Source organism: Pseudomonas sp. yb_2, from assembly GCF_043103905.1.
GTDB lineage: Bacteria > Pseudomonadota > Gammaproteobacteria > Pseudomonadales > Pseudomonadaceae > Aquipseudomonas > Aquipseudomonas alloputida.
This window is the reverse complement of record NZ_JBICKH010000084.1, coordinates 114959-172629: the sequence shown is the minus strand read 5'-3', so window position 1 is coordinate 172629 and position 57671 is coordinate 114959. Positions and strand designations below refer to the sequence as shown.

The window sequence follows — 57671 nt, the reverse complement described above, 5'->3', positions numbered from 1 at the left end:
AGCCAGACCATCGACCACCCGCTGTGGCACGACATCCCTGATCGCGCACGTTTCTACTTCGTGCACAGCTACTACATCAATGCCGGCAAGCCGGGCCAGGTGGTGGGTCGCGGTCACTATGGCGTCGATTTCGCCGCAGCGCTGGCCGACGGTTCGCGTTTTGCCGTGCAGTTCCACCCGGAGAAGAGCCATACCCATGGCCTGCAGCTGCTGCAGAACTTCATCGCCTGGGACGGGCGCTGGTAAATGAGCAGGTCGAAGACCAAGGCCCCGACCATCACCCTGGCCCCCGAGCAGGAGCGCGATGCGCTCGACACCTTGAAGCGTTTTCTCGAAGACCGCTTCGAGCTGCAGTTGGGGTCGTTCGAGGTGGCCGAGGTCCTCGAGCTGTTCAGCAAAGAGATTGCACCCCATTACTACAACAGGGCGATTGCCGATGTTCAGCTGCACCTCAAGGAGCGGTTCGAGAGCATCGAAAGCGACCTGTGGGCACTCGAGAAGCCCTGAAACCCAACAAATAGACAGGTTCCCAAGATGCTGATTATCCCCGCTATCGATCTGAAGGACGGTGCTTGCGTGCGCCTGCGCCAGGGCCGCATGGAAGACTCTACGGTATTTTCCGACGACCCGGTGAGCATGGCCGCCAAGTGGGTCGAGGGTGGCTGCCGCCGCCTGCACCTGGTCGACCTCAACGGCGCCTTCGAAGGCCAGCCGGTCAATGGTGAAGTGGTTACCGCCATCGCCAAGCGCTACCCGAACCTGCCGATCCAGATCGGCGGCGGTATCCGTTCGCTGGAAACCATCGAACACTACGTCAAGGCTGGCGTCAGCTACGTGATCATCGGCACCAAGGCCGTCAAGCAGCCCGAGTTCGTCGCTGAAGCGTGCAAAGCCTTCCCGGGCAAGGTCATCGTCGGCCTGGACGCCAAGGACGGTTTCGTCGCCACCGACGGTTGGGCCGAAGTGAGCTCGGTGCAGGTCATCGACCTGGCCAAGCGTTTCGAGGCCGATGGCGTCTCGGCGATCGTCTACACCGACATTGCCAAGGACGGCATGATGCAGGGCTGCAACGTGCCCTTCACCAAGGCACTGGCTGAAGCCACCCGTATCCCGGTGATCGCCTCGGGCGGCATTCACAACCTGGGTGACATCAAGGCCCTGCTGGACGCCAAGGCCCCGGGCATCATCGGCGCCATCACCGGCCGTGCCATCTACGAAGGCACCCTGGATGTCGCTGAGGCCCAGGCCTTCTGTGACAACTACCAAGGCTGAGGACTGAACCATGGCACTGGCCAAGCGCATTATCCCTTGCCTGGACGTGGACAACGGCCGGGTGGTCAAGGGCGTCAAGTTCGAGAACATCCGTGATGCCGGCGACCCGGTGGAAATCGCCCGTCGCTACGACGAGCAAGGTGCCGACGAAATCACCTTTCTCGACATCACCGCCAGCGTCGATGGGCGCGACACCACGCTGCATACCGTCGAGCGCATGGCCAGCCAGGTGTTCATCCCGCTGACGGTTGGTGGTGGCGTGCGGACCGTGCAGGACATCCGCAACCTGCTCAACGCCGGTGCCGACAAGGTCTCGATCAACACCGCCGCGGTGTTCAACCCAGAGTTTGTCGGTGAGGCGGCGGACCGTTTCGGTTCGCAGTGCATCGTTGTCGCCATCGATGCCAAGAAAGTGTCCGGGCCAGGTGAAGCGCCGCGCTGGGAGATTTTCACTCACGGCGGGCGCAAGCCGACCGGGCTGGATGCAGTCGAGTGGGCGAAGAAGATGGAAGGCCTGGGCGCTGGCGAGATCCTGCTGACCAGCATGGACCAGGACGGCATGAAGAACGGCTTCGACCTGGGCGTTACCCGGGCTATCAGTGATGCGCTGGGGATTCCGGTGATTGCCTCGGGGGGGGTGGGTAACCTGCAGCACCTGGCAGACGGCATTCTGGAAGGGCATGCCAGCGCGGTGCTGGCGGCCAGCATCTTCCACTTTGGCGAGTACACAGTGCCGGAGGCCAAGGCCTACATGGCTTCGCGCGGGATCGTCGTTCGCTGATCCATTGACCGGGGCTGCTTTGCAGCCCTTCGCGGGCACGCCCGCTCCCACAGGTTTGCTGAGATCTCTGTGGGAGCGGGCGTGCCCGCGAAGGGCCGCGAAGCGGCCCCAATTGCTTCAACCGTGGTTCTTGCCGAGCAGCGCGTGGTAAAGCTCGGTATCCCCGAGTATCCCCACCACCCTGTCGTTATCCTGCAGCACCAGCTTGTTGCCGGTTTGATAACGAATCTGCAGTGCCTCACGCATGCCGATGTCGGCGTGCACCACGGTCGGCCTGCGCTCCAGCAGCTCCACATCTTGCCCCGGTGCCCATTTCTGCATGTCCAGCCCGTTCTGGCCTTGGCGTGCACGCTTGAGCGCGCCGCCTTCGCCAAGGTCCAGCCACGAATCGATACCTGGGTCCAGGCACACCGAGCCATTGACCCGCTTGCAGTTGTCCAGGCTGCGCATCAGGCTGCGCCCGCACAGCACGTTCAGCGGGTTGGTATGGGCGACGAAGGTGCGCACGTATTCGTCGGCCGGGTTCAGCACGATCTCCTCCGGCTTGCTGTACTGGATGATCCGACCGTCCTTCATGATCGCGATTCGGGTACCCAGTTTCAGCGCCTCGTCCAGGTCGTGGCTGACGAACACGATGGTTTTGCTCAACTTAGCCTGCAGGCCAAGCAGCTCATCTTGCAGGCCCTGGCGGATCAGTGGATCCAGGGCCGAGAACGGTTCGTCCATCAGCAGGATGTCGGCATCCATCGCCAGCGCCCGGGCCAGGCCCACGCGCTGCTGCATGCCGCCAGACAGCTCATCCGGCTTCTTGTTGCGCCACTGGGTCAGGCCCACCAGCTCAAGCTTCTCGTCGACCAGCTTGCGCCGTTCCTTTTCCGGGCGACCCTGCATTTCCAGGCCGAAGCTGATGTTCTCGCGCACCGTCAGCCAAGGCATCAGGGCAAACTTCTGGAACACCATGGCAATGCGCTTGGTGCGCATCATCTTCAGCTCGGCCGCGGAGCAGTTGGCAATGTCGATGTGCTTGCCTTCGTGTTCGACGAACAACTTGCCACGGCTGACGGTGTTGAGGCCGTTGATACAGCGCAGCAGGCTCGACTTGCCCGAGCCGGACAAGCCCATCAGCACGCAGATCTCGCCTTTGTTGATATCGAGGTTGGCCTTTTCGACACCCACCACCAGGCCGGTCTGCTTGAGGATCTGCTCGCGGGTCTGGCCTTGGTCCAGCAGCGCCAGTGCCTCGCGCGGCTTGTTGGAGAAGATAACGTCGACGTCTTCGAAACGAATGATGCTCATGCCTCACCCCTTACCGGCAGTTCCGGTTGCTTGCAGATACGGTCGAGCATGATTGCCAGCAGCACGATCGCCAGGCCCGCTTCGAAGCCCAGGGAGATATCGGCGGTGTTCAGTGCGTTGACCACAGGTTTGCCCAGGCCATCAGCGCCAACCAGGGCGGCAATGACCACCATCGACAGCGACAGCATGATGCATTGAGTGACACCGGCGGCGATGCTTGGCATCGCGTGCGGCAGTTCGATACGGGTAAGCAGCTGACGACGCGAGCAGCCAAAGGCCTTGCCGGCGTCCATCAACTCTTGCGGCACGTCGCAGATGCCCAGGTAGGTCAGGCGAATGGGCGCGGCAATGGCGAACACCACGGTGGAGATCAGCCCCGGCACCACGCCCAGGCCGAACAGGGTCAGGGTAGGGATCAGGTAGACGAAGGTGGGCACCGTCTGCATCAGGTCGAGCACCGGGCGCATGGCGGTATAGAACATCGGCTTGTGCGCGGCGAGGATGCCCAGTGGCACGCCGATCACCACACATACCACCGTGGCGAAGGTGACCTGCGCCAGGGTCTCCATGGTTTCCTGCCAGTAACCCAGGTTGAGGATCAGCAGGAACGACAGGGCGACAAATGCGGTCAGTGCCCACTTGCGCTGGATGAAATGCGCCAGGGCGGCGAATAGGGCGATAAGGACGAACGGGTTGAAGAAAGTCAGGGCGCTGGTGACGCCATGGATCATGAACTCCAGGCCTTGCGCGATGGCGTCGAAGTAATTCGCGCCGTTCTGGGTCAGCCATTCGACGAACGACGCGATGTACTGGCCCAGGGGTATTTTCTGATCGATAAGCATGATAGCGAGCTTCCACCTGCATAGATTGAAATCAACCCGGGGCAGGCACGGTCCTGCCCCGAGGTAGCGCTACTGCGTAGTTCGTTATTGCGTAAGCTTGGCCTTGACCGCCTCCAGGCCAGGCTTGCCATCAACGGTGGTAACGCCGGCCAGCCAGGCATCCAGCTTGCCTGGGTTGTCCTTGATCCATTTCTTGGCGGCGGCTTCGGGTTTCATCTTGTCGTCCAGGACATAGCCCATCATGGTGCTTTCATCCTTGAGCTCGAACGACAGGTTCTTAAGCAGTTGGCCAACGTTGCTGCATTCCTGCGTGTATCCTTTGCGGGTGTTTGTCAGCACGGTCGCCTTGCCGAAGTCGGGGCCGAAGAAGTCGTCCCCGCCGGTCAGGTACTGCATCTTGAAGCGGGTGTTCATCGGGTGTGGCTCCCAGCCCAGGAACACCAATGCCTCGCCGCGTTTCTGCGCGCGGTCAACTTGCGACAGCATGCCCGCCTCGCTGGACTGCACGATCTTGAAACCGGCGTCCTTCAAGCCAAAGGCGTTCTTGTCGATCATGCTCTGGATGGTGCGGTTACCGTCGTTACCCGGTTCGATGCCGTAGATCTTGCCGTCCAGTTCCTTCTTGAACTTGGGTATGTCGCTGAAATCCTTCAGGCCCTTGTCGTACAGCGCCTGGGGGACTGCCAGGGTGTACTTGGCGTTCTCCAGGTTGGCGCGCACGGTTTCTACCGTGCCGGCGTCGCGGTACTGCTTGATGTCGTTCTCCATGGTCGGCATCCAGTTGCCGAGAAACACGTCCAGGTCCTTGCCGGTGGCCAGCGACTTGTAGGTCACCGGTACCGAGATCATGGTGGTGTGGGTCTTGTAACCCAGTGCTTCGAGCACAACGCTGGTGGTCGCGGTCGTGACTGTGATGTCGGTCCAGCCGACATCGGAGAAGCGTACAGTCTGACATTGCTCGGGTTCGGCTGCTTGGGCCAGCAATGGCGCGGACAGCAACGCAACCAGTAACAGCGAGGGTGAACCTTTCATGGATGGACTCCTGAGATATTGTCTTCGGGTTCGCGTGGGTCGCCGGGCTTTCTGAGGGTCCGGTCGACCAGGCCTGCAGAGGGCAGGATGCGTGGCCGTGCTTTACGAGTCGCTTTCGATAATCCTCCAGCTCCGGGCAATCGCCTACTGGTTGGGTCGTATCCAGTACGGAACGGGTCGTATCCAGTATGGGCGATGTCGCTTATGGATTTTTCCACCCCCTCGCGCGCATTTTTGCGTCACCAGGCCGCTGGAAAACGGCGCGGTGGGCGCAGTTTCTGGTTGAGAACAGCGCGGCGCTGCTGGACAAAAGTACGTCGGTTGCAGACGGCGAGGTGGGCGGTAAAAGCCCGATGATGCTGGCATTCAAGGCGGCCCGCTGTTTGAGCCTAGCAGCTACCCCGCCCTGCGCATGGCGCGCAGAGACAAGCCCAGCAAGAGGTGATTCGACAATGGCCATCAGCGTGTTCGACCTGTTCAAGATCGGTGTCGGGCCCTCCAGCTCCCACACCGTCGGCCCCATGCGTGCTGGCGCCCTGTTCGTTCAGGGCCTGCGCGAACGCGGTGAGCTGGAGCGTGTAAAACGGATCGAAGTGCGCCTGTATGGCTCGCTGTCAGCCACCGGTATCGGCCATGGCACCGACAACGCCACCATCATGGGCCTGATGGGCGAGTGGCCTGACGCCATTGACCCGACCCAGATCGTGCCGCGTATCGCCGACCTGCGCGAAACCAACACCCTGCAGCTGGATAGCCGCTTGCCCATCGAGTTTGTCTGGGCCCGCGACATGCTGCTGCTGGACGAGAACCTGCCCTATCACCCCAACGCCATGACCCTGATTGCCGAAGGCGAGCAGGGCGAGTTGCACCGCGACACCTATTACTCGGTGGGCGGCGGCTTTGTGGTCGATGCAGCCCAAGCCGCCAGCGGTGTGCTGGATGCTGACCAGACAGTGCTGCCGTACGACTTCAACAGCGCCGCCGAACTGCTGCGCCTGTGCAAGCAAAACGACCTCAGCGTGTCGCAATTGATGATGGCCAACGAGAAGGTCTGGCGCAGCGAGGAAGACATCCGCGCTGGCCTGCACAAGCTCTGGGAAGCCATGCAGGAATGCGTCAACAACGGCCTCAAGTACGAGGGCACGCTACCCGGCGGGCTGAACGTGCGCCGCCGTGCCGCCAAGCTGCACCGCAGCCTGCAGGAAATCGGCAAGCCCAACGTGATCGGCTCGACCATGAGTGCCATGGAATGGGTCAACCTGTTCGCCTTGGCGGTCAATGAAGAAAACGCCGCCGGTGGGCGCATGGTGACCGCGCCTACCAACGGCGCGGCGGGCATCATCCCGGCAGTGCTGCATTACTACATGCGCTTCAGCGATGCGGTGGATGAATCCAGCGTTGTCGATTACTTCCTGGCTGCCGCCGCTGTGGGCATCCTGTGCAAGAAGAACGCTTCGATCTCTGGTGCCGAAGTGGGCTGCCAGGGGGAAGTCGGCTCGGCCTGCGCGATGGCCGCAGCGGGGCTTGCCGAAGTGCTCGGCGCCACCCCGCCACAGGTTGAGAACGCCGCTGAAATTGCCCTGGAACACAACCTTGGCCTGACCTGCGACCCGGTGGGTGGGTTGGTGCAAGTGCCCTGCATCGAGCGCAACGCGATTGCTGCGGTGAAGGCCATCAACGCGGTGCAGATGGCCTTGCGCGGCGATGGTGAGCACTTCATTTCCCTCGACCAGGTAATCCGCACCATGCGCGATACCGGCGCCGATATGCACGACAAGTACAAAGAGACCTCGCGCGGCGGCCTGGCGGTCAGCGCTATCGAGTGCTGATTTTCTGAGCTGACCTTCTGGGCCTCTTCGCGGGCAAGCCCGCTCCTACAGGAACTGTGCAATCCCTGTAGGAGCGGGCTTGCCCGCGAAGAGGCCCTTGAGGCTGATGCAGGTGCAACACAACCGCCTATGCCTCTTTATGGTGCGGTGATGGGCGCCCCGCCTACCGATCGTCGGATGTCGCGATCAGTGTGGGCGTTGTCGGTGACACTTAAAGGTGTCGCTTCTGGGAAACCCATGCGGCGCGTGTCACTAAACTGCTCAACCGTTACAGGCAACGCGCTAGTTCGCCTGTTCTGGACGACTGGCCAACACGATGCAAGCACTTGAAATGCCCAATAAAGGCGTCGTTTTCAGGTTTTTTTGGATGGCCGTTCAAGTTTAGGCACGACGTTTGCGTTGAGATTGGCAAGCCTACCCCCGGAAAATGACCGAGGGGTCATAACAAGAAGTAAGTGCCCGCCTGAGGCACACCCTGCATTTGTGTGAGGAGAAATCGCGATGACGTCGTACACCTCCGGGAATCCAACCCAGAACCGCACAACACCCCAGTCCATCGGGTTTCTTCTATTGGACAATTTCACCCTGATTTCCCTGGCATCGGCGGTCGAGCCGCTGCGCATGGCAAACCAGCTGTCTGGCCGTGAGCTGTATCGCTGGCACACGCTGACGATCGATGGCGGCCAGGTGTGGGCCAGCGATGGCCTGCAAATCACACCGGATGCCGCAATCAGCAATGCTCCGCCCATCGACACCGTGATTGTCTGTGGTGGTGTTGGCATCCAGCGTTCCGTCACCCGTGAACACGTCACCTGGTTGCAAGCCCAGGCCCGTCAGTCGCGCAGGTTGGGTGCCGTGTGCACCGGCAGTTGGGCACTGGCCTGCGCTGGCCTGCTCGACGGCTTCGATTGCAGCGTGCACTGGGAATGCCTGGCCGCAATGCAGGAAGCCTTCCCGCGGGTGAACATGAGCACCCGCCTGTTCACCCTTGACCGCAACCGCTTCACCAGCTCCGGTGGCACCGCGCCGCTGGACATGATGCTGCACCTGATCAGCCGTGATCATGGCCGCGAGCTGTCGGCGGCGATCTCCGAGATGTTCGTCTACGAGCGTATTCGCAACGAGCAGGACCACCAGCGTGTACCGCTCAAGCACATGCTTGGCACCAACCAGCCGAAGTTGCAGGAAATCGTTGCGCTGATGGAGGCCAATCTTGAGGAACCGATCGACCTGGACGAACTGGCGGTGTACGTGTCGGTTTCGCGACGCCAGCTGGAGCGCCTGTTCCAGAAGTACCTGCACTGCTCGCCGTCGCGCTATTACCTGAAGTTGCGCCTGATCCGTGCGCGGCAGCTGCTGAAGCAGACGCCGATGTCGATCATCGAAGTGGCATCGGTGTGCGGCTTCGTGTCGACCCCGCACTTCTCCAAGTGCTATCGCGAGTACTTCGGTATTCCGCCGCGTGACGAGCGGGTAGGCTCCAACACCGCGCAGCAGGTAGCCATGATGCCGATTCCGCAGGCCATGACCCTGTCGCCGCACAGCGGGCCGATGGCGGCCCTGAGCCAGGCGCGCAATGAGTCGACATTTGCCAGTGTAAGGCTCTGACACCGCGCCGGCCTCTTCGCGGGCACGCCCGCTCCCACAGGTCACCCGCTGAGCTTGAGCCAGCGGTGATCTGTGGGGGCGGGCTTGTTCCGCGAAGGGGCCGGTCCTGGGTAAATGGATTACGCGCGTTTGTTGAACTGCGCCAACGCTGGCAACAGTTGCTTGTCGATGGCCTGGCGTACTGCCGGCAGGATCGTCGCACTGCCGGTGTACATCTGCTCCACCATCCCCTTCAGCGCCCGCGCATTGGGCTCGGTCAGGCCACGAACCACCGCTTCACACGCCTGTTCGGCACTGGCCCCGGCAGGAATATCGAAACCGCGCGCGCGCAGGTGGCCGGCGAGGTCGTCCTGATCAATCAAATCCGCATGCATCATGGCTGTTGTCCCTTTTATCGCTAAGAGAGTGCTGCTGTGATTTACGACCGATTCTGTGACGTGCGCGACAGCCTCGCAAGGACAGAATGTCGCCATGGCTGCTTTGGCTAAGAACAGGTCGTTTACGACTAAATCCCCTGCCAGGCAAGCACGCACACTGAAGCCATTCACGGTACAGAGGGTTTGGTCACCCTCGCTCACACGCAGTGGATGTTGCTCGCTCTTGGCCCCGGTAGCTCACGGCTTCCCGGGGTTATTTTTTTGCAACTGTTATTTATGTCAGTTGTTGGGAATCGATGCGCATGGTCCAGTAAGGCTCCGATATCTGGAGCATGAACATGAACCGGGAACAATTGAAATTCTGCTTGCTAGGTGCTGTGTTTCTTTTTGGAGGATGCTCGGCTTCGGACCCTAGAACCCATCTCGACAGTTCGGCGGATACGCTGTTTCAGATCACGCCAGACCAGAACCACGCCGCCCTTGAGAGGCAATCGGGTACTGACCAGTATTTGAAGCTTTTGTTGAATGTGGCAGAAGACGCTGAAGTTAAAGAAGTACAGGTCAAGCCTGGGCTTGTATCGAAAGATACGGCGACGCTATCAATGCCTCTGACTGACGGCCGAACGGTGAGTTTCAGGTTGTCAAGAAGCGATAGTGTTGCTTCGGGAATGGTAGGGTGGGTTGGCGATATGCCTTCCAACCGTAGACAACTCTACCCCTCACCTGCGGAAATCGATATGGATCCGCTCAACTGGGTTTCGTTGGTGAGTGACGGTAACCTGGTCGTTGGGGATATCCGGGTGGATGGGCAGCTCTACCGGTTAACGGCGGTTGGCAAAGGCCAGCAAGTCTTGGTCAAGGTTGATGAATCAAAATTACCACCAGAAGCAGCGCCGATCCCTGTTCCTGTACAAGCGCAGGAAAAAACCAGATCACTCAGCACGTCTCAGTCGCGAAAAAGTACTATTAGGGTGCTATTCGTTACAACCCACCAGTCGAGGGCCATGTTTCCGAATTACAAGATCGAATTGGCGCAGGCGTTACAGAACGCCAACCAATATTTGATCAATAGCAAAGTCGATGCTGTGTACGAGCTGTCTGATATTTACGATTCTGACTACGACGAGACAGGCAAGTCTCCACAGACTCAGCTCAGCGATATGAAAGCTGATAAACCATTCGGGGCGAAAATTCATATCGAACGTGAAAAGGGGCGCGCCGATCTGGTATCAATGCTTTCGACGTTTAGCATTTACTGTGGTATAGCGAACCTCACAGCTTCCGTGGAGAGGGCTTTTTCGGCAATTAGTTGCTTTGGTTCGTTAGGCCACGAATTAGGGCATAACATGGGGGCCGATCATAAGGACGAGGCTCCAGTTGCGTCCCTACCCCCTTACGCTTATGGCTACCAGCATACAGCGCCAAATTTCCATACGCAGATGCGAACGTCGCATGGTGCCATTCCCTATCATTCAAACCCGCGGTTGCAGTATCAAGGGGTTCCTATGGGTACGGTAGATAAAAATGATGTGGCGCGGACTTTCAATGAAAATCGGGACACTGTTGCCAATTTTTATCCGGACCCTGCTCATCGCGTTCGTTTGTGGTTGTACGGGGCGAACCGGGGTTGCTTCATTGATTTGAAGCCGGGTGAACAAGCCCTGCTCTCATGGTTTACGGAATGCAAGGATAATGATGTCAATCCCGTAAGGGTAGAGGTAAAGGACTTCTACAGTGGTTCGACCCCGAGAAAATTATGCTTCGCCAATATTTTTTACACGGTAAATAGCTGCTATACGGGAAGTAACTTTTCTGGGGATTTCGTCATAACGAGTGTACATACTGGCGGTGGTAAACCAGAAGGGTTCAAATTTACAAGAAGACTGATAGGGCCAGTCTATAGGGTGTCATACGAGTGATCGTTATGATTGTCCGCTTCTACGCTGTCTGATTGTTGCGAGTGAGGGCGCCAAGGTGCTTCGTATCTATGGAGACCTTGGCGCCGGTTCTCTGGTTATTCAAGCAGGAAGTTTTATCGTACGCCCCATATATTGCGGCGCCTGCGCACCCTCCTGTTGCTCTACCAAGTGATTCAACCGGCAAACAGTCGTGTGCCCAAAAGGTGCTGACTGCGGCCCCGCCAGGTCCACGTGCAGTAACATCTGCTCGCTTGCCGCCAGCACCTCGTCGAACCCTGCCCGGTGCAGGCTGTGATACACGTGAAGACGCTTGCGATCAAAGCCGAGGATCTGTGTCTGCACCCACACCTCGGTGCCCAGCTTCACCTCGTGCAAATAATTGATATGCGCCTCCAGCGTGAACAGCGAGTTACCGCTTTGCCCGCGGCTATCGGCGTCCAGGCCGATGCGGTCCATCAGAGCATCGGTGGCGTAGCTGAAGATCAGCAGGTAGAAGGCATCCCGCAGGTGCCCGTTGTAATCGACCCAGTCCTCCTGGACCGTGGTGCGGTAAGTGATCAGAGCGGGCATCTTGGTCTCCTTAATCGCTGAACGACAGGCCGTGACTGGCCTTGCTGGACTTCACCGCTTCCAGTACCGCCAGCAGGGTGTCGTCACGGTAGCGCTCCAGTGCAGCGATGCTGCGCTCGCCCTGTTGCTCGGAAGTGCCGCTCACCACATCGTCGATCAGCTTGTCGGTCAGTTCCGGTGCTGGCAGGTACGTCCAGGGCAGCTTCAGGGCTGGGCCGAACTGTGACATGAAGTGGCGCATGCCGGCATCGCCACCGGCCAGGGTATAGGTAAGGAATGTGCCCATGAACGACCAGCGCAAGCCTGCGCCAAAGCGAATCGCGTCGTCGATTTCGCCCGTGGTGGCAACGCCGTCGTTGACCAGGTGCAAGGCCTCGCGCCAGAGCGCTTCGAGCAGGCGGTCGGCGATGAAGCCTGGCACTTCCTTGCGCACATGCAGCGGGCGCATGCCGAGTGCGGTGTAGATGGTTTTGGCAGCTTCAATAGCCTCGGGTGAGGTGCGGCTACCGCCGACGATCTCCACCAGCGGCAGCAGGTAAACTGGGTTGAACGGGTGGCCGACGACGCAGCGTTCAGGGTGAGTCGACGACTCGTAGAACTCGCTGGGCAACAGGCCCGAAGTGCTTGAGCCGATGATTGCGTCAGGCTTGGCTGCGGCGCTGATTTTGGCGTGCAGGTCGAGCTTGAGGTCCAGGCGCTCTGGTGCGCTTTCCTGGATGAAATCGGCGTTGCGCACGCATTCCTCGATGGTTGCCACGAACTTCAGGCGGTCTTGCGATGCGCCAGGGGCCAGGCCTTGTTTTTCCAGTGCCGGCCAGGCGTTGGCGACACGTTTGCGCAGTGCCTGTTCGGCGCCGGGCGCCGGGTCCCAGGCCACCACATCCAGGCCATGGGCCAGGGCGCGGGCGACCCAGCCGCTGCCGATCACGCCGCTACCCAGGGCGGCGAAGGTTTTGATTTCAGTGATAAAGGGCATAGCTGGTCCTCAGGGTAAAACACAGTAATCAGGGTTCATGGCTAACCCTGTGGGAGCGGGCATGCCCGCGAACACCGGCACGGCCGGTGCCATCCATCGCGTTGCCTGCTTCACGGGCACGCCCGCTCCCACAGGGTCTTCGGCGCATTTGCGATCGTTGAAAGGATCAGCGGCGCTTGAGGTTCATTTTTTCCCGGCCTTCTGCCGGGCTGAGCACGCGGCCACCCATGCGGGTGATGATCTCGCTGGCGCGTTCCACCAGTTGGCCATTGCTGGCCAGCACGCCACGGTCCAGATACAAGTTGTCTTCCAGGCCCACCCGCACATTGCCGCCGAGCAACACGGCCTGCGCGGCCATGGGCATCTGCATGCGGCCGATGCCGAAGCCGGCCCAGGTGACGTTGGCAGGCAGGTTGTCGACCATGGCCTTCATGGTGGTGGTGTCAGCCGGTGCGCCCCACGGGATGCCCAGGCACAGCTGGAACAACGGGTCTTCGAGCAGGCCTTCCTTCATCATTTGCTTGGCGAACCACAGGTGGCCGGTATCGAAGATTTCCAGCTCGGCCTTCACCCCCAGTTCGGTAATGCGCTTGGCGCCGGCGCGCAGTTGGGCCGGGGTGGACACGTAGATCGAGTTGCCGTCACCGAAGTTGAGGGTGCCGCAATCGAGGGTGCAGATTTCCGGCAACAGTGCTTCGACATGGGCCAGGCGCTCCAGCGGGCCGATCAGGTCGGTGCCAGGGCCGAACGCCAGCGGCGTTTCACCCGGGCCGATTTCCAGGTCGCCGCCCATGCCGGCGGTGAGGTTGACGATGATGTCCACGTCGGCTTCGCGGATACGCTCCATGACTTCGCGGTACAGCGCCACATCGCGGCTGAAGCGGCCGGTCTGCGGGTCGCGGACGTGGCAGTGGACCACGGTGGCGCCGGCCTTGGCGGCCTCTACGGCGGATTCGGCGATCTGTTTGGGGGTGACCGGGACCAGGTGGCTTTTCGAGGCGGTGTCGCCGGCGCCGGTGAGGGCGCAGGTGATGATGACGTCGTGGTTCATGGTGCAGTTCCTTGTGATGTCGGTGTTGGCTTTTTCGCGGGCATGCCCGCTCCCACAGGATCAATGTGATCCCGAGTGTGGCGCTGTACCCGTGGGAGCGGGCTTGCCCGCGAAAGGGCCCTGTCAGTTGGCGGTAAGCTTGAGGTTGTCCGCAGCCGGCTTGCCATCGAAGGTGGTCACACCCTCAAGCCAGCGGGCCTTGTCCTCGGGGTGGTCCTTGAGCCACTGGCGGGCTGATTCCAGCGCGTCCTTGTGGTCGAGCAGTGGCTGCATCATGCGGCTCTCGTCCTCGGCGCTGAACTTCAGGTTGGCCAGCAGGCGGTGGGCATTGGGGCAGCGTTCGGCATAGTCCGGAGCCGTCACCGTCCACACCGTCGCGCGGCCTTCGTCAGGGCCGAGTGCATCCTGGCTGTCACCCAGGTAGGCCATGTCGATGTTCACGTTCATGGGGTGTGGCGCCCAGCCGAAGAACACCACGGCCTCCTTGCGCCGCACGGCGCGGTCGACGGCGGCGAGCATGCCGGCCTCGCTGGACTCGACCAGCTGGAACTTGCCCAGGTCGAACTGGTTCTTGGTGATCATTGCCTTGATCTGGGTGTTGGCGCCGGAACCCGGTTCGATGCCATAGATCTTGCCGCCCAGCTCTTTCTCGAACTTGTGGATGTCGGCGAAAGTCTTCAGGCCCTTGTCGTAGAGGTATTTCGGCACGGCCAAGGTGGCGCGCGCGTCCTCCAGGCTTGGCTTGTCCAGCACCTTGACCTGGTTGGCATCGACGAACGGGGTAATGGTCTGGGTCATGATCGGGTTCCAGTAACCCAGGAACATGTCCAGGCGTTTGTCGCGGATGCCGGCGAAGATGATCTGTTGCGAGGCACTGGTCTGTTTGGTCTGGTACCCCAGGCCGTCGAGCAGTACCTGGGCCATGGCGCTGGTGGCAATGACGTCGGTCCAGTTGACCACGCCCAGGCGCACGTTTTTGCAGGCGGCGGGCTCGGCGGCGAAAAGCGGGGTGGCGACGATGCTGCTCAGGGCAAGGGGCAACAGGCTGCGGCGGATCAAGCTGTGCATGGTGGCTCTCCATCGGCAGTGCATATTGTTATTGAGGGCGGCCTCTGCGGACCGTGTGAATACGCTACGCTGGCGTTACCTTGCCCAAGCGCACGCTAGCGACAGGAATTAGCACCGGGGCGACCAGTTTCTGTGGAGGAGGGGATGATGGAGACGATTGCCTTTCTGTTGGTGCCCGGCTTTTCTGCCATGGGGTTCATTTCGGCAGTGGAGCCACTGCGGGTGGCCAATCGTTTTGGTGGGCAGTTGTACCGGTGGCAGGTGCTTAGCCTGGACGGTGAGGCGGTGCTGGCGAGCAATGGCATGTCGATCAATGCCGATGCCGCCCTGGGGGAGGGCGAGCCGGCCAACATCCTGCTGGTGGTCGCGGGCTTCGAACCACTGGCCAATGTCGCACCCAAACTGCTGCATGCGTTGCGCCGGCTCAACCACGAAGCTGTCATGCTCGGTGGCATCGATACGGGCGCGATGGTGCTGGCCGAGGCAGGGCTGCTCGAGGGCTACCGGGCGACATTGCATTGGGAGGCGCTGGAGGCATTCAAGGAACGCTATCCAGGCCTTCAAGCCACCCAGGAGCTGTTCGAGATCGACCGCAGCCGCATCACCTGTGCCGGCGGAACGGCCTCGATCGACTTGATGCTGCACCTGATTGCCCAGTCTCACGGCAGCGAACTGGCGGTCAAGGTGTCCGAGCAGTTCGTGCTGGGTCGCATCCGTCAGCGCCAGGACCACCAGCGCATGCAGATCGGTGCGCGTTATGGCATCAGCAACAAGAAGCTGGTCCATGCCATTGGCGAAATGGAAAAACACATCGAGCCACCGCTGAGTACGCTGGAACTGGCTGCCGCGATCAAGGTGACAAGGCGTCAACTGGAACGTTTGTTTCGCATGCACCTGGATGCAACACCGAGTGGTTTCTATCTCGGGTTACGGCTGGACAAGGCGCGCCAGCTGTTGGCCCAGACCGACATGTCGGTGACTGAAGTCAGCCTTGCGTGCGGGTTTGAACTGCCATCCTATTTCACGCGGCGCTACAAGCTGAGGTTTGGACGGTGCCCGCGGGAAGAGCGACGGCCCAGCGGTACAAAGTGAGCTTCAATCCAGTTCACGCTCGAGAATGGCCCTTAGCTTTTCGCGATTCCTTGCTTGCAGATCCTCGCGAAGCGGGGCGAACCCCGCTGCATTGAAGCGTGCACCGAGGTGATCGAATATCAGGTTCAACTTTCTGGTGGGCTCGACCGGGTCGGTAATGCAGTAGGCGTAAAACAGGATCGCAACCGGGACCTGGTCCCCCTCATGGTCCATTTCGATACTGAGATGTGAAGAGGCGTTCATGACGGTGAAGGTACGCGTACCTGCCGACTGCAGAGCGGCTTGAACATTTTCGTCGAGGCTCTTGAACCAAGGCCCTTTTTCGCGAGGCGGGGGTAGAAAGCCACTGTACACATCGCTTAATGCAAGCAAGTGCGGCTCATACACAATGGTTTTATGTGTATGTTCGAGCAGGGTGAATTTCAATGATTGCAAGGTGGCGATAGCGACAGTGAACCATTGCTGAGGCTGGGTTTCCATCGAGTATTTTTCATTGGCTACTGCTTGCGAATAACGCAGGCATAGCTGCAAATCTTCCCATGTATCGAGTGTCAGCCAGGGCGCAGGCTTGATGCTTAGCCGCTCCTCGAATATTCGGGTGTCCAGGCTCGTATCGTCCATGTGGCATTGCTCCTTGATGGATGCAGATGACCAGAACCGGGTACCAGCGCGCGCTGGTACCCGGCCTCGCTAATCAGATAGCGAGAAACGCGCCGAGGTCGCCTTTGATCTTCTCATTCACAAGGTCACGCGCAGCGTCGAAGTGACGAACGCTGAATGTGCCCTGTTGCGAAGCGCGATAGACGCGGGTAGAGGTTTTGTCGACCTTGCGGGTCAGGGCGCCTTCACGCTCGACTTTCGAGTCGTAGCTGGCCTGGAAGCTGGTCATGTGCATCGCAGGCAGGCCTTGTGGCGTCATTTCGCACTGGGCGACCACGAAGTTGCTCGATTTGCCGGTTTCGCTATGGCTGTGCTTTTCCAGGTGCGCCTTAACTTCCGGTTTCTGCACGACAATTTGCAGAACACGGCGGGCGCAGGCGGCGCGACGAGGGTCCGCGGAGACGCTGATGGTGACGGACTTGGTGATCAGCTCTGCCAGGGTCAGGTTGTCCTCATCAATGGCATCTTCGGCATGTGCTGCGCCCGTCATGGTCCAGCCAAACTTGATCAGGCCATCGTTGTAGAAGTTGTACCACTCGCGCTGCTGGGTCTCCTTGTCGAACTTCTTGTTGGCCAGTTCGGTCATCAAGCGCATGCCGGCCAGGATGTCTTCTGCAATGTTGGCAGGCACATTGTCAGCGAAGATGCAGATGGTCTGGCCGGTAGCGGCTACGCGCTCTTGACCCTCTTTGCGGATTTTTTCCATTTCAACTTTGATGTCAGCCACTTTGTAATTCCTTGATAGTTGTGAGTTCCAAGACACACATGGTGAGCACGTGGTCTGGGGGCACTATCGAGCAATTACGCAGGGGGCATCAGCGGCATGTTGTTCCTCTGGAGTTGATCCTTCACTCGCGCGTGCTGATCAATCTTCGGGTGCCGGCTCGTCACTGTTTTGCGAGCCCAGGCTGCGCAAATACTCCGCCCGCTCATCGCTGCGCTGTGCAATGCAGCTGTTCCAGGCGATCTGGTAGGCGTTGCTGTCGGGTTGTTCAGCATGGGTTTCGACCTTGCAGTCTGCATCGCGCAGTTGGCTCCAGACTTTCTCGGCTGCCTCTATTCGCGACATCAGGCCAGCCTCGTCGCCAAACTGATCACGCATGCGCTCGATCAGTTCGTCGTAGGCCGACTGCAGCTCACGCTCGGCGACCTGCTTGTTGAATGCTGCACAGGCGAACGTTTGCTGGTCGGTCTCCACATTGTCGCAAGGTGTGCTTTCTTCCTCACCGGCCTGGGCCCCGCTCACGATGGCCAGCAGCACCAGCCATGCCATTGATTTCATCCGTTTTCTCCTCAACAGGCTGTCGAATCGCAGGGATTCTCGCTCAGCCAGAGGTCAGGTGGTAGCTCCCTGACCAAATGTTCATGTACCGGTCGCAAATGTCGTTATCGAGACTGTCTCTCATCCCCGGAACACGCGCCAGACGCGCTCTTGTCGCGCATTGACGCTTTCGGCAAACCCCCTGTCGTTTTTGCACCGGGGCGCCTCGGGGCACAGGCATATGCTGGCCTCAAAGCGCCGGCAGAAGGTTTGGCGCGACCCAACTCTATAAAAGGGGACAGCCTGATGAGCCCAGCCGAACTACACGCCGACAGCATCGTCATCGATGGCCTGATCATCGCCAAATGGAACCGCGAGCTGTTCGAAGACATGCGCAAAGGCGGCCTCACTGCGGCCAACTGCACGGTGTCGGTCTGGGAAGGGTTCAAGGCTACCGTCGACAACATCGCGTCCAGCCAGAAGCTGATCCGCGACAACAGCGACCTGGTGATGCCGGTGCGCACCACCGCCGACATCCGCAAGGCCAAGGAGCTGGGCAAGACCGGCATCCTCTTCGGCTTCCAGAACGCCCATGCGTTCGAGGACCAGATCGCTTATGTGGACGTGTTCAAGCAGCTGGGCGTGGGCATCGTGCAGATGTGCTACAACACCCAGAACCTGGTGGGCACCGGCTGCTACGAGCGTGACGGCGGGCTGTCCGGCTTCGGTCGCGAGATCGTTGCCGAGATGAACCGTGTCGGCATCATGTGCGACCTGTCCCACGTCGGCTCCAAGACTTCCGAAGAAGTCATCCTCGAATCGAAAAAGCCGGTGTGCTACTCGCACTGCCTGCCCTCGGGCCTGAAAGAGCACCCGCGCAACAAGTCGGACGAAGAGCTGAAGTTCATCGCCGATCACGGCGGTTTCGTCGGCGTCACCATGTTCGCGCCGTTCCTGGCCAAAGGCATTGACTCGACCATCGATGACTACGCCGAGGCCATCGAGTACACCATGAACATCGTCGGTGAAGACGCCATCGGTATCGGTACCGACTTCACCCAGGGTCACGGCCAGGACTTCTTCGAATACCTGACCCATGACAAGGGCTACGCCCGCCGTCTGACCAACTTCGGCAAGATCATCAACCCGCTGGGCATTCGCACCGTCGGCGAATTCCCCAACCTCACCGAGACCTTGCTCAAACGCGGCCATTCCGAGCGCGTGGTGCGCAAGATCATGGGCGAGAACTGGGTAAACGTCCTCAAGGATGTCTGGGGCGAGTAAGCCGCTCTCCAAGCCTGATAGCCCCTGCCAGCAACGCCGGGGCACCCACAAAAAATTTTATGGAGTTGAGTTTCCATGGCCAAAATCGCCCCGCAATTGCCAATCGAAGTCGACAGCGAGACCGGTGTCTGGACCAGCGACGCCTTGCCGATGCTGTATGTGCCTCGGCATTTCTTCGTCAATAACCATATGGGTATCGAGGAAGTGCTGGGCGCCGACGCCTATGCCGAGATCCTCTACAAGGCTGGCTACAAGTCCGCCTGGCACTGGTGTGAAAAAGAGGCCGAGTGCCATGGCCTGGAAGGCGTGGCGGTGTTCGAGCACTACATGAAGCGCCTGAGCCAGCGTGGCTGGGGCCTGTTCGAGATCCAGGATATCGACCTGGATAAAGGTACCTGCAGCGTCAAGCTCAAGCACTCTGCGTTCGTGTACGTCTATGGCAAGTGCGGCCGCAAGGTCGACTACATGTTCACCGGCTGGTTCGCTGGCGCGATGGACCAGATTCTCGCTGCCCGCGGCAGCAAGATCCGCACCGTGGCCGAACAGGTCTATGGCGGGTCGGAAGAAGGCCACGAAGATGGCCTGTTCGTTACAAAGCCGTTGTAAGCCGGAGATAGCGTCATGGCATTCGAAGCAATGTTCCAGCCGATTCAGATCGGCAAACTGACCATCCGCAACCGTGTGCTCAGCACCGCGCACGCCGAGGTCTACGCCACTGACGGCGGCATGACGACCGACCGCTATGTGAAGTACTACGAAGAGAAGGCCAAGGGCGGCATCGGCCTGGCCATCTGTGGCGGCTCGTCGGTGGTGGCCATCGACAGCCCGCAGGAATGGTGGGCATCGGTCAACCTGTCGACCGACCGCATCATCCCGCACTTCCAGAACCTTGCCGACGCCATGCACAAGCATGGCGCCAAGATCATGATCCAGATTACCCACATGGGCCGTCGCTCGCGTTGGGACGGCTTCAACTGGCCGACGCTGATGTCGCCATCGGGCATTCGCGAACCTGTGCACCGCGCCACCTGCAAAACCATCGAGGTGGAAGAGATCTGGCGGGTAATCGGCAACTACGCGCAGGCTGCGCGTCGCGCCAAAGAGGGCGGCCTGGACGGCGTGGAATTGTCGGCGGTGCACCAGCACATGATCGACCAGTTCTGGAGCCCGCGGGTCAACAAGCGTACCGACGAATGGGGCGGCACCTTTGAAGGCCGCATGAAATTCGGCCTGGAAGTACTGAAAGCCGTGCGCGCCGAAGTGGGTGACGACTTCTGTGTGGGCATGCGTATCTGTGGTGACGAGTTCCACCCCGATGGCCTCAGCCACGAGGACATGAAGCAGATCGCCGCCTACTACGACGCCACCGGCATGCTCGACTTCATCGGTGTGGTCGGCTCGGGTTGCGATACTCACAACACCCTGGCCAACGTCATCCCCAACATGAGCTACCCGCCGGAGCCGTTCCTGCACCTGGCGGCCGGTATCAAGGAAGTGGTCAAGGTCCCGGTGCTGCACGCGCAGAACATCAAAGACCCGAACCAGGCCACGCGCATCCTTGAAGGCGGCTACGTGGACATGGTCGGCATGACCCGTGCGCACATGGCAGACCCGCACCTGATCGCCAAGATCAAGATGGGCCAGATCGACCAGATCAAGCAGTGCGTCGGTGCCAACTACTGCATCGACCGCCAGTACCAGGGCCTCGATGTGCTGTGCATCCAGAACGCCGCGACCTCCCGTGAATACATGGGTGTGCCGCACATCATCGAGAAGACCACCGGCGTCAAGCGCAAGGTGGTGGTGGTTGGCGCAGGCCCTGCGGGCATGGAAGCGGCCCGTGTGGCTGCTGAACGCGGCCACGATGTGACCCTGTTCGAGAAGAGGGACCAGATCGGCGGGCAGATCACCATTGCCGCCAAGGCCCCGCAGCGTGACCAGATTGCCGGTATCACCCGCTGGTACCAGCTTGAGCTGGCTCGCCTGAAAGTCGACTTGCGCCTGGGCACTGCCGCTGATGTGGCTGCCATCCAGGACCTGCGCCCGGACGTCATCGTGCTGGCGGTAGGTGGGCACTCGTTCCTGGAGCAGAACGAGCACTGGGGTGCCGCTGAAGGGCTGGTAGTCAGCAGCTGGGATGTGCTCGATGGCAAGGTAGCGCCGGGCAAGAACGTGCTGGTGTACGACACCATCTGCGAATTCACCGGTATGTCGGTCGCCGACTTCATCGCTGACAAGGGCAGCCAGGTCGAGATCGTCACCGACGACATCAAGCCAGGTGTGGCCATGGGCGGTACCACCTTCCCCACCTACTACCGCAGCATGTACCCCAAAGAAGTGATCATGACCGGCGACATGATGCTGGAAAAGGTCTACCGCGAAGGCGACAAGCTGGTTGCGGTACTGGAGAACGAATATACCGGCGCCAAGGAAGAGCGCGTGGTCGATCAAGTCGTTGTTGAAAACGGCGTGCGCCCTGACGAAGAGCTGTACTACGCGCTCAAGGAAGGTTCGCGCAACAAGGGCCAGATCGACGTGGAGGCGCTGTTCGCCATCAAGCCACAGCCGATCCTCAGCCAGCCGGGCGAAGGCTACCTGCTGTACCGCATCGGCGACTGCGTGGCCCAGCGCAACGTGCATGCGGCGATCTACGACGCCTTGCGCCTGTGCAAGGACTTCTGATCGTTAACAGTCGCCGCCATCGGGCGCGATCCCTGTAGGAGCGGGTTTACCCGCGAATGCGTCAGCACTGACAACACTGTTGCCTGACCGGACGCATTCGCGGGTGAACCCGCTCTTACATGGGGCCAGTCTCGCCCTCTGGTCGGCGCAAGAATCCAGCTGTTTGTGGGAGCCTCCCATGTTGAACACCCTTCTACCCATCCTGCTGTTCGCTGCCCTTGGCCTGGCAGTGCTCGGTGCCTTGCGCCGGGTGCGCATGTGGCGCCGTGGCCGGCCGTCCAAGGTCAACCTGATCGGCGGCCTGCTGGCCATGCCGCGCCGCTACCTGGTGGACCTGCACCACGTGGTTGAGCGCGACAAATACATGTCCAAGACCCACGTGGCCACTGCGGGCGGCTTTGTGCTGTCTGCTGTCCTGGCCATTCTGGTGCATGGTTTTGGCCTGCAGAGCAAGATCCTCGGCTACGCACTGCTGATCGCCACGGTGATCATGTTCACCGGTGCCATCTTTGTCTTCAAACGCCGCCTCAACCCGCCCTCTCGCCTGTCCAAGGGCCCGTGGATGCGCCTGCCGAAGAGTTTGCTGGCGTTCGCCGTGAGCTTCTTCATTGCCACCCTGCCGGTCGCCGGAATCCTGCCGGCCAACACCGGTGGTTGGGTGATGGTCGCCATTCTGGGCCTGGGCGTGCTGTGGGGTGTGTCGGAGCTGTTCTTTGGCATGACCTGGGGCGGCCCGATGAAGCACGCCTTCGCCGGTGCCTTGCACCTGGCCTGGCACTGCCGTGCCGAACGCTTCGGCGGCGGCCGCTCCACCGGCCTCAAGCCGCTGGACCTGGAAGACCCGAACGCGCCCCTTGGCGTGGAAAAGCCGGTGGACTTCACCTGGAACCAGCTGCTGGGCTTCGATGCCTGCGTGCAGTGCGGTAAATGTGAAGCCATGTGCCCGGCCTTTGCCGCTGGCCAGCCGTTGAACCCGAAAAAACTCATCCAGGACATGGTCATCGGCCTTGCCGGTGGCACTGACGCGCAATTCGCCGGTAGCCCATACCCTGGCAAACCAATCGGCGAACACGGTGGCAATCCACACCAGCCGATCGTCAATGGCCTGGTCGAAGCCGAGACGCTGTGGTCCTGCACTACCTGCCGTGCCTGCGTCGAGGAGTGCCCGATGATGATCGAGCACGTCGATGCCATCGTCGACATGCGCCGCCACCTCACCCTGGAAAAGGGCGCCACCCCGAACAAGGGCGCCGAGGTGCTGGACAACCTGATCGCCACCGACAACCCTGGCGGCTTCGCCCCCGGCGGGCGCATGAACTGGGCTGCCGACCTTAACCTGCGGCTGCTGTCTGAAGTGAAAGTGACCGAAGTGTTGTTCTGGGTCGGTGATGGTGCCTTCGACATGCGTAACCAGCGTACTTTGCGTTCGTTTGTCAAAGTATTGAAAGCCTCGGGTGTGGACTTCGCCGTACTCGGCCTGGAAGAGCGCGACAGCGGCGACGTGGCGCGCCGCCTGGGCGATGAGGCAACCTTCCAGCAACTGGCCAAGCGCAACATCCAGACCCTGGCCAAGTACAAGTTCCAGCGCATCGTCACCTGCGATCCGCACAGCTTCCATGTGCTGAAGAACGAATACGGCGCCCTGGGCGGTGACTACCAGGTGCAGCACCACAGCACCTACATCGCCGAACTGATCGCGGCCAAGAAGCTCAACCTTGGCCAGCACAAGGGCGGCAGTGTCACCTACCACGATCCGTGCTACCTGGGCCGCTACAACGGCGAGTACGAAGCCCCGCGCGAAGTGCTCAAGGCGCTGGGTATCGAGGTGCGCGAGATGCAACGCTCGGGCTTCCGTTCCCGTTGCTGCGGTGGTGGTGGCGGTGCGCCGATCACTGACATCCCTGGCAAGCAGCGTATTCCCGATATGCGCATGGACGACATTCGTGAGACCGAGGCCGAGCTGGTAGCCGTGGGTTGCCCGCAGTGCACCGCCATGCTTGAAGGCGTGGTCGAACCGCGCCCACAGATCAAGGACTTGGCCGAACTGGTGGCCGACGTGCTGATCGAGGAGGACGCATCCACTGTCCCAAAGCCGCAAACGGCTAAACGTGAACCTGCGGAGGTGCACTGATGAGCGACATTATCCGCCGCGATCCACGCGCCGAGTGGATCGCCCGTAACCGTCTGCACCCGCTGCATGCCGCGATGCAGACGCAACAGACCAGCTGGATGGGGCCCAACGGCATCATCCGCAAGAACCCACATGCGATTGCCGCAGGCTTTGTCGGCCCGGCCGGCATCAAGCGCATCGACCGCAGCGGCGCCCAGCAGGGCACCGGCGCGGGCGGGCGGCGCACGGCAGCAGCCGAGGTCAAGTTGCCACTGCACCAGGTGGCGACGCCGGCGTTCTACATTGCCGTCGTGCCTGACATGGTTGGCGGCCGCCTGAGCAGCCACGACCGCGACCTGCTTGGCCTGGCCCACAGCCTGGCCGGCAGCGACGGCGCGGTGCTGGCCGTGGTGTTCAACGAGCACAAGGAAAGCAACTTTTCCACAGCCGGTGTCGATCGGCTGCTGGTTATCGAAGGCGAGGCCTTTGAAGGTTATGCACCGGAGCAACTGGTGCAAGGCCTGCGGGCTGTGGATAACCAGTTCGCGCCGCGCCACTGGCTGCTGCCCGACAGCCGCACCGGTGGCGGCGAACTGGGTCGGCGCCTGGGCGCCGCGCTGGGCGAGCGCCCGGCAACCCGGGTATGGCAGGTCAAGGACGGCCAGTGTATCGGCCGCGCCGGCGCCGGCCAGCAAGACCTGCAACGCACTGTGCCGCGCCTGATCCTGGCGGCTGCCGAGTGCGCCGAGCCGGTCAGCGAAACCCTTCACGAAGCGCTGCCGGTGGAGTTGTCAACAAGCGTGGTGCGCAGCCTGCCGCGCATCGAAGACCTTGGCTCGGTGGCCGTCGACCCGGCCACCATTGCCATGGCCGAAGCGGAGTTCATCGTCTCGGGCGGCAACGGTGTCAAGGACTGGGACCTGTACCACAAGGCCACCGCAGCCCTCGGCGCTACCGAAGGTGCCTCGCGGGTGGCAGTGGACGATGGCTTCATGCCGCGCAACCGCCAGGTGGGGGCTACCGGTACCTGGGTTACCGCGCGTGTCTATGTGGCTGTGGGTATCTCGGGTGCGATCCAGCACCTGCAGGGTATCGGTGCCTGCGACAAGGTGGTGGCGATCAACATGGATCCGGGCTGCGACATGATCAAACGGGCTGACCTGTCGGTGATTGGCGACAGCTCGGCGATTCTCAAGGCGCTGATCGAGGCTGTGGACAACTACCGCAGCGGCGGCCAGCGCGACGCGGCATAAGGGCACGAGCATGAGTACGAAAGTGATCAGCCTGGTTTCCATTGGTGCCCACCCAAGCTCCGGCCGCGCCCGCCGCGCCGAGCAGGATGCCCGTGCCGTGGAGCTGGGTTTGCAGCTGGCTGGGGATAACTTGCAGGTGGTGCATGCGGGCAATCCACAGGAAGAGGCCTTGCGCGCTTACCTGGGCATGGGCCTGGACCACCTCGACGTGCTGGAGCAACCGGCCGGGGCCGATGTGCTGGGCGTGCTGGGCGATTATCTGCGCGACGCCGGGGCCCAACTGGTGCTGACCGGCAGCCAGGCCGAGACTGGCGAGGGGTCGGGCATGTTGCCGTTCCTGCTGGCCGAAAAGCTCGGCTGGCCGCTGATTGTCGGGTTGGCCGAAGTGGAGTCGATCGACAACGGTACCGCCCAGGTGTTGCAGGCTCTGCCGCGTGGCCAGCGGCGTCGCTTGAAGGTGCGTCTGCCATTGCTGGCGACTGTGGATAACGCGGCGCCCAAACCGCGCCAGAGCGCTTTTGGGCCTGCGCGCCGGGGGGTATTGGCGGCGCGTAACGTGGCCATTGTCGAAGATGAGCTGTTGGCTGAAGCCGAGCTGCAACCGGCCCGTCCACGGCCCAAGCGCTTGAAGGTGATCAAGGCCAAGAGTGGCGCCGACCGCATGAAGGCCGCGACGGCCAAGGCCAGTGGCGGTGGTGGCAAGGTGCTGAAGGACGTTTCGCCGCAGGAAGGCGCTGAGGCGATCCTCAAGCTGCTGGTGGAAGAGGGTGTCCTGCGCTGAAGCAGGAGGGCTAGAGGTCTCTTTTTGGGAGCGTCCCGGCAAGGGCGCTCCCCTCATTCAGTACTCAGCATCGAGCGAGCACTTTTGCCCACCAAATCTGTTCGCCAAGGTGTGGATAAAGTGTTTGTGCCTGTCTACAGGCCTTTTGTGACAGGCTCTCCAAGGTTTTGATCAAAAAACGATCATGCACGCTTCCAGTCTTCGTCTGTGCGTATGTCAGCATTTTGCTGATTTTGCCCACAATCGCTGTTAGCCGGTCTGTGGATAATCTGTTCGGTTACGGCTGCAGGCTGCGTCGTTGAAGGTGTGGAGGAGTTTGTTCAAAAAATGATCAGTTTCGCTCAGATCCTACTCGATTCTTGAAAATCAGGGCCTTGAGCCGTTTATCCACAGCCCGATTGCAAAAAATTGCTTGGTTGCTCACAAAGTCTGTTGGTGTCTCTGTGGACAAGGTGTATGAACTCCGCTGTAGCCCAGTGATAATGCGGGCTCGGCCAATATGATCAAATAATGATCAGTATGCGGCCTGGCATTTTTGCCAGTACGCAAGCACACGATCGCTCATTACCCTATCCACATCGTGCAAGTAGTGTGGATAACCATGACGACATGCCTGCTTGACATCGACCAGCAGCAATCGGTATTGGGTGCGGGATATCACGAGCCTCGCGCCTACTCGCCGTACGGTGGCATGCGTGTAGTCCCGGTATCAGCGCTGGCTTTCTGTGGCCAGCACCTGGATCCGTTGACAGGTAGCTATCCATTGGGCAATGGCCATCGCTTCTACCGCCCGAGCCTCAGGCGCTTCATAAGCCCTGACGTGCTAAGCCCGTTCGGAAAGGGGGGGCTCAATGCTTACGCCTACTGCCAAGGTGACCCTGTCAACTTTGCTGACCCTAGTGGTCGTTTCCCCGCAATCATCGCGCCAGTCCGAAACCTTGTCACGGGAGTGATCAATCTAGGTATAAGTGCCGTGAAAATGTACCGGAACTACCGTACAGGGCGAGACTTCGCCCTCAATAGTGGTTACCCGGCGAGCCGCTCAGGGGTTTTCACATACGGCACGTCCGAGCATGCGGTCGCACGATGGTCTGTAGCGGATAAGGTGGTGTCGGCCGCTGGAGGCATCAGCGCTTCATTGAGTATTGGTACGGCTACCGCGCGGTTGATTACACCGGAATCCGAGGTGTTGGCCTGGGTTGATTTTGGGGTGGCCTCATTCGCCACAGTTTTGTCAGCTTATGAGCTTTACGGATTGGCAACGTCGTCTGCCGAGCGGCGCTATCCCATACAGCCGGTGGCTTATGAGATACGTACGGGAGTACAGTCTTGAGATGCAGTGGTGTGAAAGCGCCATGCTTCGGTCTGCTGCCGAAGCATGGCGGGTGCATCAGTTACTACTGCGCCTGCACTTCTTTCAGGTATGGCGCCGGCTCTGCCCCCAGGTTGTTCAGCACGCGCCCGCTGTACCAGTCAATGAAGTTCACCACACCAAACTCGTAAGTCTTCGAATACGGGCCCGGCTGGTACGCCGTGGAGTTGATCCCACGCTGGTTCTCTTCGGCCAGACGGCGGTCCTGGTCGTTGGTGGCGTCCCACACCTTGCGCATGTTCTCGGGGTTGTAGTCCACGCCTTCCACGGCATCCTTGTGCACCAGCCACTTGGTGGTGACCATGGTCTCCTGGGCGCTGATCGGCCACACGGTGAACACGATCATGTGGTCGCCCATGCAGTGGTTCCACGAGTGCGGCAGGTGCAGGATGCGCATCGAGCCAAGGTCTGGGTTCTTGATGCGACCCATCAGCTTCTGGCAGGCCTGCTTGCCGTCCATGGTCATCGACACGGTGCCCTTGAGCAGCGGCATGCGCACGATGCGGTTACGCAGGCCGTGGCTCTTGTGCAGGTACGGGATCTTCTCGGCTTCCCAGGCAGCGGCGGAGGCGGCCACATGGTCCTTGAATTCCTGGCTGGCGCGCGGGTCGTTGGTGTCGTCCCACTCCAGCAGGGTTTGCAGCAGTTCCGGGTGCGAACCGTTGCAGTGGTAGCACTCGCGGTTGTTTTCCAGCACCAGTTTCCAGTTGGCCTTTTCCATCAAGGTAGTTTGCACCGCCACCTTGGTGTTCTCCATGTCGTACGGTTCCATGTAATGGTCCAGGGTGGCCAGGAACTCGTCGATGGCAGGCGGGTTTTCCGCCAGGCTGATGAAGATGTAGCCGCCGGCCACCTTCACGTTCACGGGCTTGAGGCCGTACTGGTTCATATCGAAGTCAGCACCCATCTCGGTGCCGGCGAACAGCAGGCGGCCGTCCAGCTCGTAAGTCCACTGGTGATATGGGCACACCAGTTTGGCCACCTTGCCTTTCTCGCTGACGCACAGGCGCGAACCGCGGTGGCGGCAGACGTTGTGGAAGGCATGCACCTTGCCTTCGGCACCGCGCACCACAATGATCGGATTCTTGCCGATCTGCAGGGTGATGTAGTTGCCCTTGGCCGGGATCTCGCAGGTCATGCCGGCGATCAACCATTCTTTATGGAAGATCTCCTGCATGTCGATCTGGAACAGACGCTCGTCGGTGTAGAAAGGCTGGGGCAGCGAGTAGGTGCGCTCGCGGGTCTGCAACATCTCGGCGGTAGCCTTGCGTGCGGGTTCAAGTGGATCGCCCAGGCTCAGGGTTGCGGTGACGTCCATCGTGTATTCCTCGGGGCCGTATGCGGCCGGCAAAAGGTGGCTAATCGTTGTTGTGGTGCCGCAAGGCTGCTTCAGATAAAACAGCTAGTTCTTTTGCCGTGGAGTGTGCGTCCGAAGACGCCGCGAACCGTATCCATGGGCGACATGGCCGATTTGAATAACGACGCGCCAGCCCTTGTGCCACGGGGCTGGTCGCGATAAGCACGTCGATGTCGCAGGCAGGAATGTGCGTCGTCTTCAGCTTGCGCATTATCGATGCCATGAAAAGGGCCATAGTCGGCCGCTGGAGATGAACATGTCCGATACCTTCCTCAATCCGGTCACTACCCAGACCTGGGCCAATGGCCGCCACATTGTGCGCTGCGTCAAGGTCATCCAGGAGACCTGGGACGTGCGCACCTTCTGCTTCATGGCCGACCAGCCGATCATGTTCTTCTTCAAGCCAGGGCAGTTCGTTACCCTGGAGCTGGAGATCGAAGGCAAGCCCGTGATGCGGTCCTACACCATCTCCAGTTCGCCGTCAGTGCCCTACAGCTTCTCGATCACCGTCAAGCGCGTGCCGGGTGGCCTGGTGTCGAACTTCCTGCATGACACCATGCACGAAGGCGCCGAGCTGCCGGTGCACGGCCCGGTGGGGCTGTTCAACGCCATCGACTTCCCTGCTGGCAAGGTGCTGTACCTGTCGGGCGGCGTCGGTATTACCCCAGTGATGTCGATGGCGCGCTGGTTCTACGACACCAATGCCAACGTCGACATGGTGTTCGTCCACAGCGCCCGTTCGCCGAAAGACATCATCTACCACCGCGAGCTGGAACAGATGGCGTCGCGCATCCCCAACTTCAGCCTGCACATCATTTGCGAGAAGCACGGGCTGGGTGAGCCGTGGGCGGGTTACCGCGGTTACCTGAACCAGCGGCTAATGGAGTTGATTGCGCCCGACTACATGGAGCGCGTTGTGTTCTGCTGCGGCCCGACGCCATACATGACGGCGGTCAAGCGCATGCTTGAAGCGGTCGGCTTCGACATGAAGAATTATCACGAAGAGTCGTTCGGTGCCACGCCGCCAGAAGCCAAGGCTGATGCGGTGGAGCACGCCGAGCAGGCAGCCGATGCGCCTGAGCTGGATGTTTCCGACCTCAACCTGGTGGAGTTCATCGGCAGCGAGAAGAGCATCCGCATCGCCCCGGGCGAGACCGTGCATGCGGCGGCAGCCAAGGTTGGCCTGATGATCCCGAAAGCCTGCGGCATGGGTATCTGCGGCACCTGCAAGGTGCTCAAACTGGGCGGCGAGGTGGAAATGGAGCACAACGGCGGGATTACCGAAGAGGACGAAGCCGAGGGCTACATCCTGTCGTGCTGCAGCGTGCCGAAAGGGGATGTGCGGATCGATTACTGATCCAGTGGTCAGTCTGGCTTCTTCGCGGGCACGCCCGCTCCCACAGGGTCATCGCTATCTTCAGGACTGCGGTGAACCTTGTGGGAGCGGGCGTGCCCGCGACTGCTTCTAGGTGCGGAACCGGGCTACCAGGCCATTGAGGTCTACCGCCAGGCGCGACAGCTCGGCACTCGCCGCGCTGGTCTGATGCGCCCCGGTAGCACTCTGCACCGACAGGTCGTTGATGTTCACCAGGTTGCGGTCCACTTCCCGCGCTACCTGGGCCTGCTCTTCCGCCGCACTGGCAATCACCAGGTTGCGCTCGTTGATCTGCGCCACCGCGCCGGCGATGGTGTCCAGTGCCATGCCCGCGCCACGGGCGATGTTCAGTGTCGACTCCGCACGCTCGGTGCTGGTGCGCATCGATTCTACCGCCTCTTCCGTACCGCCCTGGATGCTGCCGATCATGCGCTCGATTTCGCTGGTCGACTGTTGTGTACGATGGGCAAGTGCCCGCACTTCATCGGCGACCACGGCAAAACCACGGCCCGCTTCACCGGCCCGCGCGGCTTCGATGGCTGCGTTGAGCGCCAGCAGGTTGGTCTGGTCGGCCAGGCCACGGATCACGTCAAGCACCTTGCCAATGTCGCGCGACTGTTCTGCCAGGTGGGTAATCAGCTTGGCGGTGGCCTGCACATCACCACTCATGCGCTCGATCGCACCCACGGTTTCCATCACCAGGTCACGACCATCACCGGTGGAGCGGCTGGCTTCACTGGAGGCTTCTGAAGTGCTCACGGCATTGCGCGCCACTTCTTCCACCGCACTGGTCATTTCAGTGACTGCAGTGGCGGCCTGTTCAATCTCATTGTTCTGCTGCTGCAGGCCACGGGCACTTTCGTCGGTGACGGCATTCAACTCTTCTGCCGCCGAGGCCAGCTGGGTGGCGGAGCCGGCGATCTGCTGCAAGGTATCGCGCAGCTTGTCCTGCATGCGCGCCATGGCGCGCAACAGCCGGGCGGCTTCGTCGGTGCCCTCTGCGCGGATGACGTGGGTCAGGTCGCCGTCGGCGACTTGCTCGGCGCATTTGAGTGCTTCTTCGATCGGCTTGACGATACTGCGGGTCAGCAGGAAGGCACAGGCGAAGGTCAGTACGGTGGCGGCAACCAGCAGGCCGATCACCAGGGCGAAAGCGCCGGCATACTGGTTGGCGGCTTTTTCGTTGGTGGCGCGAGTCTGGTCAGTGTTGATGCGTACCAAGGTGTCCATGACCTTGTTGATCTGCTCGGAGTTGGCCAGCAGGTCGCGGTTGAGCAGGTCACGCAATTCATCCAGGCGATCGGCCTGGCTCAGTGTGCGCATGCGCGATTCCAGCTGGCGGTACTGGTTGAGCAACTGACCGTACTGGTCGAATGCTGCCTGTTCGTCGGCGGCGACGATCATTGGCAGGTAGGCCTGGCGTGCACGGTCGATCTGGCTGTTGCGCTGGTCCAGCATATCGAGGGTATCGCGTTGGGTTGCCGGCTCGCGGTTGAGCAGCAGGCGGTAGGAAAGCGTGCGCATGCGTAGGTTCAGCGCGGTGAGTTCGTCGAGGATCTTGATGCTGGGCACGCTGACTTGCTCGATGGCAACGCCCGCCTGGCGGATGTTACCCATCTGCACCAGAGAGAAGATACCAAGGCCGAGCATCAGCAGGCCGATGAGCGCGAAGCCGAGAAGCGCGCGGGGGGCGATATTCATGTTGCGTAGGGACATGGAGAGGAGGATCCAGGCAAGTGGGAAAAGAGCGACAAAATATGACTTGCCGGGCTATCGGTCGTGACTGGCCAGTCTTGAATGCGTCCGGGGAAAATGGTGCGACCGCGAACCTTTTCCTGACCGGCGGTTGATCCAGGTCGGAACAAGGGGTCGATTACCCTGTCAATCTGCGGGTTCGACACCTTATGAATCCGATATTTAATGGCGATAGGGCGCACTTTTCTTTATCGTGTGTGCCCCTCGCAACAACCTGAGATAGACCCATGCTGGAAGCTTCCCTGAATCAAATCGAGCAACTGGTCAGCGACCTGATGCAGAAAAACGCTCAACTCATCGAGCAGAACACCGCCCTTGGCCAGGAACTGGCCCAGGCCAAGGAAGAGAACGAAACCCTGCAGCTGTCGCTGATGGAGCAGGAAGAGAAGAACGGCGCTACCGCAGCACGCATCCAGGCCTTGGTCGAGCGCGCCAGCGCGGGCGTTGTTGGCGCATGAGACTGCAGGAGCAGCCGATCAATGTCGTGTCGATCCTCGGCATCGACTATTCGATCAAGGCGCCCGAAGGCCAGGAAGAAACCCTGGCCCAGGCGGTACGGATGCTCAACAAAGCCCTTAACGAGACCAAGCGTCAGTACCCGACCTTGATCGGTGACAAACTGCTGGTGCTGGCTGCCCTTAACCTGTGCTCCAAGCAGGTTGAGCTGCAGAAGGAGCATCAGCAGACCCTTGCGCGAACTCAAGCGCAGATCGACGCCACGGTGGATGCCATCGTGCGGACCATCGCTGAGCAATAAGGCCTTACACCGTCCCCCCGTAGGAGCGGGTTCACCCGCGAATGCGTCAGTGGCTTCAACACCGCATTCGCGGGTAAACCCGCTCCTACAGGGGGCATCTGATTGCTTCAGATCACTGGATTAACTGGATACGCAAGTGTATACACTTTCCGCAAAACAATAATGTGCGGGGAGTAGGGGCATGCGTATCTGGCGTAAGAGCATCCAGTTGCAATTGATCACCAGCATGGGCGCTGCCCTGCTGGCGAGCATCCTGGTGGTGGTCATTATCTTCACTGTGGCGCTGAACCGCCTCACCGACCGCTACCTGGTCGACACTGCCCTGCCAGCCAGCATCGAGGCTATCCGCAACGACATCGAGCGCATGCTGGGCCAACCGTTGGTTGCTGCCGCGGACATTGCCGGTAACACCCTGCTGCGCGACTGGCTTGCTGCCGGTGAAGATCCCGCGCAGGCACCCCAATTCATCGAATACCTGACCGCCGCCAAACAGCGCAACCACGCCTTTACTACGCTGTTCGCCTCGACCGAAACCGGCCACTACTACAACGAGAACGGCCTGGACCGCACCCTCAGCCGCAGCAACCCCAAGGACAAGTGGTTTTACGGTTACATCGACAGCGGCGCCGAACGGTTCATCAACATCGACATCGATGGTGCCACCGGCGAACTGGCTCTGTTCATCGACTATCGCGTGGAAAAGGAAGGCAAGCTGGTGGGTGTGGCCGGCATGGGCCTGCGCATGACCGAATTATCGAAGCTGATCCACGACTTCAGCTTTGGCGAGCACGGCAAGGTGTTCCTGGTGCGCAACGATGGCCTGATCCAGGTGCATCCCGATGCTGCCTTCAGTGGCAAGCGCCAGCTTGCCGAGCAGCTTGGCGCGGACGCAGCCAAAGGCGTCATGACCGGAGGCGAGAGCCTGCGTAGCAGCCGCTTCAGCCGTGACGGTGAGCGCTACCTGGCGCTGGGCCTGCCGCTGCGCGACCTCAACTGGACCCTTGTGGCCGAAGTGCCAGAGTCGGAAATTTACGCGCAAATGCATCAGGCCGTCTGGCTGACCAGCCTGATCGGTGGCGCCGTCGCGTTGGTGTCGCTGCTGTTGGTGGTACTGCTGGCGCGTGGCCTGGTGCGGCCGATCCGCCGCGTTACCGCCGCATTGGTTCAGATTGGCAGTGGAGCGGGTGATCTCAGCCACCGCCTGGACGATTCGCGTCAGGATGAGCTGGGTGACCTGGCCCGTGGTTTCAACCGCTTCCTGGACAGCCAACGCAGCCTGATCGGCGAGGTGTTGAGTACCTCCGAGCGGCTGCGACGGGCCGTGGAGCAGGTAACCCAGGTGGTGGACAACACCGCCGAGCGCTCCGGGCGCCAGCAGGAGATGACCGAAATGGTCGCCACTGCTGTACACGAGATGGGCCTGACCGTGCAGGACATCGCCCGCAATGCCGGCGATGCGGCCCAGGCGTCGCAGTCGGCACGAGACGAGGCGTTGCAGGCCCGCGAGGTGGTGCAACGATCCATTCGTGGCATCGAGGGCATGTCGGGCGACATCGGCAAGGCGGCCGATGCGGTCAGCCAGCTGGCCGACGAAGTCGCCTCGGTCGATGAAGTGCTCGCGGTAATCCGCAGCATTTCCGAGCAAACCAACCTGCTCGCGTTGAACGCTGCCATCGAGGCCGCGCGGGCAGGGGAGATGGGGCGCGGGTTCGCTGTGGTGGCCGATGAAGTACGTACGTTGGCCCGGCGCACACAGCTGTCCACCGACGAAGTGCAGCAGATGATCCAGCGCCTGAAGCTAGGTGCAGGTTCGGCGGTGAGTTCAATGCAGGCAGGGCAGCAGGCGACTGGCAGTGGCGTGGAATCGAGCCAGCGCACCGGGGCATCGCTGAGCGCGATTACCGACCAGGTAGAGCACATCAGCGACATGAACCATCAGGTGGCCACGGCTACCGAGGAGCAGTCGGCTGTGACCGAGGAAATAAACCGGACGGTGCAGGGGATTTCCGATTTGGCGCGTGAGACGGCGGCGGAGGTGCGAGGGTGCCGCGAGGAGTGCCAGGCGTTGCGTGGGTTGGCTGATGACCTGGCGCGGCAGATGGGTGGGTTCAGGCTCTAGATCGCAGGGGCCGCACGGCGGCCCCGGCTCTCGCTCAGCCACCAATGATCGTGCGGATGTCCGCCGCCAGCTCACGCACCCGCGCTTCTTCGGTATCCCACGAGCACATGAAGCGCGCGCCACCGCTGCCGATAAAGGTATAGAAGCGCCAGCCCTTGCCCCGCAGCGCCTCGATGGCGTGCTCTGGCATCTGCAGGAACACCCCGTTGGCCTCCACCGGGAACATCAGCTCTACCCCCGGCAGGTCACTGACCAGCGATGCCAGCAGTTGCGCGCAATGATTGGCGTGGTTGCCATGGCGTAACCATGCGCCATCTTCCAGCAGCCCGACCCAGGGCGCCGACAAGAAGCGCATCTTCGACGCCAGTTGCCCGGCCTGCTTGCAGCGATAATCGAAGTCTTCGGCCAGCTGGCGGTTGAAGAACAGAATCGCTTCGCCCACCGCCATGCCGTTCTTGGTGCCGCCAAAGCACAGCACATCCACACCGGCCTTCCAGGTCAGTTCGGCCGGGCTGCAGCCCAGGAACGCACAGGCATTGGTAAAGCGTGCGCCGTCCATGTGCAGGTTCAGGCCCAGCTCCTTGCAGGTGGCGCTGATCGCCTTCAGCTCGTCGGGGCGGTACACCGTGCCCACTTCGGTGGCCTGGGTAATGGTCACCACGCGCGGCTTGGGGTAGTGGATATCCTGGCGTTTGAGCGCCACTTCGCGGATCGACTGTGGCGTCAGCTTGCCGTTGACGCTGGCCGCCGTCAGCAGCTTGGAGCCGTTGGAGAAAAACTCCGGTGCACCGCATTCGTCGGTTTCGACGTGGGCGGTCTCGGAGCAGATCACGCTGTGATAGCTCTGGCACAGGGATGCCAGGGCCAGGGAGTTGGCCGCGGTGCCGTTGAAGGCGAAGAACACCTCGCAGTCGGTTTCGAACAGATTGCGGAAGTACTCCGATGCACGCTCGGTCCACTGGTCGTCGCCGTAGGCGCGGTCGTGGCCGCGGTTGGCTTTCTCCATCGCCGCCCAGGCTTCGGGGCAGATACCGGAATAGTTGTCGCTGGCGAATTGTTGGCTCTTGTCTGTCATGGCACGGTCCTGTGAACGACGCAGATCAGCACTCTAAACCATCGATTCAGCACTTGCCTATACAACCCGTGCAGCGATTTCTGTTCATTACTGTGCCGGCCTCTTCGCGGGCGCGCCCGCTCCCACAATGGTCCTGCAAACGCCAATCACTGTAGGAGCGGGTTCACCCGCGAAAGGGCCAGCGCAAACAGCACAACAGCGAATGTCGTAAACGCGCCATTGCAAGGCGTGCGCAGGCATCTGACCCGGCCCCACCAGTCATAACATCGCCACAAAGGGCCACAGTGCCCCACGACAAAAAACGATCGCTGCCGGGAGATACACAATGTTCAGCAAGCAAGACCAGATCCAGGGTTACGACGATGCACTGCTGGCGGCGATGAATGCCGAAGAACAGCGCCAGGAAGATCACATCGAGCTGATCGCCTCGGAGAACTACACCAGCAAGCGCGTCATGCAGGCCCAAGGCAGCGGCCTGACCAACAAGTACGCCGAAGGCTACCCTGGCAAGCGTTACTACGGTGGCTGCGAGCACGTAGACAAGGTAGAAGCCCTGGCCATCGAGCGCGCCAAGCAGCTGTTCGGTGCCGACTACGCAAACGTCCAGCCGCACTCCGGCTCGTCGGCCAACGGCGCGGTCTACCTGGCCCTGCTGCAAGCCGGTGACACCATCCTGGGCATGAGCCTGGCCCACGGCGGTCACCTGACCCACGGCGCCAAGGTGTCGTCCTCGGGCAAACTGTACAACGCAGTCCAGTACGGCATCGACACCAACACCGGCCTGATCGACTACGACGAAGTCGAGCGCCTGGCGGTCGAGCACAAGCCGAAAATGATCGTTGCCGGTTTCTCGGCCTACTCCAAGACCCTCGACTTCCCACGTTTCCGCGCCATCGCCGACAAGGTGGGCGCACTGCTGTTCGTCGACATGGCCCACGTTGCCGGCCTGGTTGCCGCTGGCCTGTACCCGAACCCGATCCCGTTCGCCGACGTGGTCACCACCACTACCCACAAGACCCTGCGCGGTCCGCGTGGCGGCCTGATCCTGGCCAAGTCGAACGAAGAGATCGAGAAAAAGCTGAACGCCGCTGTATTCCCGGGTGCCCAGGGTGGCCCGCTGATGCACGTGATCGCTGCCAAGGCAGTGTGCTTCAAGGAAGCGCTGGAGCCTGGATTCAAGGCCTACCAGCAGCAAGTGATCGAAAACGCCCAGGCCATGGCCCAGGTGTTCATCGACCGTGGCTACGATGTGGTTTCCGGTGGCACCGACAACCACCTGTTCCTGGTCAGCCTGATCCGTCAGGGCCTGACTGGCAAAGACGCCGACGCCGCCCTGGGTCGTGCGCATATCACCGTCAACAAGAACGCCGTGCCGAACGACCCGCAGTCGCCGTTCGTCACTTCGGGCCTGCGTATCGGCACCCCGGCCGTCACCACCCGCGGCTTCAAGGTCGCCCAGTGCGTGGCCCTGGCTGGCTGGATTTGCGACATCCTCGACAACCTCGGTGACGCAGACGTCGAAGCCGATGTGGCGAAGAACGTCGCGGCCCTGTGCGCAGATTTCCCTGTCTACCGCTGAGTGGAGTCACACACCATGCAACGTTACTCGGGCTTCGGCCTTTTCAAGCACTCCCTCAGCCACCACGAAAACTGGCAGCGCATGTGGCGCACGCCAACCCCTAAAAAGGTTTACGACGTGGTCATTGTCGGCGGTGGCGGCCATGGCCTGGCCACGGCCTACTACCTGGCCAAAGAGCACGGCATCACCAACGTCGCCGTGATCGAGAAGGGCTACCTGGGCGGCGGCAACACCGCCCGTAACACCACCATCGTGCGTTCCAACTACCTGTGGGACGAGTCGGCGCACCTGTACGAGCACGCCATGAAGCTGTGGGAGGGCCTGTCCCAGGACCTCAACTACAACGTGATGTTCTCCCAGCGCGGTGTTTACAACCTCTGCCACACCCTGCAGGACATGCGTGACTCCGAGCGTCGGGTCAGCGCCAACCGCCTCAACGGCGTGGATGGCGAGCTGCTGAACACTGCCCAGGTTGCGGCCGAAATCCCGTACCTGGACTGCTCGAAGAACACCCGCTACCCGATCCTCGGCGCCACCGTACAGCGCCGTGGTGGCGTTGCCCGTCACGATGCCGTGGCCTGGGGCTTCGCCCGCGCTGCCGACGCCCTGGGCGTCGACCTGATCCAGCAAACCGAAGTGATCGGCTTCCGCAAGGAAAACGGCGCGGTCATCGGTGTGGAAACCAACAAAGGCTTCATCGGCGCCAAGCGCGTCGGCGTGGTCACCGCCGGTAACTCCGGGCACATGGCCAAGCTGGCCGGCTTCCGCCTGCCGCTGGAATCGCACCCGCTGCAAGCGCTGGTATCCGAGCCGATCAAGCCGATCATCGACAGCGTGATCATGTCCAACGCCGTACACGGCTACATCAGCCAGTCCGACAAAGGCGACCTGGTGATCGGTGCCGGTATCGACGGCTGGGTCGGCTACGGCCAGCGCGGTTCGTACCCGGTGATCGAGCACACCCTGCAGGCCATCGTCGAGATGTTCCCCAACCTGTCGCGTGTTCGCATGAACCGCCAGTGGGGCGGCATCGTAGACACCTCGCCGGACGCTTGCCCGATCATCACCAAAACCCCGGTCAAGAACATGTTCTTCAATTGCGGTTGGGGTACTGGCGGCTTCAAGGCGACCCCGGGTTCGGGCAACGTCTTCGCCGCGAGCCTGGCCAAGGGCGAAATGCATCCACTGGCCGCGCCGTTCTCCATGGACCGTTTCTACAACGGCGCACTGATCGACGAACACGGCGCCGCCGCCGTCGCCCACTAACCGGAGACACCGTCATGTTGCATATTTTCTGTCCCCACTGCGGCGAGCTGCGCTCCGAAGAAGAGTTCCACGCCTCTGGCCAGGCGCACATTGCCCGCCCGCTGGACCCTAACGCCTGCTCCGACGAGGAGTGGGGTACCTACATGTTCTACCGTGACAACCCGCGCGGTATTCACCATGAACTGTGGGACCACGTTGCCGGCTGCCGCCAGTACTTCAACGTCACCCGTGACACCGTGACCTACGAAATTCTGGAAACCTACAAGATTGGCGAGAAGCCGCAAGTGACCGCCAGCGGCAAAGCCACCAGCGCCGCGTCGACCGTCAAAGGCCAAGGGGAAAAAGTATGAGCCAGACCTATCGCCTCGCCAGCGGCGGCCGTATCGACCGCAGCAAGGTCCTGAACTTCACCTTCAACGGCAAGACCTACCAGGGTTATGCCGGTGACAGCCTGGCCGCCGCGTTGCTGGCCAACGGCGTCGACATTGTCGGCCGTAGCTTCAAGTACTCGCGCCCGCGCGGCATCATCGCCGCCGGTACCGAAGAGCCGAACGCCATCCTGCAGATCGGCTCCAGCGAAGCTACCCAGATCCCCAACGTGCGCGCCACCCAACAGGCACTGTACGCGGGCCTTGTCGCCACCAGCACCAACGGTTGGCCGAACGTCAACAACGACGTCATGGGCATCCTCGGCAAGGTTGGCGGCAGCATGATGCCGCCGGGCTTCTACTACAAAACCTTCATGTACCCCAAATCGTTCTGGATGACTTACGAGAAGTACATCCGTAAAGCCGCCGGCCTGGGCCGTGCGCCGCTGCAGAACGATCCTGACAGCTACGACTACATGAACCGGCACTGCGACGTGCTGATCGTCGGTGCCGGCCCTGCTGGCCTGGCTGCCGCACTGGCCGCTGCGCGCAGCGGTGCCCGCGTGATCCTGGCTGACGAGCAGGAAGAGTTCGGCGGCAGCCTGCTCGACACCCGCGAAACCCTCGACGGCAAGCCTGCTGCCGAGTGGGTCAACGCCGTGGTCAAAGAGCTGGAAGGCCTGCCGGAAGTGACCCTGCTGCCACGTGCCACAGTCAACGGCTACCACGACCATAACTTCCTGACCATTCACGAGCGCCTCACCGACCACCTCGGCGACCGCGCCCCGATCGGCCAGGTTCGCCACCGCGTGCACCGCGTCCGTGCCAAGCGCGTGGTACTGGCTGCCGGCGCCCACGAGCGCCCGCTGGTGTACGGCAACAACGACGTGCCGGGCAACATGCTGGCCGGTGCTGTTTCCACCTATGTTCGCCGCTATGGCGTGGCGCCGGGTCGCAAGCTGGTACTGTCGACCAACAACGACCACGCTTATCGCGCCGCGCTGGACTGGCACGACGCAGGCCTGCAAGTGGTCGCCATCGCCGACGCCCGTCACAACCCACGTGGCTCGCTGGTTGAAGAAGCGCGTGCCAAAGGCATTCGCATACTCACCTCCAGCGCCGTGATCGAGGCCAAAGGCAGCAAGCACGTCACCGGCGCCCGTGTGGCGGCGATCGATGTGCAGGCGCACAAAGTCACCAGCCCAGGCGAAGTCCTCGAGTGCGACCTGATCGCCTCCTCGGGCGGTTACAGCCCGATCGTGCACCTGGCTTCGCACCTGGGCGGTCGCCCGGTATGGCGTGACGACATCCTTGGCTTCGTGCCGGGCGATGCGCCGCAGAAGCGTGAGTGCGTCGGTGGTATCAACGGCGTGTATGCCTTGGGCGATGTCATTGCCGATGGCTTTGAAGGCGGCGTCCGCGCAGCCACCGAGGCCGGTTTCAAGGCCACTGTCGGCACCCTGCCAAAAACAGTGGCGCGCAAGGAAGAGGCCACTGTGGCACTGTTCCTGGTGCCGCACGACAAAGGCACCAAGGGGCCGAAGCAGTTCGTCGACCAGCAGAACGACGTGACCGCCGCCGGCATCGAGCTGGCCACCCGTGAAGGCTTCGAGTCGGTCGAGCACGTCAAGCGCTACACCGCGCTGGGCTTCGGTACCGACCAGGGCAAACTGGGCAACATCAACGGCCTGGCCATCGCCGCCCGTTCGATCGGCATCACCATCCCGGAAATGGGTACCACCATGTTCCGCCCCAACTACACGCCGGTTACTTTCGGCGCGGTAGCGGGCCGTCACTGTGGTCACCTGTTCGAACCCGTGCGCTTCACTGCCCTGCATGCCTGGCACGTGAAGAACGGCGCCGAGTTCGAAGACGTCGGCCAGTGGAAGCGCCCGTGGTACTTCCCGAAAGCCGGTGAAGACATCCATGCTGCCGTGACTCGCGAATGCAAGGCCGTGCGCGACAGCGTGGGCCTGCTGGACGCCTCGACCCTGGGCAAGATCGACATCCAGGGCCCGGACGCGCGCGAGTTCCTCAACCGCATCTACACCAACGCCTGGACCAAGCTCGACGTGGGCAAGGCCCGCTACGGCCTGATGTGCAAGGAAGACGGCATGGTCTTCGACGACGGCGTAACCGCCTGCGTCGGCGACAACCACTTCATCATGACCACCACCACCGGCGGCGCTGCCCGCGTATTGCAGTGGATGGAGCTGTATCACCAGACCGAATGGCCAGAGCTGAAGGTGTACTTCACTTCGGTCACCGACCACTGGGCCACCATGACCCTGTCCGGCCCTAACAGCCGCAAGCTGCTGAGCGAGCTGACCGACATCGACATGGACAAGGAAGCCTTCCCGTTCATGACCTGGAAGGAAGGCAACGTCGGTGGCGTGCCGGCCCGCGTGTTCCGTATCTCGTTCACCGGCGAGCTGTCGTACGAAGTGAACGTGCAGGCCAACTACGCGATGGGCGTGCTGGAACAGATCATCGAGGCCGGCAAGAAGTACAACCTGACCCCGTACGGCACCGAGACCATGCACGTACTGCGTGCAGAGAAGGGCTTCATCATCGTGGGCCAGGACACCGATGGTTCGATGAACCCGGACGACCTGAACATGAGCTGGTGCGTTGGCCGCAACAAGCCGTTCTCGTGGATCGGCCTGCGTGGCATGAACCGCGAAGACTGCGTACGTGAGAACCGCAAGCAGCTGGTGGGCCTGAAACCGGTCGACCCGACCAAGTGGCTGCCGGAAGGCGCCCAACTGGTATTCGACCCGAAACAGCCGATCCCGATGGACATGGTCGGCCACGTCACCTCCAGCTACGCGTCCAACTCCCTGGGCTACTCGTTCGCCATGGGTGTGGTCAAAGGCGGCCTTAAGCGCATGGGCGAGCGTGTCTACTCGCCGCAGGCGGATGGCAGCGTGATCGAGGCGGAAATCGTGTCTTCGGTGTTCTTCGATCCGAAGGGTGAGCGGCAGAACGTCTAAGGCCCCGGATGGCGGCGCAGCCTGATTGCACGGCTGCGCTGCCCTGACGAACAAGAATTCAAGGCAGGTAAGAAATGAGCGCTATCAACGTCTTCCAGCAAAACCCCGGCGCCGAGGCCAAAGCCCAGTCGCCACTGCACCATGCCGACCTGGCCAGCCTGGTAGGCAAAGGCCGCAAGAACGCAGGCGTGACCCTGCGTGAACGCAAGTTCCTCGGTCACCTCACCCTGCGTGGTGATGGCCACAACCCGGAATTTGCCGCCGGCGTGCACAAGGCCCTTGGCCTGGAGCTGCCCGTGGCGCTGACCGTGGTCGCCAACAAGGACATGTCGCTGCAATGGGTCGGCCCAGATGAGTGGCTGCTGATCGTACCCGGCGGCCAGGAGCTGGCAGCGGAGCAAAAGCTGCGCGCGGCCCTTGAAGGCCAGCACATTCAGGTCGTCAATGTCAGTGGCGGGCAAAGCCTGCTGGAACTGCGCGGCCCGAACGTGCGCGACGTGCTGATGAAGTCCACCAGCTATGATGTTCACCCGAACAACTTCCCGGTGGGCAAGGCCGTGGGCACCGTGTTCGCCAAGTCGCAACTGGTGATCCGCCGCACTGCAGAAGACACCTGGGAGCTGGTAATTCGCCGCAGCTTCGCCGATTACTGGTGGCTGTGGCTGCAGGACGCTTCTGCCGAATACGGCCTGAGCATAGAAGCCTAAGGAGCAAGAACATGAGTCGGGCACCGGATACCTGGATTCTCACCGCCGACTGCCCGAGCATGCTCGGCACCGTCGACGTGGTGACGCGTTACCTCTTCGAGCAGCGCTGCTACGTGACGGAGCACCACTCCTTCGATGACCGGCAGTCGGGACGCTTCTTCATTCGCGTCGAGTTCCGCCAGCCGGACGATTTTGACGAGGCGGGCTTCCGGGCCGGCCTCGCAGAGCGCAGCGAAGCGTTCGGCATGGCTTTCGAGCTGACCGCACCCAACCACCGCCCCAAGGTGGTGATCATGGTGTCCAAGGCCGACCATTGCCTGAATGACCTGCTGTATCGCCAGCGCATTGGCCAACTGGGTATGGATGTGGTGGCCGTGGTGTCGAACCACCCGGACCTCGAACCCTTGGCGCATTGGCACAAGATTCCTTATTACCACTTCGCCCTCGACCCCAAGGACAAACCTGGGCAAGAGCGCAAGGTGCTGCAGGTGATCGAGGAGACTGGTGCTGAGCTGGTGATTCTTGCCCGCTATATGCAGGTACTGTCGCCCGAACTTTGCCGCCGTCTGGATGGTTGGGCGATCAATATTCACCACTCGCTGTTGCCGGGTTTCAAAGGCGCCAAGCCTTATCACCAGGCCTACAACAAGGGTGTGAAAATGGTCGGTGCCACGGCGCACTACATCAACAACGACCTGGATGAAGGGCCGATCATTGCCCAGGGTGTCGAGGTGGTGGACCACAGTCACTATCCCGAAGACCTGATTGCCAAAGGGCGGGATATCGAATGCCTGACATTGGCGCGGGCGGTGGGGTATCACATCGAGCGACGGGTGTTCCTGAACGCCAACCGGACTGTCGTTCTGTAATAACCGGTACCGGCCTCTTCGCGGCTAAAGCCGCTCCTACAGGTACAGCACAGCCCTCGGGTTGGTGCGGTCCCCCGTAAGAGCGGCTTTAGCCGCGAAGAGGCCCGCACAGGCCGCCTCTCTGTTTGCCCATACTCCCCAGCGACACCCCTGCCGTTAAAAGGCATCTCTCTGTCGCTCCCAGTCAGTGCAGATCTCCCCATCCGGCCCACAATTCCCTCATTCCAGAAACACATGCCGCCCACGGATGGCGGCGCGTTCAACCACCGCTGCATAAATAAAAATCAAGCGAGGTAAGAGCATGTCTGGCAATCGTGGAGTGGTGTATCTCGGCGCTGGCAAGGTCGAAGTACAGAAGATCGACTACCCGAAAATGCAGGACCCGCGCGGCAAGAAAATCGAACACGGCGTCATCCTGAAGGTGGTCTCCACCAACATCTGCGGTTCTGACCAGCACATGGTCCGTGGCCGCACTACTGCCCAGGTCGGCCTGGTCCTGGGCCACGAAATCACCGGTGAAATCGTCGAGAAGGGCCGCGACGTCGAGCGCATGCAGATCGGCGACCTGGTATCGGTCCCGTTCAACGTCGCCTGCGGCCGCTGCCGCTCCTGCAAAGAGATGCACACCGGTGTCTGCCTCACCGTCAACCCGGCCCGCGCCGGCGGTGCCTACGGCTACGTCGACATGGGCGACTGGACCGGTGGCCAGGCCGAATACGTGCTGGTGCCATACGCCGACTTCAACCTGCTGAAGCTGCCTGAGCGCGACAAGGCCATGGAAAAGATCCGTGACCTGACCTGCCTGTCCGACATCCTGCCCACCGGCTATCACGGTGCCGTGACTGCTGGCGTTGGTCCAGGCAGCACTGTCTACGTTGCCGGTGCTGGCCCGGTCGGCCTGGCCGCCGCTGCCTCGGCGCGCCTGCTGGGCGCCGCCTGTGTAATCGTCGGTGACCTGAACCCGGCCCGCCTGGCCCACGCCAAGTCGCAAGGCTTCGAAGTGGTCGACCTGTCCAAGGACACCCCGCTGCACGAGCAGATCGTCGACATTCTCGGCGAGCCGGAAGTGGACTGCGCTGTCGACGCCGTCGGCTTCGAGGCCCGTGGCCATGGCCACGAAGGTGCCAAGCACGAGGCCCCGGCCACCGTGCTGAACTCGCTGATGCAAGTGACCCGCGTGGCCGGCAACATCGGTATCCCGGGCCTGTACGTGACCGAAGACCCGGGCGCGGTGGATGCCGCTGCCAAGATCGGCGCGCTGAGCATCCGCTTCGGCCTGGGCTGGGCGAAATCGCACAGCTTCCACACCGGCCAGACCCCGACCATGAAATACAACCGCCAGCTGATGCAGGCGATCATGTGGGACCGCATCAACATTGCTGAAGTGGTAGGTGTGCAGGTGATCAACCTGGATCAGGCGCCGGAAGGGTATGGCGAGTTTGATGCAGGTGTGCCGAAGAAATTCGTTATCGACCCGCACAAAATGTGGGGTGCGGCGTAATCAGCGTCGAGTAAAAAGAGCCCCTCGCATCGAGGGGCTTTTTGTCCATTCTGATAAGACATCTCGGCCGGAGGTGCTTGTCATAAGCCTTTCATCGCTTTTGAAGTCGAGCGCCGCCCGCACATACCTCATCAGTTCCGAAGCCTGGTGAGTGGCCCTGGAGCGAAGGGCCACTGCGCAGTCATTTTCATGCAGACAGTTAATTACTCCGATTGTGGCCGGCGCGTCTCATTGTTTGCGTCGGTTGCCCCGAATTGGTAGTTCCTGTCGTCATGAGGATCGTCACGTTTTTTGGGAGCGTAGAACATGTTTTCAGTATCGGTGTTCCCGCTCGTTGGGTGGTAAGTATTAGGTTTTGAATTTTTTATAGCTTTTTTGGCGTAGTAATGTTCGGAGTAAATGTATGCGTGATCTTTACTTTCTACGTATTTATTTATGCCGCGTTCCTTTCTCAAACCCCTGTCAAGCGTTTTTTGGAGGGTTTTTCTAGCGGCGTCAATTCTTGGTGCGAATGTTTTTCCTCTGTATTTTCTTTGCGCGACTAAATTATTGAGGTTGTCGGTTTGCTCTTTCATTGTTTCATTAATAATCTTTATGCTTGCCAGGCGCTGATCCATTTTTGCTTGGTTACTGCGAAACCACGTTCTAGGCTTGAAAATACCCCACATCCCCGTTTCGTCTTTCCGATTGACTGGGTCGTTCACACAGTACGCGAAAGCATTGACCCCGCCTCGGGCGAATGGGCTTTCAGCATTGTCCGGTCCGATGAACCGTCTCATCTCGGTGCTAAAGCCACGGTGTCCTTGGCCTAGGAGATAAAGGTGCATGTTGTCCAATATGAACTCGCCGTTGAATCCTATCGCTGGGGATCCTGATGGCAGTTTGTCGTTGTATCCAAAGGGGGTGTAGGTGTGATTTTTTTGCTTTCCGTCAGGCGTGCTCACGACAAGCACTGAGTCCATCTCATCTGTTGCGAAAAGCTGGGAACTTCCTGCTTCTTTGCCAGCGGACTCAGCAAGAGGGAGCGTTCCAATCCGCAGGATTGAACGCTTCTGATCGTTTCCAATGACAGTGGTCAGTTTGCTGGTCTGGTAGAAATATTTGGGGGTATCAGGACTGTTTTTCACCGACGTGCTCCCGTTGTCTGCAGTTGGCCCCGGAAATAGATGGCCTGGGCACTACGATTATCTGGAGTGTCTTGAGCAATTGACTACTGGCAGAAATATCAGGTATGCACCTGTTGGGGCCCGGAACAATCCCTCAGATTTCCAGTCAAATCCTTCGTTTTCCAGGCCATCCCGGCCGACGAGGTCCCTTCCGATGAAAGCACTCACCTTGGCAACCCTGATGACCCTGGCCGCCAGCCCGGTGTTCGCCTTCAACCTCAGTGACGCCGCCAATGCCGTGTCCGCCATGCAGAACCCGCAACAGCAAGGCCAGGTGCAGGCTCCCGAGGCCCAGGCCAATCTGCTCAACACCTTGGGCAGCGAATTGAAGATCACCCCCGAACAGGCCGTGGGCGGCGCAGGGGCGATGTTGGGGTTGGCGCGCAACAACCTTAGCAGTGAGGACTATGGCCAATTGACCAAGGCCGTGCCGGGTCTGGACCTGTTGTCCGGTGCCAATATGCTCGGTAGTTTGAGCGGGTTGGGCGATTTGCTAGGCAAGAACAGCGAAAGTCAGTCGGCGTTGAGCAACGCGTTGGGCAACGACGTGGAGAACCGTAATGACCTGGACAATGCGTTCAAGGCACTGGGCATGGACACTGGAATGATCGGCCAGTTCGCCCCGCTGATCCTGCAGTACCTCGGCCAGCAGGGCATCGCCGGGTCGTTGCTGCAGAACTTGGGTAGCCTGTGGACCACGCCGGCACCAGTGAGCACGCCATCGGTTTGAGATTATCACAAGGCCAGACGTCATACATCGAAGGTCTTGAGCGTCACTTCCAGGGCTCTGATTCGATATTGTGCTTCAGTCAGCCAGACTTCGCGTAATTCCATTTCTGTACGATATTGTTGGTCACTGATCCCTTGGATTTTGGCGAAGGCTTTCGAAGATGGTTTCAAAAGCTCGGTGTATTCTTGCTGTTTTTGCGCTGCGCGTTTAGTGAGATTTTTTATATAGATGGCTAATGATCGTCTTTCTTTGAGAAGGTGGTTTTTGTGGGCAGTCTGTTCCCTCAGGTACGTCTTGATCGTTATGTCTTTGTTAAAGGCAACAGTCTTTTTTTTCGCCAAATGGTGTGAAGCGGAGTGCCTGGCGTTCAACAGAGGAGGCTCTATTACCTGCGCCGCAGGCTTTTTTGTCAGCGGTACTGTTCGGTGAGGTTTCGGGTTAGACTTTTGCTCCCAAAACTTTTGTAAATTGGCGAATTCCCGCTGTTGCCCTGTATCATCACGGTAATTGATGGGGTCACAGGCACAGTATGCGTAGGCGTTATAGCCACCGTCACTGAACGGGCTGAGATCATCGGGCTTGAGGAAGCGCATCAAGGCTGGACTATAGCTTCGGTATCCTCGCCCCAATGCATAGGTGCCAAGGAGCGGATCAAATCGTTCATCCTTGAAGCCTATTATCGTGGCTCTACCTGCTTGGCTGCCGATGTGCCCGTAAGGGCTGTAGACCAGGGCGGTGACTTTCACTTGAGAGCGCCTCGCAAGAGACATGCTGCTTAAGTCTTCGTCTTTGGGAGGCCGCGCACAACTAGCAGAATTATCAGGGGGCGCAACGTAACTGTGCTGATGTCAACCGGCTGCCTGCTTCGGCCTCTTCGCGGGTAAACCCGCCCCTACGCAGGTAGAGCCTATCCTTGGGGATGTGGTAATCCGCGTAGGAGCGGGTTCACCCGCGAATGGGCCAGTTCAGGCGGCAGAGGTGTTAGCCCATCTCCGCCCGCAGCTGCTCGATCCGCTGGTCCTTCGCCACCCACAGCTGGTTCACCCAAGCCTGAACCGTCTGCCGAAACTCGGGATCATTTTCGTAATCCCCCGCCCACAACGCCGGGTCCAGTTCCCGCACCTGAATGTCGATAATCACCCGGCTAATGCTGCCATTGAGCAAGTCCCAGAACCCCGGCGCCTTATTACCGGGGTACACGATGGTCACATCCAGCAGGGCATCCAGCTGTTCGCCCAATGCCGCGAGCACAAACGCCACACCACCTGCCTTGGGCTTGAGCAGGTAGCGATACGGCGACTGCTGCTCCTGGCGCTTGGCTTCGGTAAACCGGGTGCCCTCCAGGTAATTGACCACGGTCACCGGCTGGCGCTTGAACAGCTCGCAGGCCGCCTTGGTGATTTCCAGGTCCTTGCCCCTGAGCTCCGGGTGCTTTTCCAGAAACGCCTTGCTGTAGCGCTTCATGAACGGGTAATCCAGCCCCCACCAGGCCAGGCCCAGCAACGGCACCCAGATCAGCTCTTTTTTCAGGAAGAACTTGAAGAACGGTGTACGGCGGTTGAGGCTTTCGATCAGCGCCGGGATGTCGACCCAAGTCTGGTGGTTGCTCACGGCCAGGTACGAGGTGTCCCTGCGCAGGTTTTCCACACCGCGGATGTCCCACTGGGTAGGGATGCACAGGGCGAAGATGGCTTTGTCGATTTCCGACCAGGTTTCGGCCACCCACATCACCGCCCACGACGCGTAGTCGCGGCCACGGCCTGGCAACACCAGCTTGAGCAGGGCGAAGACCAGCAGCGGGCAGATCAATACCACGGTATTGAGCAGCAGCAGGGTGGTAGTGAGAATGCCGGTCAGCAGGCGACGCATAAAGAGACTCTTGTTGTGGGAGATAAACGGTTGGCAATGATAAGCAGGGCGGTGGCCTACGCCAAATGTCCAATGCCCGACGGCGGGGACAAATGTTTCACATTATGTTGGTTAGGCTCGTGACAGCGAACCTATCTGCCCAGTGCAGTCTAAGCATTGACCCTCTCAAGGAAGCCTGCTTGTGAAATCTCTTTTAGCCATGTTGTCGCTGTTGGCGCTGCCGGTGATGGCCGCCGAACCCACTATCTACGGCCGTTACGAGAATATTGCCCTGCCTGAACTGGGCGAAACCCTGAAAGCCAAGATGGACACTGGCGCCTTCACCGCGTCGCTGTCGGCCAAGGATATCGAGCTGTTCACCCGCGATGGGGACGAGTGGGTGCGCTTCCGCCTGGCGACCAAGGAATCGGACGGCAAAGTGTACGAGCACAAGGTCTCGCGCATCAGCAAGATCAAGGGCCGTGCTGATGAAGAGGACGAAGGGGATGCGCCAGAGGTCTCCAAGCGCCCGGTGGTCGACCTGGAGTTGTGCCTGGGGGATGTGAAGCGCACCGTCGAGGTGAATCTGGTGGACCGCAGCAACTTCAACTACCCGCTGCTGGTGGGTTCCAAGGCGCTGCGCGAGTTCAAGGCGGCGGTCAACCCGGCGAAGAAGTTCACTGCTGGCAAGCCAGGGTGCTGATCTGAAGCGTGCGCCATACAATGTAGGAGCGGGCTTGCCCGCGAACACACATAATGGGGTGTCAGGCACCGGCTTCGCCGGTGTTCGCGGGCACGCCCGCTCCCAAAAGCCCACCACAGATAGCGAACACTGTGGAAAACCTTGTAGGAGCGGGTTTACCCGCGAAGGGGCCCTCAGGCCACTGGCGCTGTAGCGACCATCGATGGCCGCTTGACCACCTCGGCATACCACGCCGCCAACCCAGGCTGGCGCTCACGCCAGCCAAACCCGGGCTGACGCAAATCCAGATAGCCCAGCGCACAGGCCACGCCAATCGCCGCCAGGTCGAAGCCGGAGATCAGCTCCGGCAAGTGCTCCTGCTCCAGGTTGTCCAGGCTACGGCGGATCTTGTCACCCTGCGCTTGCAGCCAGCCATCCCAGCGCTTGTCCTCTGGCCGCAGGAAGCTCTCATACCGGCTCGACACTGCCGCATCCATGATCGCATCGGCCTGTGATACCAAGGTCATGCGCCGCCAGCGCGCCGAACCTTCACGCGGCAGCAGCGGCAGGCCAACGTGCTGCTGGTCGAGGTACTCGCAGATCACCCGACTGTCGTGCAGCACGGTGCCGTCTTCCAGGCGCAGGGCCGGGATTTTGCCGATCGGGTTGTCCAGGTTGAGCTGCGGGTCGCCGCTCACCGGGCTTATGTTCACCGGCTGCAGCTGCACACGCTCAAGCTGGCCGGTTTCGTGCAACACCACCATGACCTTGCGCACGAAAGGCGACAACGGCGAGTGGAACAGGGTCATCGTGCTCATGCTTCAGTTACCTTGCAGGCTGGGTGGCAGGCACACGCCGGTGCCGCCGATGCCGCAGTAGCCGTCCGGGTTCTTGGCCAGGTACTGCTGGTGGTAGGCCTCGGCGAAATAGACGGTCGGTGCCTGGTCGATTTCGGTGGTGATCTCACCGAAGCCGGCCTTGCTCAGCTCGGCCTGGTAGGCGTCGCGGCTGGCCTTGGCCTGTTCCAGCTGTTCCGGGCTGGTGCAGTAGATGGCCGAACGGTACTGGGTGCCGATGTCGTTGCCCTGGCGCATGCCTTGGGTGGGGTTGTGCAGCTCCCAGAACATTGCCAGCAGTTCGCGGTAGCTGACCTTGTCCTTGTCGAACACCACCAGCACCACTTCGGTGTGGCCGGTCAGGCCCGAGCAGACTTCTTCGTAGGTAGGGTGCGGGGTGAAGCCGCCGGCGTAGCCGACCACGGTGCTGACCACACCTTCACGCTGCCAGAAGCGGCGCTCTGCGCCCCAGAAGCAGCCCAGGCCGAAGATGGCGAAGTCGATGGCGCCTTCGAAGAACGGGCCGAGCAGTGGGGTGTCTTTGAAGACGTAGTGGAACTCGGGCAGGCTCATTGGCGTGTCGCGGCCAGGCAGGGCCTGTTCCGCAGTGGGCATGACGTTTTTGTTCACCAGGATTTCCGAACGCAGGACCATGGCCGTTCCTCTGTGTTTATTCAGTGGGGTAGGGGTTTGGGCCTTCGCGGGCATGCCCGCTCCCACAGGTACAGCACAGGTTTCAAAGGTTGTGGTGTTCCTGTGGGAGCGGGCGTGCCCGCGAAAGGGCCCGAATGGCTTCTATAGTGCCCGAGGATTACGCAGCTGTCAGGCCACCGGGCCACGCGGATAGCGCTTCAGCCGCTCGGCCAGTTCGCGCCCGGGAATCGGCCGGTCGAACAGGTAGCCCTGGCCCACGTCGCAGCGGTGACGGCGCAGGAACGCCAGCTGCTCCGGCGTCTCGATCCCTTCGGCCACCACCTTCAGCTTCAGGTTGTGGGCCATGGCCACCACCGCCGAGGTGATTTCCATGTCGTCCTGGTTGTCGGGGATTTCGTTGATGAAGCTGCGATCGATCTTGAGGATGTCGATCGGAAACTTCTTCAGGTAGCTCAGCGACGAATAACCGGTGCCGAAGTCGTCCATGGCCAAGGTCAGGCCCAGGGCCTTCAGTTCGTCCAGCTGGCGGTGGGTGTCTTCGCTGGCTTCCAGCAGCAGGCCTTCGGTCAGCTCCAGCTCCAGCAGGTGTGGGGGCAGGGCTTCTTCCTTGAGGATGGTGCTGATCGACGCCACCAGGTCCGGGTCGGAGAACTGTTTGGGCGACAGGTTGATGGCTACATGCAGGTTGCCCAGACCGGCCTTGCGCAGTTGCTGGCTCATGCAGCACGCCTGGCGCACCACCCATTTGCCGATAGGGATGATCAGGCCGGTTTCCTCGGCCACGCTGATGAACTGGTCCGGGCGGATCATGCCGCGTTCGGGGTGGTTCCAGCGCAGCAGCGCTTCCAGGCCCAGCAGGCGACCGCTGCGCAGGCACAGCTTGGGCTGGTAGAACACGTCCAGCTCGTTCTGGGTCAGGGCACGGCGCAGGTTGTTCTCGACGAACAGCTTGTAGCTGGCTTCGGCGTTGAGCACTTCGGTAAACACCTGTACCTGGTGTTTACCGTTGGCCTTGGCCTTGTGCAATGCAAGGCCGGCATTCTTCATCAGGCTGGCCGGGTCGACGCCGTGCAACGGTGCACAGGCCAGGCCTACCGAGGCGGTGACGTTGATCAGCTGGTTGTCGACGAACATCGGCTTGTCGAGGGTGCACAACAACTGTTGAGCAACGCCTTGGCCATCTTCAAGGCTGGTGTCGTCGAGCAGCACGGCGAACTCGTTACTGGCAAAGCGCGCCAGGATGCCACCGCTGTGCAGGCTGTTGCGCAAACGCCTGGCCAGGCTGATCAGCAGCTTGTCGCCGGTCTGGTGGCCAAGGCTGTCGTTGATGCGCTTGAAGTTGTCGATGTCCACCAGCAGCAGGCACATCGAGCTTTCGCCATCGCGGGCGAAGCGTTCGTCCAGGCTGCGGATGAACGCCGGGCGGTTGCCCAGGTTGGTGAGGTTGTCGGTGTAAGCCAGGCGTTCGATGCGTTGCTGGGCCAGCTTGGTCTGGGTGACGTCTTCGTAGATGCCGATGTAGTGGGTCAGCTCACGGTTGTCACCGTACACCTTGGAAATCGACAACTGGCCCCAGTACGGCTCCAGGTTTTTGCGTCGGCTCTTGAACTCGCCCTGCCAACTGTTGCCCATGGCCAGGCTCGACGGCGAGTCGAACAGCAGTTCGCTGAGGTTCTCCAGTGCCGGTAGCTCACCCAGCTGGCGGCCCTGCACTTCGTCGGTACTGTACTGGGTGATGGCGGTGAAGCTGGGGTTGACGTACTCCACCCGGCCGTCGCGGTTCACCAGCAGGAAGGCACTGGCGCTCTGCTCGACCGCACGCTGGAACAGGTGCAGGGCGCTGGCCGCGGCCCGTCGTTTGTGGTTTGTGATCACTTGGGCGAACTGGTCGGCCAGCTCACCGGCAAAGGCAATCTCGTCCGACTGCCAGGCCCTTGGCTGGCCGCTTTGCTCCAGGCACAACACGCCGATCACCTGGCCATCGACACGGATGCTGGCGTCGAGCATGGCCTTGTTTTCCGGGCGCATGCTTTGCGCCAGGGCGCGGGTGCGCGGGTCGTGGCCGGCGTTGTGAGCGTCGATGGCGCGGCTTGCGTGCAGTGCATCCAGGTAGTCGGGGAAGCGGCTGGCATCGATGGCTTCGGGCTGGCGGTGCTCCTGTGCGTCGCGGTACCAGGCGATGATCGGTTCCAGGCGTTGGTCTTCCAGGTGCCAGATGCTGGCGCAGTCGACCTTGTAGATTTCGCAGGCGCTCTGGGTGATCAGCTGGGCCGCTTCGAGCAGCGAGTTGCCCGCGCTGTAGCGATGGCGGGCGAGGCGCAGGATAAGGTCCTGCTGGCCGCGCACCCGCTCCAGGTGCTCCAGTTGTTCTTGCTGCGTGCGCTGGTTCAGCTGCAGGGCCAGTTGCAGGCGGTTGTTGCGTGACTCCAGGTCGCTGGCGCCGGGTTCGCCGGTCTCTTCCTGCTGGTCATCGAGCACGCTCAGGTAGCCGCGCAACAGCTGGCGGTTGTGTTGCTTGTAGGCTTCACCCGCTTCCAGCAGGCGCAGCGAGGTGCTCGGCGTGTGCAGGGTGTAGCGCACGCGATAGTAACCGCGCTGGGCCAGTTGCAACTGGATGTCGTCGTGCAGCCGGTAGCGTGCTTCGGGTTCCATCAGGCTGGCGTAGGGCGCGTCAATCAGGGCACACAGCTCGCCGGTTTTCAGGCCGAACTGGCGCTCACAGGCTGGGTCAAGGTAGAGCATGGCCCAGGTGGCTTCGTTGAGCCTTTCGAAACGCAGCATGCCGAGCCGCGAGGGCACGGGTAACTGTGTCACGACCTCGGCCGCCACACGGCTGGCGGCATCGGGTTGGCTTTTCATCGAAGACTCGCTTGAAGAGGGAACGCGGCCTTGTGGCTGCGGCGGATTTGGCAAGGTTGCATGATGTCCCGAGGGCTGGCAAGCGGCCATGCTTGATGCTGTGGACAGGTTATCGGCTGACGTGGCCGATTCTGCAGTTTGGCTGGAGATTTTGGGGCCGCTTTGCGGCCTTGTGTCGCGAAAGGAGGGCGAAGCCCTCCCAGCTTTTTCCAGGCAAAAAAAAGCCCCGCCAATCGACGGGGTTGAGGTACGAGCGTGGCAGCTCGAAAAAGGTACTGCCCCTCGCAAGGAGGGGCAGTGTGCTGGCTTACAGCAGCATGGTGCGGATATCGCCCAGCACGTCGCCCAGGCGCTTGGTGAAGCGCGCGGCGGCAGCGCCGTTGATCACACGGTGATCGTAGGACAGCGACAGCGGCAACATCAGCTTTGGCTGGAAGGCCTTGCCATCCCAGACTGGCTGCATGGTCGCCTTGGAGACGCCCAGGATAGCCACCTCCGGCGCATTGACGATCGGCGTGAAGCCGGTGCCGCCAATGTGGCCGAGGCTGGAGATGGTGAAGCAGGCGCCTTGCATCTCGTCAGCCGACAGCTTCTTGGTGCGCGCCTTCTCGGCCAGTGCAGCGGCTTCGGCAGCCAGTTGCAGCAGGCTCTTCTGGTCGACGTTCTTGATCACAGGGACCAGCAGGCCGTCCGGGGTGTCCACGGCGAAGCCGATGTGCACGTACTTCTTGCGGATGATGGCCTTGCCGCTTGGCGCCAGCGAGCTGTTGAAGTCCGGCAGTTCCTTGAGCAGGAAGGCGCAGGCCTTGAGCAGCAGTGGCAGCACGGTCAGCTTCACCCCAGCCTTCTCGGCCACGGCCTTCTGCGCAACGCGGAAGGCTTCCAGCTCGGTGATGTCGGCAGAGTCGAACTGGGTCACGTGCGGCACGTTGAGCCAGCTGCGGTGCAGGTTGGCAGCACCGACCTGCATCAGGCGGGTCAGGGCCACTTCTTCCACTTCACCGAACTTGCTGAAGTCCACGGCAGGGATCGGCGGGATGCCAGCACCACCGGTCGCACCGGCGGCTGCCGGCGCTTCCTTGGCCTTCTGCATCATGGCCTTGACGTAGACCTGCACGTCTTCTTTCAGGATGCGACCGTGCGGGCCGGTGGCAGCAACTGCACCCAGCTCGACACCGAATTCACGGGCCAGCTGACGAACAGCGGGGCCTGCGTGAACCTTGGCATTGCTGCCAGTGGCCGGTGCGGTAGCAGCCGGTGCAGGGGCAGCAGCCGGGGCGGCAGCGGCAGGTGCGGCAGCCGGAGCAGCCTCAGCCTTGGCTGGTGCAGGAGCAGCAGCCGGTGCCGGCGCGGCAGCCGGGGCGGCACCCGGGGCGGCACCCGCCACTTTCAGCTTGAAGATCAGGTCGCCAGTGCCGACTTCGTCTTCCAGCTTGCACAGCACTTCTTCGACCACGCCGGCAGCCGGCGACGGGATTTCCATGGAGGCCTTGTCGGACTCCAGGGTAATCAGCGACTGGTCGGCTTCGACGGTGTCGCCGACTTTGACCAGCACTTCGATGATCTTGGCCTTGCCCGACGAACCGATGTCCGGCACGTGGATGTCCTGCACGCTGGCAGCAGCCGGGGCTGCGGCCGGAGCAGCAGGAGCGGCTTCAGCGGCTGGCGCTGGCGCCGCAGCCGGAGCAGCGGCAGCAGCCGGTGCCTCAGGGGCCGCAGCAGCGGCGCCCTCGGCTTCCAGGACCAGCAGTTCGTCGCCTTCTTTCAGGCGGTCGCCCAGCTTGACCTTCAGTTCCTTGATCACGCCAGCCTTGGGCGCCGGAATTTCCATGGAGGCCTTGTCGGACTCCAGGGTCAGCAGGCTCTGGTCAGCCTCGATACGGTCACCGACCTTGACGAACAGCTCGATGATTTCACCTTCACCGCTGCCGATGTCAGGTACGCGAATGAGTTCGCTCACTTAAAAATACTCCTCAGCAGTCCAGTGGGTTGCGCTTGTCCGGGTCGATACCGAACTTGACGATAGCGTCTGCAACAACCTTGGGTTCGATCTCGCCACGGTCAGCCAGGGCTTCCAGGGCAGCCAGCACCACGAAGTGGCGGTCGACTTCGAAGAAGTGACGCAGCTTCTTGCGGCTGTCGCTGCGACCGTAACCGTCGGTACCCAGGACTTTGAACTCTTTGCTCGGTACCCACTGACGAATCTGCTCGGCGAACAGCTTCATGTAGTCGGTAGAGGCGATGACCGGGCCTTTGCGACCGTTCAGGCACTGCTCGACGTAGGTCTGCTGTGGCTTCTGGCCAGGCTTCAGGCGGTTGGCGCGTTCCACGGCCAGGCCGTCGCGACGCAGTTCGTTGAAGCTGGTGACGCTCCACACGTCGGCACCGACGTTGAACTCTTCACGCAGGATCTTCGCGGCTTCGCGGACTTCGCGCAGGATGGTGCCGGAGCCCATCAGCTGTACGTGGTGTGCGGCTTCGCGGGTGTCCTCTTCCAGCAGGTACATGCCCTTGATGATGCCTTCCTCGACACCGGCCGGCATGGCTGGCTGCTGGTAGGATTCGTTCATCACGGTGATGTAGTAGAAGATGTCCTGTTGCTCTTCGGTCATCTTCTTCATGCCGTCCTGAATGATCACCGCCAGCTCGTAGCCGTAGGTCGGATCGTAGGTGCGGCAGTTCGGGATGGTGCCCGCCATCATGTGGCTGTGACCGTCTTCGTGCTGCAGGCCTTCACCGTTGAGGGTGGTACGGCCGGCGGTACCGCCGATCAGGAAACCACGGGTGCGGCTGTCGCCAGCGGCCCAGGCCAGGTCGCCAATACGCTGGAAACCGAACATCGAGTAGAAGATGTAGAACGGCAGCATCGGCTGGTTGTGGCAGCTGTACGAGGTACCGGCAGCGATGAACGACGACATGGCGCCGGCTTCGTTGATGCCTTCCTCGAGGATCTGGCCCTTCTTGTCTTCGCGGTAGAACATCACCTGGTCTTTATCGACTGGCTCGTAGAGCTGGCCGACCGACGAGTAGATGCCCAACTGGCGGAACATGCCTTCCATACCGAAGGTACGGGCTTCGTCCGGGATGATCGGGACGATGCGCTGGCCAATGTCCTTGTCCTTGACCAGCTGCGCCAGAATACGCACGAAGGCCATGGTGGTGGAGATTTCGCGGTCGCCCGAGCCGTCCAGGATCGCTTTCAGCGTTTCCAGTGGCGGGGTCGGCACGCTGAAGCTCTTGGCACGGCGCTGCGGTACGAAGCCACCCAGGGCTGCGCGGCGCTCGGCCAGGTACTTGGCTTCGGCAGAACCTTCTTCCGGCCTGAAGAACGGCAGGTTCTCCAAGTCGGCATCCTTGACCGGGATGTCGAAGCGGTCACGGAAGTGACGCAGGCTGTCGACGTCGACCTTCTTGGTGTTGTGCGCGGTGTTCTTGGCTTCGCCAGCACCGGTGCCGTAACCCTTGATGGTCTTGGCCAGGATGACGGTCGGCTGCTCTTTGTGGTTCACAGCCTGGTGATAGGCCGCGTAAACCTTGTACGGGTCGTGACCGCCACGGTTGAGCTTCCAGATCTCTTCGTCGGACAGGTCTTCGACCATGGCCTTGAGTTCCGGGGTGTTGAAGAAGTGCTCGCGAACGTACGCGCCGTCTTTGGCTTTGTAGTTCTGGTATTCGCCGTCGATGACTTCGTCCATGCGGCGCTGCAGGGCACCGTTGGTGTCCTTGGCCAGCAGTGGGTCCCAGAAACGGCCCCAGACGACTTTGTTGACGTTCCAGCCACCGCCACGGAACACGCCTTCGAGTTCCTGGATGATCTTGCCGTTGCCGCGAACCGGGCCGTCGAGGCGCTGCAGGTTGCAGTTGATGACGAAGATCAGGTTGTCCAGCTTCTCGCGGCCGGCCAGGGCGATTGCACCCAGGGATTCCGGCTCGTCGCACTCACCGTCGCCCATGAAGCACCAGACCTTCTGCTTGCCGGCCGGGATGAAGCCACGGGCTTCCAGGTACTTCATGAAGCGTGCCTGGTAGATCGCCTGGATCGGGCCCAGACCCATCGAA

Annotated in this window: 50 protein-coding genes and 1 pseudogene (2 of these 51 running past the window's edge); 29 read left to right on the top strand and 22 right to left on the bottom strand. The window is 61.2% G+C overall.

From position 1 onward, the window contains the following. The 4 genes in view from hisH to hisF are tightly spaced (at most 27 nt apart) and all read left to right on the top strand, a layout consistent with a single transcriptional unit that may run on beyond the window. Positions 1-246, top strand: the 3' portion of a protein-coding gene (gene hisH / locus ACF8FB_RS24250; protein ID WP_010951658.1) for an imidazole glycerol phosphate synthase subunit HisH. Its footprint begins 393 nt before the window's first position; 246 of the gene's 639 nt are visible here — the last part of the coding sequence; its start codon lies beyond the left edge, outside the window; its stop codon occupies positions 244-246. Then, positions 247-507 carry a DUF2164 domain-containing protein gene (locus ACF8FB_RS24245; protein ID WP_010951659.1) on the top strand — a complete coding sequence of 87 codons (261 nt, stop codon included), beginning with the start codon at positions 247-249 and terminating at the stop codon, positions 505-507. Positions 508-534: 27 nt separating this feature from the next. Next, the gene (gene hisA, locus ACF8FB_RS24240) at positions 535-1272 is read left to right on the top strand and encodes a 1-(5-phosphoribosyl)-5-[(5-phosphoribosylamino)methylideneamino]imidazole-4-carboxamide isomerase (RefSeq protein ID WP_003255731.1); all 738 of its coding nucleotides are present in this window, start codon (positions 535-537) and stop codon (positions 1270-1272) included. Between the two features lie 10 nt (positions 1273-1282). Beyond that, complete coding sequence (gene hisF / locus ACF8FB_RS24235) at positions 1283-2053, top strand: imidazole glycerol phosphate synthase subunit HisF (RefSeq protein WP_003255729.1); 771 nt, start codon at positions 1283-1285, stop codon at positions 2051-2053. Between the two features lie 117 nt (positions 2054-2170). Here hisF and choV read toward each other — a convergent pair whose 3' ends face one another. The 3 genes from choV to ACF8FB_RS24220 form a co-directional block, all read right to left on the bottom strand. Continuing rightward, positions 2171-3349, bottom strand: a complete 1179-nt coding sequence (gene choV / locus ACF8FB_RS24230; RefSeq protein WP_010951660.1) for a choline ABC transporter ATP-binding protein — start codon at positions 3347-3349, stop codon at positions 2171-2173. Then, positions 3346-4194, bottom strand: a complete 849-nt coding sequence (choW, locus tag ACF8FB_RS24225; RefSeq protein ID WP_172830946.1) for a choline ABC transporter permease subunit — start codon at positions 4192-4194, stop codon at positions 3346-3348. The genes choV and choW overlap by 4 nt, the downstream gene beginning before the upstream one ends. A gap of 81 nt (positions 4195-4275) precedes the next feature. Then, a complete protein-coding gene (locus ACF8FB_RS24220; RefSeq protein ID WP_010951661.1) occupies positions 4276-5223 on the bottom strand; it encodes a choline ABC transporter substrate-binding protein in 948 nt (315 codons plus the stop codon). Positions 5224-5675: 452 nt separating this feature from the next. Here ACF8FB_RS24220 and ACF8FB_RS24215 point away from each other — a divergent pair, with 452 nt between their 5' ends. Together ACF8FB_RS24215 and ACF8FB_RS24210 are read left to right on the top strand one after the other, a co-directional pair. Then, on the top strand, positions 5676-7052 hold the full coding sequence (locus tag ACF8FB_RS24215) for an L-serine ammonia-lyase (RefSeq protein WP_010951662.1): 1377 nt from the start codon (positions 5676-5678) through the stop codon (positions 7050-7052). A gap of 501 nt (positions 7053-7553) precedes the next feature. Next, on the top strand, positions 7554-8660 hold the full coding sequence (locus tag ACF8FB_RS24210; RefSeq protein ID WP_010951663.1) for a GlxA family transcriptional regulator: 1107 nt from the start codon (positions 7554-7556) through the stop codon (positions 8658-8660). Between the two features lie 119 nt (positions 8661-8779). On the opposite strand, the gene ACF8FB_RS24205 is transcribed toward ACF8FB_RS24210, so the two are convergent. Beyond that, complete coding sequence (locus tag ACF8FB_RS24205) at positions 8780-9037, bottom strand: hypothetical protein (protein WP_003255717.1); 258 nt, start codon at positions 9035-9037, stop codon at positions 8780-8782. A 338-nt stretch (positions 9038-9375) separates the two neighbouring features. Between ACF8FB_RS24205 and ACF8FB_RS24200 the strand changes: the two genes are divergently transcribed. After that, complete coding sequence (locus ACF8FB_RS24200) at positions 9376-10956, top strand: zinc-dependent metalloprotease family protein (protein WP_392512200.1); 1581 nt, start codon at positions 9376-9378, stop codon at positions 10954-10956. A gap of 99 nt (positions 10957-11055) precedes the next feature. Here the strand turns inward: ACF8FB_RS24200 and ACF8FB_RS24195 are convergent, their stop codons facing one another. From ACF8FB_RS24195 to choX, 4 genes are all read right to left on the bottom strand, one after another. Beyond that, positions 11056-11526 (bottom strand): thioesterase family protein, encoded by a 471-nt coding sequence (locus ACF8FB_RS24195; RefSeq protein ID WP_010951666.1) that lies wholly within the window; start codon positions 11524-11526, stop codon positions 11056-11058. Between the two features lie 10 nt (positions 11527-11536). After that, positions 11537-12502, bottom strand: a complete 966-nt coding sequence (locus tag ACF8FB_RS24190; protein WP_010951667.1) for an L-carnitine dehydrogenase — start codon at positions 12500-12502, stop codon at positions 11537-11539. Between the two features lie 166 nt (positions 12503-12668). After that, the gene (locus ACF8FB_RS24185) at positions 12669-13553 is read right to left on the bottom strand and encodes a 3-keto-5-aminohexanoate cleavage protein (protein WP_010951668.1); all 885 of its coding nucleotides are present in this window, start codon (positions 13551-13553) and stop codon (positions 12669-12671) included. Positions 13554-13676: 123 nt separating this feature from the next. After that, positions 13677-14621, bottom strand: a complete 945-nt coding sequence (choX, locus tag ACF8FB_RS24180) for a choline ABC transporter substrate-binding protein (protein WP_014589378.1) — start codon at positions 14619-14621, stop codon at positions 13677-13679. Positions 14622-14765: 144 nt separating this feature from the next. Between choX and ACF8FB_RS24175 the strand changes: the two genes are divergently transcribed. Then, positions 14766-15713 (top strand): GlxA family transcriptional regulator, encoded by a 948-nt coding sequence (locus ACF8FB_RS24175; protein ID WP_011953245.1) that lies wholly within the window; start codon positions 14766-14768, stop codon positions 15711-15713. 3 nt (positions 15714-15716) lie between these two features. Here the strand turns inward: ACF8FB_RS24175 and ACF8FB_RS24170 are convergent, their stop codons facing one another. From ACF8FB_RS24170 to ACF8FB_RS24160, 3 genes are all read right to left on the bottom strand, one after another. Next, positions 15717-16334: a hypothetical protein gene (locus ACF8FB_RS24170; protein ID WP_020193116.1), complete on the bottom strand. Its 618-nt coding sequence runs from the start codon at positions 16332-16334 to the stop codon at positions 15717-15719. A 73-nt stretch (positions 16335-16407) separates the two neighbouring features. Beyond that, a complete protein-coding gene (locus ACF8FB_RS24165) occupies positions 16408-17100 on the bottom strand; it encodes a hypothetical protein (RefSeq protein WP_020193117.1) in 693 nt (230 codons plus the stop codon). A gap of 138 nt (positions 17101-17238) precedes the next feature. After that, positions 17239-17655, bottom strand: coding sequence for a lysozyme inhibitor LprI family protein (locus ACF8FB_RS24160; RefSeq protein ID WP_392509602.1), 417 nt, complete (start codon positions 17653-17655; stop codon positions 17239-17241). 285 nt (positions 17656-17940) lie between these two features. Here ACF8FB_RS24160 and ACF8FB_RS24155 point away from each other — a divergent pair, with 285 nt between their 5' ends. From ACF8FB_RS24155 to ACF8FB_RS24125, 7 genes are all read left to right on the top strand, one after another. Beyond that, entirely contained in the window at positions 17941-18918 is a 978-nt protein-coding gene (locus tag ACF8FB_RS24155; RefSeq protein ID WP_003255700.1) for a dipeptidase, read from the top strand. A 75-nt stretch (positions 18919-18993) separates the two neighbouring features. Beyond that, positions 18994-19524 carry a DUF5943 domain-containing protein gene (locus tag ACF8FB_RS24150; protein WP_003255698.1) on the top strand — a complete coding sequence of 177 codons (531 nt, stop codon included), beginning with the start codon at positions 18994-18996 and terminating at the stop codon, positions 19522-19524. Positions 19525-19539: 15 nt separating this feature from the next. After that, a complete protein-coding gene (dgcA, locus tag ACF8FB_RS24145; protein WP_003255697.1) occupies positions 19540-21600 on the top strand; it encodes a dimethylglycine demethylation protein DgcA in 2061 nt (686 codons plus the stop codon). Between the two features lie 178 nt (positions 21601-21778). Beyond that, the gene (gene dgcB, locus ACF8FB_RS24140; protein ID WP_392512198.1) at positions 21779-23731 is read left to right on the top strand and encodes a dimethylglycine demethylation protein DgcB; all 1953 of its coding nucleotides are present in this window, start codon (positions 21779-21781) and stop codon (positions 23729-23731) included. Further along, positions 23731-24963, top strand: coding sequence for an electron transfer flavoprotein subunit alpha/FixB family protein (locus ACF8FB_RS24135; protein ID WP_392509600.1), 1233 nt, complete (start codon positions 23731-23733; stop codon positions 24961-24963). The genes dgcB and ACF8FB_RS24135 overlap by 1 nt, the downstream gene beginning before the upstream one ends. 10 nt (positions 24964-24973) lie before the next feature. Continuing rightward, positions 24974-25744: an electron transfer flavoprotein subunit beta gene (locus ACF8FB_RS24130; RefSeq protein WP_010951675.1), complete on the top strand. Its 771-nt coding sequence runs from the start codon at positions 24974-24976 to the stop codon at positions 25742-25744. A gap of 601 nt (positions 25745-26345) precedes the next feature. Next, entirely contained in the window at positions 26346-27077 is a 732-nt protein-coding gene (locus tag ACF8FB_RS24125) for an RHS repeat-associated core domain-containing protein (RefSeq protein WP_392512196.1), read from the top strand. Positions 27078-27141: 64 nt separating this feature from the next. Here the strand turns inward: ACF8FB_RS24125 and gbcA are convergent, their stop codons facing one another. Further along, a complete protein-coding gene (gene gbcA, locus ACF8FB_RS24120; RefSeq protein ID WP_010951677.1) occupies positions 27142-28434 on the bottom strand; it encodes a glycine-betaine demethylase subunit GbcA in 1293 nt (430 codons plus the stop codon). A 295-nt stretch (positions 28435-28729) separates the two neighbouring features. Between gbcA and gbcB the strand changes: the two genes are divergently transcribed. After that, positions 28730-29830, top strand: a complete 1101-nt coding sequence (gene gbcB, locus ACF8FB_RS24115) for a glycine-betaine demethylase subunit GbcB (RefSeq protein WP_049588084.1) — start codon at positions 28730-28732, stop codon at positions 29828-29830. A 108-nt stretch (positions 29831-29938) separates the two neighbouring features. Here gbcB and ACF8FB_RS24110 read toward each other — a convergent pair whose 3' ends face one another. Then, positions 29939-31564, bottom strand: coding sequence for a methyl-accepting chemotaxis protein (locus ACF8FB_RS24110; RefSeq protein WP_010951679.1), 1626 nt, complete (start codon positions 31562-31564; stop codon positions 29939-29941). A gap of 266 nt (positions 31565-31830) precedes the next feature. Between ACF8FB_RS24110 and ACF8FB_RS24105 the strand changes: the two genes are divergently transcribed. From ACF8FB_RS24105 to ACF8FB_RS24090, 4 genes and pseudogenes are all read left to right on the top strand, one after another. Further along, complete coding sequence (locus tag ACF8FB_RS24105) at positions 31831-32061, top strand: hypothetical protein (RefSeq protein ID WP_003255686.1); 231 nt, start codon at positions 31831-31833, stop codon at positions 32059-32061. Further along, the gene (locus tag ACF8FB_RS24100; protein ID WP_003255684.1) at positions 32058-32360 is read left to right on the top strand and encodes a cell division protein ZapA; all 303 of its coding nucleotides are present in this window, start codon (positions 32058-32060) and stop codon (positions 32358-32360) included. The genes ACF8FB_RS24105 and ACF8FB_RS24100 overlap by 4 nt, the downstream gene beginning before the upstream one ends. Before the next feature lie 181 nt (positions 32361-32541). Beyond that, positions 32542-33615, top strand: a pseudogene (gene mcpH, locus ACF8FB_RS24095) (methyl-accepting chemotaxis protein McpH); the annotation flags it as partial. 126 nt (positions 33616-33741) lie between these two features. Beyond that, a complete protein-coding gene (locus tag ACF8FB_RS24090; protein WP_371923983.1) occupies positions 33742-34479 on the top strand; it encodes a methyl-accepting chemotaxis protein in 738 nt (245 codons plus the stop codon). Between the two features lie 34 nt (positions 34480-34513). Here the strand turns inward: ACF8FB_RS24090 and ACF8FB_RS24085 are convergent, their stop codons facing one another. Further along, positions 34514-35554, bottom strand: coding sequence for a low specificity L-threonine aldolase (locus ACF8FB_RS24085; RefSeq protein ID WP_014589389.1), 1041 nt, complete (start codon positions 35552-35554; stop codon positions 34514-34516). Between the two features lie 325 nt (positions 35555-35879). On the opposite strand from ACF8FB_RS24085, the gene ACF8FB_RS24080 reads away from it, so the two are divergent. From ACF8FB_RS24080 to fdhA, 7 genes are all read left to right on the top strand, one after another. Further along, positions 35880-37133: a serine hydroxymethyltransferase gene (locus tag ACF8FB_RS24080; RefSeq protein WP_003255681.1), complete on the top strand. Its 1254-nt coding sequence runs from the start codon at positions 35880-35882 to the stop codon at positions 37131-37133. A gap of 15 nt (positions 37134-37148) precedes the next feature. Beyond that, entirely contained in the window at positions 37149-38399 is a 1251-nt protein-coding gene (locus ACF8FB_RS24075) for a sarcosine oxidase subunit beta family protein (protein WP_003255680.1), read from the top strand. A 14-nt stretch (positions 38400-38413) separates the two neighbouring features. After that, positions 38414-38749: a sarcosine oxidase subunit delta gene (locus ACF8FB_RS24070; protein ID WP_010951682.1), complete on the top strand. Its 336-nt coding sequence runs from the start codon at positions 38414-38416 to the stop codon at positions 38747-38749. Then, entirely contained in the window at positions 38746-41760 is a 3015-nt protein-coding gene (locus ACF8FB_RS24065; protein WP_350298367.1) for a sarcosine oxidase subunit alpha, read from the top strand. The genes ACF8FB_RS24070 and ACF8FB_RS24065 overlap by 4 nt, the downstream gene beginning before the upstream one ends. Before the next feature lie 74 nt (positions 41761-41834). Then, entirely contained in the window at positions 41835-42467 is a 633-nt protein-coding gene (locus ACF8FB_RS24060; protein WP_003255677.1) for a sarcosine oxidase subunit gamma, read from the top strand. Between the two features lie 11 nt (positions 42468-42478). Next, on the top strand, positions 42479-43336 hold the full coding sequence (gene purU / locus ACF8FB_RS24055) for a formyltetrahydrofolate deformylase (RefSeq protein ID WP_003255675.1): 858 nt from the start codon (positions 42479-42481) through the stop codon (positions 43334-43336). Between the two features lie 301 nt (positions 43337-43637). Then, complete coding sequence (gene fdhA / locus ACF8FB_RS24050) at positions 43638-44837, top strand: formaldehyde dehydrogenase, glutathione-independent (RefSeq protein WP_003255673.1); 1200 nt, start codon at positions 43638-43640, stop codon at positions 44835-44837. A gap of 203 nt (positions 44838-45040) precedes the next feature. On the opposite strand, the gene ACF8FB_RS24045 is transcribed toward fdhA, so the two are convergent. Continuing rightward, positions 45041-45964 carry an RHS repeat-associated core domain-containing protein gene (locus ACF8FB_RS24045; RefSeq protein WP_392512193.1) on the bottom strand — a complete coding sequence of 308 codons (924 nt, stop codon included), beginning with the start codon at positions 45962-45964 and terminating at the stop codon, positions 45041-45043. Between the two features lie 193 nt (positions 45965-46157). On the opposite strand from ACF8FB_RS24045, the gene ACF8FB_RS24040 reads away from it, so the two are divergent. Next, positions 46158-46733, top strand: coding sequence for a DUF2780 domain-containing protein (locus tag ACF8FB_RS24040; RefSeq protein WP_049588087.1), 576 nt, complete (start codon positions 46158-46160; stop codon positions 46731-46733). Between the two features lie 20 nt (positions 46734-46753). On the opposite strand, the gene ACF8FB_RS24035 is transcribed toward ACF8FB_RS24040, so the two are convergent. Both ACF8FB_RS24035 and ACF8FB_RS24030 read right to left on the bottom strand, forming a co-directional pair. Beyond that, positions 46754-47479 carry an RHS repeat-associated core domain-containing protein gene (locus ACF8FB_RS24035; RefSeq protein WP_392509597.1) on the bottom strand — a complete coding sequence of 242 codons (726 nt, stop codon included), beginning with the start codon at positions 47477-47479 and terminating at the stop codon, positions 46754-46756. Positions 47480-47714: 235 nt separating this feature from the next. Further along, positions 47715-48602, bottom strand: a complete 888-nt coding sequence (locus tag ACF8FB_RS24030; RefSeq protein WP_392509596.1) for an acyltransferase — start codon at positions 48600-48602, stop codon at positions 47715-47717. Between the two features lie 181 nt (positions 48603-48783). On the opposite strand from ACF8FB_RS24030, the gene ACF8FB_RS24025 reads away from it, so the two are divergent. Continuing rightward, positions 48784-49284 carry an ATP-dependent zinc protease gene (locus ACF8FB_RS24025; protein WP_010951688.1) on the top strand — a complete coding sequence of 167 codons (501 nt, stop codon included), beginning with the start codon at positions 48784-48786 and terminating at the stop codon, positions 49282-49284. A gap of 173 nt (positions 49285-49457) precedes the next feature. On the opposite strand, the gene ACF8FB_RS24020 is transcribed toward ACF8FB_RS24025, so the two are convergent. The 5 genes from ACF8FB_RS24020 to aceE all read right to left on the bottom strand — a co-directional run. Continuing rightward, entirely contained in the window at positions 49458-50081 is a 624-nt protein-coding gene (locus ACF8FB_RS24020; protein WP_010951690.1) for a glutathione S-transferase, read from the bottom strand. Between the two features lie 3 nt (positions 50082-50084). Further along, positions 50085-50753 carry a peptide-methionine (S)-S-oxide reductase MsrA gene (gene msrA, locus ACF8FB_RS24015; protein ID WP_014589400.1) on the bottom strand — a complete coding sequence of 223 codons (669 nt, stop codon included), beginning with the start codon at positions 50751-50753 and terminating at the stop codon, positions 50085-50087. A gap of 168 nt (positions 50754-50921) precedes the next feature. Next, positions 50922-53612, bottom strand: a complete 2691-nt coding sequence (locus ACF8FB_RS24010; protein ID WP_010951692.1) for a bifunctional diguanylate cyclase/phosphodiesterase — start codon at positions 53610-53612, stop codon at positions 50922-50924. 307 nt (positions 53613-53919) lie between these two features. Beyond that, complete coding sequence (gene aceF, locus ACF8FB_RS24005) at positions 53920-55572, bottom strand: dihydrolipoyllysine-residue acetyltransferase (RefSeq protein WP_392512189.1); 1653 nt, start codon at positions 55570-55572, stop codon at positions 53920-53922. 13 nt (positions 55573-55585) lie between these two features. Beyond that, positions 55586-57671 carry the 3' portion of a pyruvate dehydrogenase (acetyl-transferring), homodimeric type gene (gene aceE / locus ACF8FB_RS24000; protein WP_392512187.1) on the bottom strand. 560 nt of this gene lie beyond the right edge of the window, so 2086 of the gene's 2646 nt are visible here — the last part of the coding sequence; its start codon lies beyond the right edge, outside the window — the gene reads right to left on this strand; its stop codon occupies positions 55586-55588.

Coding starts and splice junctions, on each gene's coding strand:
- ACF8FB_RS24010 (WP_010951692.1), bottom strand. CDS start 53,612: ATGAAAAGCCAACCCGATGCCGCCAGCCGTGTGGCGGCCGAGGTCGTG.
- ACF8FB_RS24110 (WP_010951679.1), bottom strand. CDS start 31,564: ATGTCCCTACGCAACATGAATATCGCCCCCCGCGCGCTTCTCGGCTTC.
- hisA (WP_003255731.1), top strand. CDS start 535: ATGCTGATTATCCCCGCTATCGATCTGAAGGACGGTGCTTGCGTGCGC.
- choV (WP_010951660.1), bottom strand. CDS start 3,349: ATGAGCATCATTCGTTTCGAAGACGTCGACGTTATCTTCTCCAACAAG.
- ACF8FB_RS24135 (WP_392509600.1), top strand. CDS start 23,731: ATGAGCGACATTATCCGCCGCGATCCACGCGCCGAGTGGATCGCCCGT.
- ACF8FB_RS24215 (WP_010951662.1), top strand. CDS start 5,676: ATGGCCATCAGCGTGTTCGACCTGTTCAAGATCGGTGTCGGGCCCTCC.
- gbcA (WP_010951677.1), bottom strand. CDS start 28,434: ATGGACGTCACCGCAACCCTGAGCCTGGGCGATCCACTTGAACCCGCA.
- ACF8FB_RS24080 (WP_003255681.1), top strand. CDS start 35,880: ATGTTCAGCAAGCAAGACCAGATCCAGGGTTACGACGATGCACTGCTG.
- ACF8FB_RS24020 (WP_010951690.1), bottom strand. CDS start 50,081: ATGAGCACGATGACCCTGTTCCACTCGCCGTTGTCGCCTTTCGTGCGC.
- ACF8FB_RS24160 (WP_392509602.1), bottom strand. CDS start 17,655: ATGAAATCAATGGCATGGCTGGTGCTGCTGGCCATCGTGAGCGGGGCC.
- ACF8FB_RS24155 (WP_003255700.1), top strand. CDS start 17,941: ATGAGCCCAGCCGAACTACACGCCGACAGCATCGTCATCGATGGCCTG.
- ACF8FB_RS24200 (WP_392512200.1), top strand. CDS start 9,376: ATGAACCGGGAACAATTGAAATTCTGCTTGCTAGGTGCTGTGTTTCTT.
- ACF8FB_RS24220 (WP_010951661.1), bottom strand. CDS start 5,223: ATGAAAGGTTCACCCTCGCTGTTACTGGTTGCGTTGCTGTCCGCGCCA.
- ACF8FB_RS24195 (WP_010951666.1), bottom strand. CDS start 11,526: ATGCCCGCTCTGATCACTTACCGCACCACGGTCCAGGAGGACTGGGTC.
- fdhA (WP_003255673.1), top strand. CDS start 43,638: ATGTCTGGCAATCGTGGAGTGGTGTATCTCGGCGCTGGCAAGGTCGAA.
- ACF8FB_RS24030 (WP_392509596.1), bottom strand. CDS start 48,602: ATGCGTCGCCTGCTGACCGGCATTCTCACTACCACCCTGCTGCTGCTC.
- ACF8FB_RS24105 (WP_003255686.1), top strand. CDS start 31,831: ATGCTGGAAGCTTCCCTGAATCAAATCGAGCAACTGGTCAGCGACCTG.
- ACF8FB_RS24210 (WP_010951663.1), top strand. CDS start 7,554: ATGACGTCGTACACCTCCGGGAATCCAACCCAGAACCGCACAACACCC.
- ACF8FB_RS24040 (WP_049588087.1), top strand. CDS start 46,158: ATGAAAGCACTCACCTTGGCAACCCTGATGACCCTGGCCGCCAGCCCG.
- ACF8FB_RS24185 (WP_010951668.1), bottom strand. CDS start 13,553: ATGAACCACGACGTCATCATCACCTGCGCCCTCACCGGCGCCGGCGAC.
- purU (WP_003255675.1), top strand. CDS start 42,479: ATGAGTCGGGCACCGGATACCTGGATTCTCACCGCCGACTGCCCGAGC.
- ACF8FB_RS24090 (WP_371923983.1), top strand. CDS start 33,742: ATGACCGAAATGGTCGCCACTGCTGTACACGAGATGGGCCTGACCGTG.
- ACF8FB_RS24100 (WP_003255684.1), top strand. CDS start 32,058: ATGAGACTGCAGGAGCAGCCGATCAATGTCGTGTCGATCCTCGGCATC.
- ACF8FB_RS24070 (WP_010951682.1), top strand. CDS start 38,414: ATGTTGCATATTTTCTGTCCCCACTGCGGCGAGCTGCGCTCCGAAGAA.
- hisF (WP_003255729.1), top strand. CDS start 1,283: ATGGCACTGGCCAAGCGCATTATCCCTTGCCTGGACGTGGACAACGGC.
- dgcA (WP_003255697.1), top strand. CDS start 19,540: ATGGCATTCGAAGCAATGTTCCAGCCGATTCAGATCGGCAAACTGACC.
- dgcB (WP_392512198.1), top strand. CDS start 21,779: ATGTTGAACACCCTTCTACCCATCCTGCTGTTCGCTGCCCTTGGCCTG.
- ACF8FB_RS24245 (WP_010951659.1), top strand. CDS start 247: ATGAGCAGGTCGAAGACCAAGGCCCCGACCATCACCCTGGCCCCCGAG.
- ACF8FB_RS24170 (WP_020193116.1), bottom strand. CDS start 16,334: ATGGACGATACGAGCCTGGACACCCGAATATTCGAGGAGCGGCTAAGC.
- ACF8FB_RS24065 (WP_350298367.1), top strand. CDS start 38,746: ATGAGCCAGACCTATCGCCTCGCCAGCGGCGGCCGTATCGACCGCAGC.
- ACF8FB_RS24205 (WP_003255717.1), bottom strand. CDS start 9,037: ATGATGCATGCGGATTTGATTGATCAGGACGACCTCGCCGGCCACCTG.
- ACF8FB_RS24060 (WP_003255677.1), top strand. CDS start 41,835: ATGAGCGCTATCAACGTCTTCCAGCAAAACCCCGGCGCCGAGGCCAAA.
- ACF8FB_RS24175 (WP_011953245.1), top strand. CDS start 14,766: ATGATGGAGACGATTGCCTTTCTGTTGGTGCCCGGCTTTTCTGCCATG.
- msrA (WP_014589400.1), bottom strand. CDS start 50,753: ATGGTCCTGCGTTCGGAAATCCTGGTGAACAAAAACGTCATGCCCACT.
- ACF8FB_RS24075 (WP_003255680.1), top strand. CDS start 37,149: ATGCAACGTTACTCGGGCTTCGGCCTTTTCAAGCACTCCCTCAGCCAC.
- ACF8FB_RS24130 (WP_010951675.1), top strand. CDS start 24,974: ATGAGTACGAAAGTGATCAGCCTGGTTTCCATTGGTGCCCACCCAAGC.
- ACF8FB_RS24190 (WP_010951667.1), bottom strand. CDS start 12,502: ATGCCCTTTATCACTGAAATCAAAACCTTCGCCGCCCTGGGTAGCGGC.
- ACF8FB_RS24125 (WP_392512196.1), top strand. CDS start 26,346: ATGACGACATGCCTGCTTGACATCGACCAGCAGCAATCGGTATTGGGT.
- gbcB (WP_049588084.1), top strand. CDS start 28,730: ATGTCCGATACCTTCCTCAATCCGGTCACTACCCAGACCTGGGCCAAT.
- ACF8FB_RS24085 (WP_014589389.1), bottom strand. CDS start 35,554: ATGACAGACAAGAGCCAACAATTCGCCAGCGACAACTATTCCGGTATC.
- ACF8FB_RS24150 (WP_003255698.1), top strand. CDS start 18,994: ATGGCCAAAATCGCCCCGCAATTGCCAATCGAAGTCGACAGCGAGACC.
- choX (WP_014589378.1), bottom strand. CDS start 14,621: ATGCACAGCTTGATCCGCCGCAGCCTGTTGCCCCTTGCCCTGAGCAGC.